Annotated in this window: 49 protein-coding genes and 2 tRNA genes (1 of these 51 running past the window's edge); 25 read left to right on the forward strand and 26 right to left on the reverse strand. The window is 60.6% G+C overall.

Annotated features, from left to right (window positions below; genetic code table 11):
- The 5 genes from VF436_RS13095 to uvrB form a co-directional block, all read right to left on the reverse strand.
- Positions 1–428: TGS domain-containing protein (locus VF436_RS13095; protein ID WP_330904469.1), on the reverse strand; the 428-nt coding region annotated here is incomplete at its 3' end.
- Between the two features lie 333 nt (positions 429–761).
- Positions 762–1,100, reverse strand: coding sequence for a cupin domain-containing protein (locus tag VF436_RS13100; RefSeq protein ID WP_330904470.1), 339 nt, complete (start codon positions 1,098–1,100; stop codon positions 762–764).
- Between the two features lie 280 nt (positions 1,101–1,380).
- A complete protein-coding gene (locus VF436_RS13105; RefSeq protein WP_330904471.1) occupies positions 1,381–1,800 on the reverse strand; it encodes a CopD family protein in 420 nt (139 codons plus the stop codon).
- Between the two features lie 64 nt (positions 1,801–1,864).
- Positions 1,865–1,939, reverse strand: a tRNA-Val gene (locus VF436_RS13110).
- 204 nt (positions 1,940–2,143) lie between these two features.
- Complete coding sequence (gene uvrB, locus VF436_RS13115) at positions 2,144–4,177, reverse strand: excinuclease ABC subunit UvrB (protein WP_330904472.1); 2,034 nt, start codon at positions 4,175–4,177, stop codon at positions 2,144–2,146.
- A gap of 254 nt (positions 4,178–4,431) precedes the next feature.
- Between uvrB and VF436_RS21715 the strand changes: the two genes are divergently transcribed.
- Positions 4,432–4,854 carry a GspH/FimT family protein gene (locus tag VF436_RS21715; protein ID WP_414649856.1) on the forward strand — a complete coding sequence of 141 codons (423 nt, stop codon included), beginning with the start codon at positions 4,432–4,434 and terminating at the stop codon, positions 4,852–4,854.
- Here VF436_RS21715 and VF436_RS13120 read toward each other — a convergent pair.
- Positions 4,787–6,670, reverse strand: a complete 1,884-nt coding sequence (locus VF436_RS13120; protein WP_330904473.1) for a hypothetical protein — start codon at positions 6,668–6,670, stop codon at positions 4,787–4,789. The genes VF436_RS21715 and VF436_RS13120 overlap by 68 nt on opposite strands.
- Positions 6,671–6,883: 213 nt before the next feature.
- Between VF436_RS13120 and VF436_RS13125 the strand changes: the two genes are divergently transcribed.
- Entirely contained in the window at positions 6,884–9,073 is a 2,190-nt protein-coding gene (locus tag VF436_RS13125; protein WP_330904474.1) for a TonB-dependent siderophore receptor, read from the forward strand.
- Positions 9,074–9,351: 278 nt separating this feature from the next.
- Complete coding sequence (locus tag VF436_RS13130; RefSeq protein WP_330904475.1) at positions 9,352–9,654, forward strand: DUF1161 domain-containing protein; 303 nt, start codon at positions 9,352–9,354, stop codon at positions 9,652–9,654.
- A gap of 76 nt (positions 9,655–9,730) precedes the next feature.
- On the opposite strand, the gene VF436_RS13135 is transcribed toward VF436_RS13130, so the two are convergent.
- The 8 genes from VF436_RS13135 to grxD all read right to left on the reverse strand — a co-directional run bounded on the left by VF436_RS13135 (position 9,731) and on the right by grxD (position 21,857).
- Positions 9,731–9,807: transfer RNA gene (locus VF436_RS13135), tRNA-Asn, on the reverse strand.
- Positions 9,808–9,874: 67 nt separating this feature from the next.
- Positions 9,875–11,278, reverse strand: a complete 1,404-nt coding sequence (gene ppnN, locus VF436_RS13140) for a nucleotide 5'-monophosphate nucleosidase PpnN (protein WP_330904476.1) — start codon at positions 11,276–11,278, stop codon at positions 9,875–9,877.
- A gap of 163 nt (positions 11,279–11,441) precedes the next feature.
- Positions 11,442–14,756, reverse strand: a complete 3,315-nt coding sequence (locus VF436_RS13145) for a TonB-dependent receptor (RefSeq protein WP_330904477.1) — start codon at positions 14,754–14,756, stop codon at positions 11,442–11,444.
- A 321-nt stretch (positions 14,757–15,077) separates the two neighbouring features.
- Positions 15,078–17,513, reverse strand: a complete 2,436-nt coding sequence (locus VF436_RS13150) for a TonB-dependent receptor (protein ID WP_330904478.1) — start codon at positions 17,511–17,513, stop codon at positions 15,078–15,080.
- A gap of 649 nt (positions 17,514–18,162) precedes the next feature.
- Positions 18,163–19,875, reverse strand: a complete 1,713-nt coding sequence (locus tag VF436_RS13155; RefSeq protein WP_330904479.1) for a lysophospholipid acyltransferase family protein — start codon at positions 19,873–19,875, stop codon at positions 18,163–18,165.
- 243 nt (positions 19,876–20,118) lie between these two features.
- Positions 20,119–20,718 (reverse strand): YhgN family NAAT transporter, encoded by a 600-nt coding sequence (locus VF436_RS13160; RefSeq protein ID WP_330904480.1) that lies wholly within the window; start codon positions 20,716–20,718, stop codon positions 20,119–20,121.
- A gap of 39 nt (positions 20,719–20,757) precedes the next feature.
- Positions 20,758–21,534 (reverse strand): SDR family NAD(P)-dependent oxidoreductase, encoded by a 777-nt coding sequence (locus tag VF436_RS13165; RefSeq protein WP_330904481.1) that lies wholly within the window; start codon positions 21,532–21,534, stop codon positions 20,758–20,760.
- Positions 21,531–21,857, reverse strand: a complete 327-nt coding sequence (gene grxD / locus VF436_RS13170; protein ID WP_330904527.1) for a Grx4 family monothiol glutaredoxin — start codon at positions 21,855–21,857, stop codon at positions 21,531–21,533. Before grxD ends, VF436_RS13165 begins: the two co-directional genes overlap by 4 nt.
- A gap of 119 nt (positions 21,858–21,976) precedes the next feature.
- On the opposite strand from grxD, the gene sodB reads away from it, so the two are divergent.
- A complete protein-coding gene (gene sodB / locus VF436_RS13175; protein WP_330904482.1) occupies positions 21,977–22,555 on the forward strand; it encodes a superoxide dismutase [Fe] in 579 nt (192 codons plus the stop codon).
- Positions 22,556–22,781: 226 nt separating this feature from the next.
- Here sodB and VF436_RS13180 read toward each other — a convergent pair whose 3' ends face one another.
- Together VF436_RS13180 and purE are read right to left on the reverse strand one after the other, a co-directional pair.
- Entirely contained in the window at positions 22,782–23,936 is a 1,155-nt protein-coding gene (locus VF436_RS13180; RefSeq protein ID WP_330904483.1) for a 5-(carboxyamino)imidazole ribonucleotide synthase, read from the reverse strand.
- Positions 23,933–24,436, reverse strand: a complete 504-nt coding sequence (gene purE, locus VF436_RS13185) for a 5-(carboxyamino)imidazole ribonucleotide mutase (RefSeq protein WP_330904484.1) — start codon at positions 24,434–24,436, stop codon at positions 23,933–23,935. The genes VF436_RS13180 and purE overlap by 4 nt, the downstream gene beginning before the upstream one ends.
- Positions 24,437–24,507: 71 nt before the next feature.
- Here purE and VF436_RS13190 point away from each other — a divergent pair, with 71 nt between their 5' ends.
- The 4 genes from VF436_RS13190 to VF436_RS13205 all read left to right on the forward strand — a co-directional run bounded on the left by VF436_RS13190 (position 24,508) and on the right by VF436_RS13205 (position 28,690).
- Entirely contained in the window at positions 24,508–24,780 is a 273-nt protein-coding gene (locus tag VF436_RS13190) for a Trm112 family protein (protein WP_330904485.1), read from the forward strand.
- A gap of 140 nt (positions 24,781–24,920) precedes the next feature.
- Positions 24,921–27,230 (forward strand): DUF1631 domain-containing protein, encoded by a 2,310-nt coding sequence (locus VF436_RS13195; protein ID WP_330904486.1) that lies wholly within the window; start codon positions 24,921–24,923, stop codon positions 27,228–27,230.
- A complete protein-coding gene (gene nadC, locus VF436_RS13200) occupies positions 27,227–28,084 on the forward strand; it encodes a carboxylating nicotinate-nucleotide diphosphorylase (protein WP_330904487.1) in 858 nt (285 codons plus the stop codon). The genes VF436_RS13195 and nadC overlap by 4 nt, the downstream gene beginning before the upstream one ends.
- A gap of 102 nt (positions 28,085–28,186) precedes the next feature.
- Complete coding sequence (locus VF436_RS13205) at positions 28,187–28,690, forward strand: DUF3301 domain-containing protein (RefSeq protein ID WP_330904488.1); 504 nt, start codon at positions 28,187–28,189, stop codon at positions 28,688–28,690.
- Positions 28,691–28,721: 31 nt separating this feature from the next.
- Here the strand turns inward: VF436_RS13205 and VF436_RS13210 are convergent, their stop codons facing one another.
- The 5 genes from VF436_RS13210 to petA all read right to left on the reverse strand — a co-directional run bounded on the left by VF436_RS13210 (position 28,722) and on the right by petA (position 32,671).
- Positions 28,722–29,171 carry a ClpXP protease specificity-enhancing factor gene (locus tag VF436_RS13210; protein WP_414649853.1) on the reverse strand — a complete coding sequence of 150 codons (450 nt, stop codon included), beginning with the start codon at positions 29,169–29,171 and terminating at the stop codon, positions 28,722–28,724.
- Between the two features lie 164 nt (positions 29,172–29,335).
- Complete coding sequence (locus tag VF436_RS13215; protein WP_330904489.1) at positions 29,336–29,959, reverse strand: glutathione S-transferase N-terminal domain-containing protein; 624 nt, start codon at positions 29,957–29,959, stop codon at positions 29,336–29,338.
- 78 nt (positions 29,960–30,037) lie between these two features.
- Positions 30,038–30,772, reverse strand: coding sequence for a cytochrome c1 (locus tag VF436_RS13220; protein WP_330904490.1), 735 nt, complete (start codon positions 30,770–30,772; stop codon positions 30,038–30,040).
- Positions 30,765–32,066 carry a cytochrome bc complex cytochrome b subunit gene (locus tag VF436_RS13225; protein WP_330904491.1) on the reverse strand — a complete coding sequence of 434 codons (1,302 nt, stop codon included), beginning with the start codon at positions 32,064–32,066 and terminating at the stop codon, positions 30,765–30,767. Before VF436_RS13225 ends, VF436_RS13220 begins: the two co-directional genes overlap by 8 nt.
- The gene (petA, locus tag VF436_RS13230) at positions 32,066–32,671 is read right to left on the reverse strand and encodes a ubiquinol-cytochrome c reductase iron-sulfur subunit (RefSeq protein WP_330904492.1); all 606 of its coding nucleotides are present in this window, start codon (positions 32,669–32,671) and stop codon (positions 32,066–32,068) included. The genes VF436_RS13225 and petA overlap by 1 nt, the downstream gene beginning before the upstream one ends.
- Positions 32,672–32,858: 187 nt before the next feature.
- Between petA and VF436_RS13235 the strand changes: the two genes are divergently transcribed.
- Complete coding sequence (locus VF436_RS13235) at positions 32,859–34,052, forward strand: S1C family serine protease (RefSeq protein WP_330904493.1); 1,194 nt, start codon at positions 32,859–32,861, stop codon at positions 34,050–34,052.
- 155 nt (positions 34,053–34,207) lie between these two features.
- Here VF436_RS13235 and VF436_RS13240 read toward each other — a convergent pair whose 3' ends face one another.
- Positions 34,208–35,326 (reverse strand): lytic transglycosylase domain-containing protein, encoded by a 1,119-nt coding sequence (locus VF436_RS13240; protein ID WP_330904494.1) that lies wholly within the window; start codon positions 35,324–35,326, stop codon positions 34,208–34,210.
- Positions 35,327–35,538: 212 nt separating this feature from the next.
- Here VF436_RS13240 and miaB point away from each other — a divergent pair, with 212 nt between their 5' ends.
- From miaB to VF436_RS13275, 7 genes are all read left to right on the forward strand, one after another.
- Entirely contained in the window at positions 35,539–36,891 is a 1,353-nt protein-coding gene (gene miaB, locus VF436_RS13245; protein ID WP_330904495.1) for a tRNA (N6-isopentenyl adenosine(37)-C2)-methylthiotransferase MiaB, read from the forward strand.
- 253 nt (positions 36,892–37,144) lie between these two features.
- A complete protein-coding gene (locus VF436_RS13250) occupies positions 37,145–37,384 on the forward strand; it encodes a GNAT family N-acetyltransferase (RefSeq protein WP_330904496.1) in 240 nt (79 codons plus the stop codon).
- The gene (locus tag VF436_RS13255; RefSeq protein WP_330904497.1) at positions 37,381–38,403 is read left to right on the forward strand and encodes a PhoH family protein; all 1,023 of its coding nucleotides are present in this window, start codon (positions 37,381–37,383) and stop codon (positions 38,401–38,403) included. The genes VF436_RS13250 and VF436_RS13255 overlap by 4 nt, the downstream gene beginning before the upstream one ends.
- A gap of 9 nt (positions 38,404–38,412) precedes the next feature.
- Positions 38,413–38,871 (forward strand): rRNA maturation RNase YbeY, encoded by a 459-nt coding sequence (gene ybeY / locus VF436_RS13260; RefSeq protein ID WP_330904498.1) that lies wholly within the window; start codon positions 38,413–38,415, stop codon positions 38,869–38,871.
- A 251-nt stretch (positions 38,872–39,122) separates the two neighbouring features.
- Positions 39,123–39,974: an HlyC/CorC family transporter gene (locus VF436_RS13265; protein WP_330904499.1), complete on the forward strand. Its 852-nt coding sequence runs from the start codon at positions 39,123–39,125 to the stop codon at positions 39,972–39,974.
- A gap of 147 nt (positions 39,975–40,121) precedes the next feature.
- Positions 40,122–41,336, forward strand: coding sequence for a DUF4105 domain-containing protein (locus VF436_RS13270; RefSeq protein ID WP_330904500.1), 1,215 nt, complete (start codon positions 40,122–40,124; stop codon positions 41,334–41,336).
- A gap of 93 nt (positions 41,337–41,429) precedes the next feature.
- The gene (locus VF436_RS13275; protein ID WP_414649854.1) at positions 41,430–42,398 is read left to right on the forward strand and encodes a magnesium and cobalt transport protein CorA; all 969 of its coding nucleotides are present in this window, start codon (positions 41,430–41,432) and stop codon (positions 42,396–42,398) included.
- 283 nt (positions 42,399–42,681) lie between these two features.
- Here the strand turns inward: VF436_RS13275 and VF436_RS13280 are convergent, their stop codons facing one another.
- Positions 42,682–44,751 carry a S9 family peptidase gene (locus tag VF436_RS13280; RefSeq protein ID WP_330904502.1) on the reverse strand — a complete coding sequence of 690 codons (2,070 nt, stop codon included), beginning with the start codon at positions 44,749–44,751 and terminating at the stop codon, positions 42,682–42,684.
- Positions 44,752–44,989: 238 nt separating this feature from the next.
- Between VF436_RS13280 and VF436_RS13285 the strand changes: the two genes are divergently transcribed.
- The 9 genes from VF436_RS13285 (at position 44,990) to VF436_RS13325 (ending at position 55,273) form a co-directional block, all read left to right on the forward strand.
- Entirely contained in the window at positions 44,990–46,717 is a 1,728-nt protein-coding gene (locus VF436_RS13285) for an oligopeptide:H+ symporter (protein ID WP_330904503.1), read from the forward strand.
- Positions 46,718–46,845: 128 nt separating this feature from the next.
- A complete protein-coding gene (locus tag VF436_RS13290; protein WP_330904504.1) occupies positions 46,846–47,271 on the forward strand; it encodes a pilin in 426 nt (141 codons plus the stop codon).
- 338 nt (positions 47,272–47,609) lie between these two features.
- Complete coding sequence (locus tag VF436_RS13295; protein ID WP_330904505.1) at positions 47,610–48,098, forward strand: pilin; 489 nt, start codon at positions 47,610–47,612, stop codon at positions 48,096–48,098.
- A 109-nt stretch (positions 48,099–48,207) separates the two neighbouring features.
- Entirely contained in the window at positions 48,208–49,869 is a 1,662-nt protein-coding gene (locus tag VF436_RS13300; protein WP_330904506.1) for a phosphoethanolamine transferase, read from the forward strand.
- A 23-nt stretch (positions 49,870–49,892) separates the two neighbouring features.
- On the forward strand, positions 49,893–50,381 hold the full coding sequence (locus VF436_RS13305; protein ID WP_330904507.1) for a pilin: 489 nt from the start codon (positions 49,893–49,895) through the stop codon (positions 50,379–50,381).
- Positions 50,382–50,477: 96 nt separating this feature from the next.
- Entirely contained in the window at positions 50,478–51,008 is a 531-nt protein-coding gene (locus VF436_RS13310) for a pilin (RefSeq protein WP_330904508.1), read from the forward strand.
- 257 nt (positions 51,009–51,265) lie between these two features.
- Positions 51,266–51,700 (forward strand): pilin, encoded by a 435-nt coding sequence (locus tag VF436_RS13315; protein WP_330904509.1) that lies wholly within the window; start codon positions 51,266–51,268, stop codon positions 51,698–51,700.
- A 352-nt stretch (positions 51,701–52,052) separates the two neighbouring features.
- Positions 52,053–54,008, forward strand: a complete 1,956-nt coding sequence (locus VF436_RS13320) for a hypothetical protein (protein ID WP_330904510.1) — start codon at positions 52,053–52,055, stop codon at positions 54,006–54,008.
- Entirely contained in the window at positions 54,005–55,273 is a 1,269-nt protein-coding gene (locus tag VF436_RS13325; protein WP_330904511.1) for a lipopolysaccharide biosynthesis protein, read from the forward strand. Before VF436_RS13320 ends, VF436_RS13325 begins: the two co-directional genes overlap by 4 nt.
- On the opposite strand, the gene VF436_RS13330 is transcribed toward VF436_RS13325, so the two are convergent.
- The 3 genes in view from VF436_RS13330 to VF436_RS13340 are tightly spaced (each overlapping or abutting the next) and all read right to left on the reverse strand, a layout consistent with a single transcriptional unit that may run on beyond the window.
- On the reverse strand, positions 55,221–56,084 hold the full coding sequence (locus VF436_RS13330) for a glycosyltransferase (RefSeq protein ID WP_330904512.1): 864 nt from the start codon (positions 56,082–56,084) through the stop codon (positions 55,221–55,223). The genes VF436_RS13325 and VF436_RS13330 overlap by 53 nt on opposite strands.
- Positions 56,081–57,106: a class I SAM-dependent methyltransferase gene (locus tag VF436_RS13335; protein ID WP_330904513.1), complete on the reverse strand. Its 1,026-nt coding sequence runs from the start codon at positions 57,104–57,106 to the stop codon at positions 56,081–56,083. The genes VF436_RS13330 and VF436_RS13335 overlap by 4 nt, the downstream gene beginning before the upstream one ends.
- Positions 57,099–57,671: the 3' portion of a glycosyltransferase family 4 protein gene (locus VF436_RS13340; RefSeq protein ID WP_330904514.1), read on the reverse strand. 465 nt of this gene lie beyond the right edge of the window; 573 of the gene's 1,038 nt are visible here — the last part of the coding sequence; its start codon lies off the right edge, out of view; the stop codon is at positions 57,099–57,101. Before VF436_RS13340 ends, VF436_RS13335 begins: the two co-directional genes overlap by 8 nt.

Consider the following 57,671-nt stretch of genomic DNA (forward strand, 5'->3'; position numbering starts at 1 on the left):
TCATCACGCGATTTCACGCTGCGCGTCACCGGCAGCGCTTCCTTGACGATTTTTTCCATCTCCGCCTCGATCTTGACCAGGTCGTCAGGCGTAAAAGGACGCTCATAGGCGAAGTCGTAATAGAAGCCGTTGTCGATCACCGGGCCAATGGTGACCTGCGCGCCGGGGTACAAACGCTGCACGGCCTGCGCCAGGAGATGCGCGGTGGAATGGCGCAGGATGTCCAGCGCTTCCGGACTCTTCTCCGTGACGATCTCAAGGCTGGCGTCATGGTCGATGGCAAAACCGGCATCAACCAACCTGCCATCGACCTTGCCCGCCAGAGTAGCCTTGGCCAGGCCCGCGCCAATGGAGGCGGCGACATCCTGCACCGTCACCGGGTGCTCGAAAGGGCGTTTGCTGCCGTCGGGTAGCGTGATCTGGATCATGAGAGTTACCTGATATGTAGCTCGGTGCCCGGTTTCCAATGGGCACCGACATGCGTTTCGGGAAAATCGGGCGCTTGAAGGCAGCCACAAAAAAAGGCGCCACTGCGCCCTTAGATGAAAAATACGAGGCGTGGCGGACGGTGCTAGGGAAAGGTCGTAGTTGCCATGTCGCACACTCGGCCGGCGCATTGACGCGGGCCACCTTGATATCCGCAGCTTCAGAATGAGGGAAAACTAATTTACAGTCGCCGGACTGTCAATCCGGCAAAGGAGATGCCCGGCCCAGATCAAGGTTCGCTCGGACCGGGCTTGTCATACATTATTTCATGCCGGTCAGCGCCCAGGCATACCGCCTTGGCTGGACTTGGGCTGGGCGGAGACGACCGGAATAGACAGCGGCACGCCTTCGGCTCCCGCATAGAACACCAGCAGCATGGCAGACTGGTCACCGGTATAGCCTCGGTGAGCAGCGTGCACCATCTCACCCATGGCTTCGCCCGCCCGAAGCCGACGCTTGCTGCCATCAGCGCGCTTTTCGACCGTCAACTCACCGGACAGCACATAAGCGGCATTGATCACGGGATGCTCATGCCAGGACAACCGGCTGTGCGGAGGTATGAAAATGCGCAGCACCGACACCTGCGGCTGCCCTGCCGGGTAGGCACGATACAAAGCCCCATCCCAAGACCGCGACGACTGAAGCAGTGTTTCCGATACCACCTCTGCGGCATGAGCTTGCGAAAACCATCCCGCCAAGCAAAACCATCCCATGCACGATATCCATGGCAACTTCCTGTTCACGACAATCTCCGTAAGCGCCTATCGGCGCGAGAGACTTCAGTCTCCAGACTTGACCACACGCAGGATGTCAGTGATTTCCCATGAATTCTGTCCGTTCTCACCTGAGAGCGGCCTATTAGGGCGGCTCATTCCAGACATTCCGCGCGGTGATTCAGAACGGCTTGGCTAACACCAGGTAGATCACACCCAGCACCAAAAGGATCGGCAGTTCGTTGAGCCAGCGCAGCGACCTGGCTTTCGGCAACGCCCCCCCGGCCATGGAGCGTTTGAGCATGCGTCCCGTCCAGACGTAGAACGCCAGCAGTAGCACGACTAGTCCCAGCTTGGCATGCAGCCAGCCGCCGCTGATGTGAAACGCTAACCACAGCACTAATCCACAGATGAACGCCAGACCGAACATCACGTGGCCGAATTTGTACAGTCGGCGCCCCATCAGTTCCAAGCGCCCGCGCACCGCCGGCTCCTGCCCTGCCTCGGCCAGATTGACCAGTATCCGCGGCAGGTAGAACACCGCCGCCACCCAGGCCATCACAAACAACACGTGCAGACTCTTGACCAGGAAATAAGCCATTAGATGCTCCGGCACTGAAAACAAAAACGGCGCGAACCCAAGGGCCGCGCCGTTTTTACGGTATTGGTGGGCGGTACAAGGATCGAACTTGTGACCCCTACCATGTCAAGGTAGTGCTCTACCGCTGAGCTAACCGCCCGTGAGCTGCACAGAATAGCAAGGGTAGAAACGGTACACAAGGGTTTCACCGAGGCTTCAATGCAGACCTGGGCGATATGTCGGCAGGGGGCGCAAGGGCGCCCAGTCAAGGCAGATCGAAAATCTGTGCATGCAGCTTCGAAACCTCGGTACTTGCGAGCACTGGCGTCCATGCCCACGCCACTACACGCTTCCCGTCCTTCGATCAGCTCCCCCGCAACGCCTGGTTGCGCAGCTTGTTGATCTCATCGCGCAACCGGGCGGCTTCTTCGAATTCAAGGTTCTCTGCGTGCTTGTACATCTGGGCCTCGAGTTTCTTGATGGCGCTGGCTGCCTGCCCTGAGCTCATTGCGGCGTACTCGGCGCCTTCGTCAGCCACCATGGCGGCCTTGCCGCGCGCTCCCTTGCCACGCCCGCGACCGCCGGCTCCTTCGCTGCGCGCACCTTCCATGATGTCGGCGATACGCCGAACGACCGATTGCGGGATGATGCCGTGCGCCTCGTTATAAGCCACCTGTTTTTCACGACGACGCTGGGTTTCGTCCATGGCCGCCTTCATCGACCGCGTCACATTGTCGGCGTATAGGATCGCCTTGCCCCGCACGTTGCGCGCCGCGCGGCCGATAGTCTGAATCAGCGAACCGGTCGATCGCAAGAAGCCTTCCTTATCGGCATCCAGGATCGCCACCAACGAAACCTCCGGCATGTCCAGGCCCTCGCGCAACAAATTGATGCCCACCAGCACGTCGAACTCACCCAGGCGCAAGTCACGGATGATTTCCACGCGCTCGACCGTTTCGATGTCCGAGTGCAAGTAACGCACCTTGACGCCATGCTCGCCTAAATATTCGGTCAGATTCTCGGCCATGCGCTTGGTCAAGGTGGTGACCAGCACGCGGTCACCCATCGCCACACGCTTGTGGACTTCGCCCAGCAGATCATCGACCTGGGTGCGCACTGGTCGCACCTCGACTTCCGGATCGATCAGGCCAGTGGGACGCACCACCAATTCAACGATGGAATCGCCGGATTTTTCCAGCTCGTACTTGGCCGGCGTAGCCGATACGAAGATCGAGCGCGGTGCGCGCCGCTCCCATTCCTCGAAACGCAACGGACGGTTATCCATCGCCGATGGCAAGCGAAAACCAAATTCCACCAGTGTTTCCTTCCGAGAACGGTCGCCTTTATACATGGCGCCCAACTGCGGAATGGTCACATGCGACTCATCGACTACCAGCAAGGCATCGGGAGGCAGGTAATCGAACAACGTCGGCGGCGGTTCGCCTGCCGAACGGCGCGTCAGGTGACGTGAATAATTCTCGATGCCCTGGCAGTAACCGACTTCGGCCATCATCTCCACGTCGAAACGCGTGCGCTGGTCCAGGCGTTGGGCTTCAACCAGCTTGTTTTCCTTAAAGAGATACTCCAGGCGATCCTTGAGTTCATCCTTGATGGTATCAATGGCGTTGAGCACGCTTTCACGCGTGCTTGCGTAGTGCGTCCGTGGATAGACCGTGTAGCGAGGCACCTTACGCAAGGTCTCACCGGTGAGAGGGTCGAACAACGAAAGATTTTCCACTTCGCCATCGAACAGCTCGATGCGTAGAGCCTCCGTTTCCGACTCGGCCGGGAATACGTCGATAATCTCGCCACGTACCCGATAGGTGCCACGCCGCAATTCCAATTCGTTGCGCGTGTATTGCAATTCGGTAAGCTGCCTGATCAGCGCACGCTGCTCGATGTGTTCGCCACGCGCCAGAATCAGGCGTAGCGACAGGTAATCCTCCGGATCACCCAAGCCGTAGATCGCCGACACGGTCGCCACGATCAAGGAGTCCTTGCGCGACAACAAAGCCTTAGTCGCGGCCAGGCGCATCTGCTCGATGTGATCGTTGATCGAGGCGTCTTTCTCGATGAAGGTATCGGACGCCACCACATAAGCTTCGGGCTGGTAGTAATCGTAGTAGCTGACAAAGTATTCCACCGCGTTATGCGGGAAAAACTCCTTGAATTCGCCATAAAGCTGGGCAGCCAGGGTCTTATTGGGTGCCAGCACAATGGTCGGACGCTGGATCCTCTCGATCACATTGGCGATCGTGAAAGTCTTGCCCGATCCGGTCACGCCAAGCAAGGTCTGTGAGGCAAGACCGGCCTCGAATCCTTCGGTCAGGCGCTCGATGGCCGCCGGTTGATCGCCGGAGGGCTTGTATGGAGAAACGAGCTCGAAACGGTCAGTCATGCCGATGGAGATGAGGTCAGATAGGGCATTTTAAATCACCCCTGCTGACACAGAGTGTCAGCAGGGAATGAAGACAACCGATTGTCCGCACCGGCGTCGCCGATCTGCCACTTTGTCCATCCTGTCAAGCTTTCACCGCCAAGGACCATCGGATGCGGCCTCAACGGGTCGGCGGCATGACCCTCCTGGGAGCCCTTATCGGTATCTCCATCATCGCCTTATTGAGCTGCGTCGCCATGCCTGCATGGAATCGGATGCTGGTCAGGCATCGCCTGAGCAGTGCCCAGGGCGATCTACTAAGCAACCTGGCGTTCGCACGCGCCACCGCAGTCAACCGGGGTCGGACCATCATCGTTTGCCCATCCCTGGACGGTCATCAGTGCGCAGCCGCAGGTTGGCAATCAGGCTGGATCATCGGCCATGCCAGATCCAGCACTTCTCAGGCATCCGGGCGCATGGATGGCCCACCATTGCGTGTCGAGTCCGCGCACCGCGGACTCATCATCAGCGCCACATCCGGGCGCTCCCATATTCAGTTCCGACCGGACGGGAGCGCCATGGGCAGCAATATTACGCTCACATTGTGCGCTCGAGCCGCCCCTCATGGGCTCACGGTGATCGTGGCCAATTCCGGTCGCATTCGGGCCGGTCGACATGCAGTTTGTCCGTCTGATTGATAGCCTGCATGTTCCCCGCCCAATCCACACCATGACAGGACTGGCGTGTTTGCAGGCATACAGCGCCGTGGCGAATCGCGCCCAGGCCATCACACGAGGCCTTGCCGCCGATCGACAACATTGCATCCGCTTTCCGCGGATTCGCCTCCTGTTGTAACTGCAAATAGGGCCTCAGCTGACCACCCGCCTCGCGGTGGGAGAGGTCAAGGATGACTTGAGCGTCAAGAATATAGGGCACCCAATGCCCATAGTAAAAATCAGCTGGAGTTTCCCCCAACATCACCACGCTGTCCGGCAGGCGCTTCTCAACGGCTGAAGCCATCGCCATAAGATCGTAGGTCACGCGACGATCTGCCGAAAACTCCCAATCGCGCCGGATGAGCCGGCCGTCGCGCAGCACCATGACAGCCAGGACCGCCACGCATGCCAACAGAGCCGGATGACGCCACTTGCGTGACCAGTGCTGCGACTGGCATTCAACCAGCACCACCGCAGCGCACGCCAGCATGCCACCCAGTATTGGCGCGATGAAATACTGGCTCAGCTTGAATCCGCCGTAAGGGAAATTGCGTACCACCATGGCCGCCAGCGCCAAGCCATAAGCGACCAGGATCGCCGTCTGCATGGCCTGAATCACCTTGCCTACCAGATGGCGCGACAGCACGCGCCAACTCAACACCAGGATCGCTGCGGCAGCAAGCGCCATCGCCACCCCCGCATACATGTTTCCGTCGCGCTCGGACGCATCAGCATGACTGAGATCATGCGCGGCGACGAACGCATGCCAGGAACCGGCCGCGGCCCATGGGAACAGGCAACACGCCAAGCCAATCTCCAGCAGCATCCAGGCCCAGGCAACCATGCAGCCCCGCACACCCCATAGGCGAATCGACGCCAGTATCGCCAAGCCCCGCATAAATCCCACGAACAATAGCAATTCCGGATACGTGGACATCAGTCCACCAATCAACAGCACGGCCGCCAGCAGGAAGGTCCTGCGACGGGGCATCATGAACAGCCCCACGTAGCCGGCCGCGGCCGGCAGAGTCATCAGATTGGGAAAATTGGAATTGATGGCGACGAAGAGCAACGTCGGACAGATGAAAGCCAGCGCAAGCAACATCAACCAGTCACGCCTGCGGACTGGCTCAGCCTCCGGCGGCACGAATATGAGCAAGGACAACAGGCTCGCGATCAGACCTGCCGCTTGAAGGCCGTTATAGAGATAGATCGGATCACGCCCAGCCCATGCACTCAAGAGTGCGAGAAATCCCTCCGAACCGACCCTTGGCTCGATGGCACCCTGACCGAAGTACATCCGGGCCAGATAAAACGCGGGATGCGCGGGATCGAAATCCGCAGCGCCGTCGAAGGCATGCCCCAGCATGTAACGCGCATTGATCGTGAAATAGATCGAATCGGTATTTCTTGAGCCATCGAAGGTCACCACGTTCTGCAGCATGGGCAGATTGATGACCACAATGAGCAGCAGGGCCAGCGCCGCAGCCATTGCCAGTCGCCACGCTTCGGCCATCAACAGGTTTTTCGCCTGTATGCGCACCTGCCTGCAAAACCACAACGCCAAGCCTGCGCCAACACACGCAGCTAACAGCCAGTACGCGGCGGATGTCATCGGAACCAGTATCTGCGCTGCCCTGCAAATGAGGAGCACCAACGACAAACCGATCGCCAGGCCCATGCCTACTGATCGAACACCTTGTCGAAATCCAAGCAGGATGGCGATAGGCCAACCAAGCGCGAAAGGCAACGCCGAACCGACAAACAGCGCGTAAAGAAAGAACCAGTTCAAAGACATATCCATTCCTTGGGTTGCACAAGCACAGCCTTAGCGCCAAGTCCAAACCCATAGGTTAAGACGCGCACGCGATGCTGAAAACATCCGGCCGCCCGGATCGCGAGAACAATTGATACGTCGAGTTAAACCGAAAGCGCACTCACCGGCACTCACGGGCCAATCCAAATGTGATTGATTCTCATTTTACTCCCGTGATGACCCGCAGAGCGCCCAATGACTGACCCGATCCATTCCTTCAGAACCAGCCTCATCGAGCCGTTGCCATTCGTCTATCGCCTGGCCGGCGCAACATTGCTCGCCATCGGCACTCCGCTTGCGGCGCAGGAGGCCGTCACGCTATCACCTGTCGCGGTCCAGGGGACGGTGCGGGCGTCTCGTATGGACAGCCCTGATCAACAGGCCCAGGTCAGCAAGACCGGAACGAAACTCGCCGACATTCCTGGCAGCGTACAGGTGATTCCGCGTGACCTGATGACCGAACAAGGCGCGGGCATGCTGCGGGACGTGATCGCTGATGCCAGCGGCGTCAACACAGGCGGCCAGGACTCAAAAGGATATTTCGATCATTTCCTGATCCGCGGCCTGAATGCGCAGATCTACAGTGATGGATTTTCCGATGGCGATCAGTTGAGTGGCCTGTCGCACTCACTCAACGGCGTCGAGCGTATCGAAATCCTGGAAGGTCCCGGCTCTGCCCTGTTCGGCTCGGGTGCTCCCGGAGGCACCATCAATGTCGTGCACTTCGCGCCCGCTTCGGTGCTGCATTACGGCGCAAGCGTACAGGTCGGATCTTTCGGCAGTCTGGTCAACAGCGACTACATAACCGGCCCGACCGGCGTCGATGGCCTGGATTACCGTGTCGATGCCGTGTTTTCGCACACCGATGGTTTTCGCGACCTCGACGGACGCGACCAGGAAATTCGCCCTGATCTCCGTTGGCGCTGGGCAAACCACGTCACCGACTTCTCGCTCGATGCACGGCGTATCCATGAGACACCCGATTCCTACGGCCTGATCTATCAAAACGGGGTACCCATCCGTGATGTATCGATCGATGCCAAATATTCCTCGCCATTCGCCATGGCGCACTCAAAAGTACTGCGTCCCATCTTGACTGATCAGTGGACCATCAACGACCTGCTTACCATCAATAACCGGCTCTCATTCCTACGCCGGAGCCTGAATGTGGTCGTCAACGGCGACAGTGCCAGCACCAAGATCAGCAACGGCCAGGTCGTCGCTCGCCAGTTACGCCAGCAGGATGATCGCAGCACCAGTTTCGACTATCAGCTTGAACCCCTGTGGCACTTCGCTACCGCAAACATTCACCACAGCTTGCTGACCGGTCTGCAGTTCCAGCGCCAGACGCTGGCATCGCAGCGGACCACGGCGGACCTGCCCAATATCCCCGACGCCTTCCATCCGGTGGCACCGGAATGGTCACTGGCCGATATCGATTTTCTCTGCGATGCCAAGCACTCGTGTGACCATGATCGACTCTCGGCCAAGTATTACGGTATCTATCTGACCGACCAGATCGACCTGAGCGACAAGCTCGAGCTACGCGCCGGCGTTCGCGAGGATCACTGGGATACCACCTTGCTTCCACTCATTACCGTACCCGGACGCTTCGGTACCGATGGCAGACCCTTGCTTGGAGGCATGACCGATCGCCGCCATGACACACCCTTCAACTGGAACCTGGGCGCGCTATACAAACTGACCGATTGGATGTCGCCCTATGCGGGCATTTCCAGTAGCCATCTGGCGAACTTCAACTCCGAGAATACACAGAACGGTGTGGGGGCCCCGGAGTCCGCGCTGCAATACGAAGTGGGAATCAAGTTCAACATGCTGGCCGATCGTATCGTGTTCAACGCTGCCGCCTTCGACGTCAAGCGCAACCATGTCGCCGCCGCGACCACGTTGAACGGCATTGAGACCGTGGTATTCGATGCACAGAAGACCCGTGGCTTTGAAGCTTCCATGGACGCCGCGCTTTCCGACTCGTGGCATCTGCTGGCGAACATGACGCACCAGGACGCTTTTATTACCGATAACCCGCAGGGCATCACATCTGTAGGCCATCGCCCACAAGGAGCGCCCAACCTGCTTGGCAATCTATGGACCACCTATCGCTTTGCCATCGGCGGTCTGAGCGGCTTCCAGATAGGCGCCGGACTGAACCATCAGTCGCACAGTTATAGCGACCTGACCAACGTCAACGGCATCCCAGGCTACACGATTGCCCAGGGCATGCTGGGTTTCGACACCCCCCGCTGGGGTATCGACCTGAACATGCACAACCTGACCAATAGGCGCTATTTCATTGCAGCCAATGGTGCTGGCGCGTATGTAGGCGAACGTAGGATCACCATGCTGACGGTGCACGCGGATTTTTGATGATTCGTTTCGCAAACCGTGTACGGTCATGGCGTACGGATTGGGGACTACATCGCTAAGCGCACCACTACGGCATCTGACGACGGCGCGACTGAAGTCACTACCTGCGACTAGATGAACGTCGCGGCGGGAGAGCCAGCCATGTGACGCGCTTTTGACCTTAAATGAACCATTTTTCGGCATGATATGAACACATGCCAGCGTCAGTATGGGATGTACGGCATCCATCGCAGACATGCCAGGGCATCAGCCGCCAAACAAATCTACAAGGAACGACCATGAAATTTCGCAAGTCCATCGTTGCACTGGTATTGATCGCCCTACCGCTGCTGGCCCATGCCTCCTGCGACACGGTCAAATCCGATATCGATGCCAAACTCAAGGCGAAAAACCTTGACAATTACAGCCTCGACGTCGTTTCGGCCGATCAGGCGGATAGCAGCGGCGGCAAGGTCGTCGGACACTGCGGAGGCACGAAGGCCATCGTGTACACCCGTGGACAGTCCAAGGCGAGCAGCGACGACTCAGGCAAGGCATCATCGTCGCCCGCGCCAGCGTCATCGACTCAGAGCGGCGGCTGATCACCCGACGAATTTGCAGCGCTTGCCGAAACGCTGAAACAAAAAAAGGCCTACACGAAGGTAGGCCTTTCGAATTTGGCGCCCGAAGTTGGACTCGAACCAACGACCCCCTGATTAACAGTCAAGTGCTCTAACCGGCTGAGCTATTCGGGCGGGGTGAGCTGCATAGTTTGCGTAATGGGCTGGGGCCTGTCAAGCGGCCCCAGCCATGGCGAAAAGCTCAGCCAGCCAGTACCTTGTAGCAAGGCACGTAGGCGCTGCCGCCAGGCAGCTTCATGCGGTGCTGGACCACGAAGGCTTTCAGCAGTTCGTCCAGGGCACGCATGATGCCGGCTTCGCCATCGATCTCGAATGGCCCGTGCTCCTCGATGGCTCGGATACCCTCTTCCTTGACGTTTCCGGCCACGATGCCGGAGAACGCGCGACGCAGGTCCGCGGCCAGTTCATGGCGCGGACGGTCGCGATGAATGGCTAGGCCGCGCATGGCCTCGTGGGTCGGGCGGAATGGCATCTGGAAGGCAAACGGGATGCTCAGCGACCAGTTGAAGAAGAACGCGTCCTTGTTGTCCAGGCGGTAGTTGCGCACCTTTTCAATGCCACGCACCATCGCACGTGCCACGGCGGCCGGATCGTCGACGATGATCTGGTAGTGCTGGGCCGCTTCGTCACCCAGAGACAGGCGCAGGAAGCGATCGATCTGTTCGAAATAGGCCGCCGACTGCTTCGGGCCGGTCAGGATCAGCGGAAACGGAATGCCCGCGTTGTCCGGATGCAGCAGGATGCCCAACAGATACAGGATTTCTTCGGCCGTCCCCACGCCGCCCGGGAATACGATGATGCCGTGGGAGATGCGCACGAAGGCTTCCAGGCGCTTCTCGATGTCCGGCATGATCACCAGGTGATTGACGATCGGATTCGGCGACTCGGCTGCGATGATGCCGGGTTCGGTGATGCCGATATAGCGGTTGTGCTTGCGGCGCTGCTTGGCATGGGCGATCGTAGCGCCTTTCATCGGCCCCTTCATCGCACCCGGGCCGCAACCTGTGCAGATATCCATGCCGCGCAGGCCCAGCTGGTAACCGACCTGCTTGGTGTATTCATACTCGTCGCGCGAAATCGAGTGACCGCCCCAGCACACCACCAGGTTCGGATCGATCTGCGGCTTGAGGATACGTGCGTTGCGCAGGATCTCGAACACGGCATGGGTCAGACCCACGGTGTCGTCAAGGTCGAAGCCGCCCTGCTCGAGCTGCGTGGACACGTAAACGATGTCGCGTACCACAGCCACTAACAGTTCATTGATACCGCGGATGATCTGGCCGTCGACGAAGGCCTGAGCGGGCGCATGGGAAAGCTCGATCTTGATGCCACGGTCCTGCTGCAACACCTGGATATCGAAATCGGGGTATTGCTCGAGAATGCCGCGTGGATCATCGCTCATGCTGCCAGAGGTCAGCACGGCCAGCGCACAGCGGCGCAACAGCATGTGCATGCCCGAACCGCTGGCGTCGCGCAAGCGGGCCACTTCGTTACGGGAAAGAATATCCAGGCCACCGGCGGGCGAAATACGCGCGCTGACGGTGCCGGGGCGGCTGCTGGTCTTGCCAGCGTGTACTGCACTCATCGATCTGTCTCCTAAGAGCCGCGCCCTCGCGGCTTCGATGTCCGTGGCTTTTCTTTGGCGGACCGCCTAGCTTCCCGTGCCCACCCCCTCGGGGTCAAGACAAAAAAAGACCGGTGCCTGGTGGGGCACCGGTCCTTGGGACAAACCCTTCGCAAGCTTTTGCTTAGAAGGTGTACTTCAGGGTCAACAGAACTGACCAGCGCTGAGCGAGGTCGTCGTTGTTGTTGATGTAGGTGGGAATCGGCAACGGCTGATAGTTGTTCTGACCGCCCTGGCTGTAGTTGGTACAGCCAGCACGGCCGCCGCAATTGATGTTGTAGATATATTTGCCGGTCGCCGGATCGACGCCTGCGTAGTCAGCCAGCGCACGACCACCGGGGAACGCCACTCGCTTCTCGATACCCCAATGCTTATTGAGCAGGTTCGTGAAGTTGTAGACATCCAGGCGCACAACGCCCTTGTTGCCCTTGAAGATGCCCGGCACTTCCTGGCTGAAGCTCAGGTCGATCTGGTTGATCCAGCCAGCACGATCGCCGTTACGCGACGCCACTTTGCCCTGGTGATCACGCAGATAGTCGTTCTTCTGGATGTAGTTGTAGAACGACTGCACCAATGCGGGGTCGGCCGCCGTGAATTTGCCGTTCTTGTCGAACGAACCGAAAATCACGTCGCCCTGGCGCGGGATATAGGCCAGGTCGTTGCTGTAGCCATCGCCATTGGCATCGTTGCCGAACACCCAGCTATACGGGGAGGCCGAGTGGCCGTCGTAGAAGATGCTGGCGCTGGTGGTGTAGTCGCCGAAGAACCGATGCTGCCAGTTCAACGACGCGATCACGCGACGCGGGACCGAATAGTTCGACGTGCTGGCCGCGTTTTCGTTGGAGTTGTAGACGTAGTTGTTGCTGTAGTTGGAGTTGGCGACGGAGGACGTACCCGGGTTCACTTCCGTCGAACGGCTCCAGGTGAAGCCGATCATGCCCGACCAGTCATCCGAGAACGGCTTCTTCAACGACAACGCGATGCTGTCGGCCGTGCCCTTGCTGCTGTTGGCCAGGTTGATCGAGGTGCCGGAGAACGCCGGGTTGGCGCCCGCACGCGGCGTGGCCTTGAGGTTAGCCGCCGTGATGCCCGGATCGGTCAGGTTCTTGTAATACGACACACGGCCGTCCGGCAGCACGTGCTGCGGAGCGCCCAGGTTGATGTTCTGGAACCAGATCGCGTTGCGCTGATCGATGTGCTGGTAGTCAGCCGTCGCGACCAGGCCCCACCACGGCAGCTCCTTGTCGAAGCCCAGGCTGAGCTTCCAAGCCGTGGGGATCTTCCAGTCTGGTGAGATGGTGTTGATGGTGATCTGGCCGGTGCCAGCCGGACCATTGTTCTGGTGGTGCGCATCAGGGCTGAACGGCAACGTCGTACCGCTACATACCGGGTTGAGCGTCGGGCCACAGCTGTACTGTACCTGGGTCACGCCAGAGTTGGAGAAGATGTTACCGAGCCATACGGCTGGCTGGTTGGTCACGAACAGGCCAGCACCGCCGCGCAACTGGGTCATGTGCTCAGTGTCGAAGGTGTAGTTGAACGACAGGCGCGGCTGCACGACGCGGTGACCGTCGATGGTGTATTGGTTGGTCTGGCCGTAGGTGGCTGCGTACTTGCTGTTGTACAGCGGCTTGTCGTCCATGCGCGGGATATCTACGCGAAACCCGTACTGCACAGACAGATTGTTGTTCACCTGCCACGTATCCTGCAGGAACAGGCCCCACTGGTTCAGACTGTAATTCGCGGCGACGTCGTTCAGGCCCAGGCCATCGGCCGGGCGATTGTAGCGGTACTGGTAGTACTGGCCAGCCAGGAAATTGGCGAGGCCGTTGGAACCGTTGGGAACATCCTCGAACACGTAGCTGCCGAAGTAATTCTGCAGGAACAAGTTGTAGTACTTGTCACGCTCGTAATCGAAACCGCCCTTGATGGTGTGATCGCCAAGGTACAGCGTGCCAGCCCATGCGGCGTTCCAGGTCTTGACCTTCAGCACGTTGGCCTGGCTGGAGTATTCGGTGCCGAATTCCACCGCCGGGCCGCCGAAAGCAACCGGATACACGGTGACGTCGGGCATGTCCACGCCGTTGTACGGCCCACGCAGCTGGTTGAAGTTCGCGTACGACACCGTGGTGTCGGTGGAGAACACGTCGGACCAGTCGTCGTAGAAGTGCAGCGCGTAGCCCTTGTTGTCGACGTGGGTCTTGTACCAGCCGCTGGAGAGCACGAGCTTGGTCGTGCTGCCGGTGATGATGGGCTTGTTTTCCTTGGTCTGCGTATAGGTGAAGCTGGCGCGGTGGTTATCGGCGATGTTCCAGTCCAGCTTGGCCAGGTAACGCTTGTCGACCAGGTTGGAGTTGCCGCCGCCGACCGAACCCAGGTCCTGGGTGATGCCCATGGCCTTGGCGATGTCGCGTACCTGCTGCACCTGGGCATTGGTCAGGCCCTTGATCGGCGTGGCAGCGCCGGAGTCTTCGGGACCATAGGGGCTGCCGGAACCGATCTGCTTGCTCTTTTCAGCCGATGCGAAGAAAAACAGCTTGTCCTTGATGATCGGGCCGCCGACGGTGGCGCCCATGGTGTACTGGCGATCGAAGCCGGCATACGGCTTGTCCTGCTCGTTGTCACCGATCATGTTCTGGTTCTGGAACGCGTAGTACACCGAACCATGGAAATCGTTGGTGCCGCTCTTGGTCACGGCGTTGACGTTGGCGCCAATGCCACGACGGGTAGCCACGTCGTAGTTCGCCGTCGAGATGTTGTATTCCTCGATCGTGTCCTGCGAAATCGGCGTGCCCAGGGTCGGCAGGCCGTTGGCATTCAGGCCGAACGGATCGTTGGCGCTCACCGAATCGACGGTGATGTTGTTGTAGCGGCTGTTCTGGCCAACGGCCGAGATCTCGCCACGCGCACGGTCGGTAATCACCACGCGCGGATCGAGGCGCACGATGTTCTGGATCGAGCGGCCGGGCGTCGGCGTGGCTTGCAGCTCACGCTGCGACACGTTGGTGGCGATGCCCTTGTTGTCCGGGGTGAAGGTCTGCGACAGCGAATTGGCCGAGACGGTGATCGCCTGGAGGTCCTTGGCCGACTGGGCCTGTGAGCCGGACAACGTCAGGTTGACGGCTGTATCGGCGGCAAGTTGCAGGTACACACCGTCCTGCTCGCTCTGCACACCGTCCTTGTCGACCTTGATGTCGAACGGACCGCCCACGCGCAGGCCCTGGGCCGAGTAACGGCCGCTGGCGTCCGTCTGCGTGGTCTTGGTGGTACCCGAGGGGGCATGAACGATCTGGACATTGGCGCCCACGACCGGCTGGCCATTGGCGTCGACGATGCGGCCGCTGATCGAGGATGAGGTGTCCTGTGCCAGTACCGGCGTGGCGGCTAGAAGCGCAGTGATAGCTAACGGCAGCACTTTCGTGCGGAGACGGAGATTCATCGAGTTGTAACCCCTTGAGAGTTCGTAACAAAAAACTGTCCGGGGCCAGCTGAGGAGATCCCGTGTCTCCTTGCCGTTAAGCACAAATGGCTGATTCCCCTAATTTTTATTAACGCTCGCCATGCCGCGAGAAGCGACGGACGCAAAAACGTTCGGGCAACTGTAGTCGTAGCATATTACAGTTTCGTAACTTTTTGACGCAATTCTCACATCACCCTCCAAGTTCTTGCCCTGAAACAAAAAAAACCGGCCCCTTGCGGGGCCGGCCGTGGGTGGTTTCTGCCGGTCAGGCCAGAGCCTAGCCGGTAACAGCATCAGCGCTCAGAAGAACGAGGCGCCAATGGTGACCATGAAGGTACGCGGCTCAAGCAACGAATAAGTCGGCGCGGTGGTGAACGCCTTCTGGCCGTTGATCGTGCCGCTTGCCAGCGTCGCCGAGTTGGTGGCATACACCAGGGCGTGACGGTCGGTGATGTTGGCGAGGTTGACCTTCACGTACGGGCTGCGGAACCACGTGGCGAAATCGTTGAAGTGGTAGCCCGTACTGAAGTTGAACGTGGTGTAGCCGCCGCTCTTCTCCGTATTCATGAAGTCGCCGTAGAACGAACCATGGTAGCTCGCGCCAAGACTGGCCCAGAACGGACCGTTGTCGTAGCTGAGCACCAGGTGGCCGAGATTACGCGGCGCATTGATCATCGTCTTACCCTTGGTCGGGTAGATACCATCGTCACCGGCGTTGAAGTCACTCTCCAGCTTAGACTGCGTATAGGTGTATGAACCGTAGAGCTTGAAGTGTTCGAGGAACTTGATGCTGGCCTCGGCATCGAAGCCCTGCTGCTTCACACGGCCAATCTGGGTCGAATAGCTCTCACCGGTATCCTGGTCGAAGCCGCTGACGGTACGGTTGCTGAAGTTGGCGCGGTAGATCTCGGCGCTGGCCGAGAACACATCGTTATAGAAGCGCCAACCCAGGTCATTGTTCCATGACTGCTCGGGCTTGTTCGACGGACGACCGGTCACCAGATTCAGCGACACGGCGGTATTCACCGGTGCGCGATAGGTCTCGCCCACGCCGTAGAACAACTGGTTGTTCTCGTCGATCTGGTACTTGACACCCAGGGCCGGCGTGACCTTGTGATAGTTGCGATCGAAGTTGCTGCCGAAGGCCGGCGGATTGAAGCCGCCCTGGTTGCCCGGATACTCATAGGCATAACCTTCGCGTTCGGCATGCAGGTATGCGGCACCCAACTGGAAGGTCCATTGGTCGGTGGGCGTCCAGGTATCGGTCACGAAGACCTTTTCGTTGGTGGTCTTGGTGAATTCGTTATAAGCCGACTGGATCTGGCCATCCGGGTAGAGCACGTAGTCCGAATCGCCCCAGATGTTGTCCGGCGTACCGGTCATATAGTTGGCCATGCTGTACGGCTCGCTCTGGTACTGGCGCGTGCGCTCATACCACAGGCCATATTCCAGGCTGTTGTCCATGCCCAGATCCTGGTTGAACTTGAACAGGATGCCCGGACGATACGTGGTGCTGCGGTTGAACGAGTACACCAGTGCTTTCTTGCCATTCGGACCTGTGACGATCTGCCCGTCCTGGTTCAGGTCCTGGTGTGCGTTCTCGTTCTGGTTCTGCTTGGTGTTGGTGGTTTCGGCAAAGAAGCTGCTGCCACCGCCAGTGCCGCCATCGCCATACTGGAAGTACGGCACCACCGACAGGCGCAGGCTATCGGCCAGCTTGAATTCGCCGTCCAGGCTGAACATGTAGTTCGAGAACAGGTTGTTCTTCAGGCCATAGTAGTTGGTATCGGCCGACTTGGCCTTGTAGGCCTCGTCCCAGTCCAGGAAGTAGTCGGACTTGGCCTGGGCCTTGGTCAGGTAACGGTACTGACTACGAGTTTCACGGTTGTACTGCAACGACGCGCTGATCGAGTTGTTGTCGTCGATCGTCCACAGTGCCTTGCCGTCCACTTTGCGGATATGCAGATCGCCCGCTCCGCGCCACTTGTCTGCCTTGTTGTCGGAGAACGAAATCCACGAACGCACCGGACCCAGATCACCTGTGTTCAAGCGCAGGAACGTGCGGTGGTAATCGTGCGAGCCGTACGACTCGGTGAAATCCACGCCAGCCTTGTGCGACGGATCGATCGTCGCCCAAGCGATGTGGCCGCCGGAGGCACCCGCATCGGGCATGTCCAGATCCGGCGTGCCCTGCAACACAGTAATGTCGCCCACGTTCTCCGAGTCGCCGTATTCGCTGGCGAACACAGCGTAGCTACCCGAGTCATTGATCGGCGCGCCGTTGACCGTCACGCCGATTTCGTTGGACTGGAAACCGCGGATCGAATAATTGCCGTCCGAGAGGCCGGTCACGTCGTCCGTGGTGGAGTTCACACCCGGGATCGTTGCGATCAACTGGGTGAAGTTACTGCCCGGACCGGCCTTGACGATGGCATCGCGGGTGATCGTCGACACGGCCTTGGGGGCTGTTTGCACCGACATCAGGCCACCGCCCAGCGACAGCGAATCGGCGCTGACCTGCACAGCACTGAGCTGCTGCACGCTGCGCAGCGTGGCGTTGTCATTGGTGGTGTTGGAGGTGCTCGACGCATTGGCGTTGCCACGCTGTGCCGCAACCGTGCCGGCAGCCGGCTTGCGAGCGCCCTGGTTCTGATCAGTGGCGTCCTGGGCCACCGCCATGCTGGCGGACATAGCGAAGACAACGGCGATCGCCATAGAAAGATGGGTACGTTTCATTTTTAAAAGTCCGACATTCCAAGTGGTTGAATTAGCCAGCCGCATATCCCGGCCGATTGCGCGGTATGAGCCGATGCCCCTCGCCAGAAGGGAACCCTGTCGCATTCATGCAAGCCCAAACCTTTTGCAGACTCCAAAGCGCTAGAAGTCGCCCAACGAAATCTCGCAAGTATTTGCAAAGATTCGCAATTTCATGCCACTTAACGTAATTTTAAACGTTTTCTCTGGGCGTAAAAAAACCCGATCGGTCAAGATCAGGCAAGAAATTGCGAATCAGCTTTCCACTTCCTGATTTTCGGTCCCTATAATTCCGAAAATCGTGGCCGCGCTTTGCAACTACATTAGCATGGTTGCATACGAATTTGACAGTATTTTTACCATACGGTCACGCCCGTGACAGGAGCTGGCTCACAGCCTGCAAAGCTCGCCCGCGCGACGCAAGCTTCTGCCTTCACCGAAGGAACCAGGCACCCCGATCGAGCCGCCTGATTGGACGACACAGGAGCGATTTCAGTCACCATCCGAGTCGCGACGTGATCGCGGCTTTGGGGGCTTTAGCACCCCCCATCTGCGACTGGATCGCCGCTCCCACCACCACTGAAGTCGCTCCCACCAGCATCGCGCGGCCTCGGTATAACGAGCCGCCGCCTCATGCCCCGCCGAGATAACGCGAACGCTTGGCAGGCTTCAGGTTATCCAGATCCAGCATGACCAGGCCGTCGACGCAGCCGGAGAAGCCCGGATCCTCACCAAAGCCCAGAAACTGGACGCCCTCGGGCTCGACCAGGTCCACATACTGGCGATACAGCACTGGCAGGCTGACGCCCAGGGCATCCAGATGATGCTTGAGCTTGCCCAGGCCAGCGGTCGAGTCCAGCCCCTCCAGCGCATGGCGCACCAGATCAATGACCTCCTGCGAGACCACGAATGGCTGACGCGCTGACGCCAATCCCTGCACACCGAAATAGTGCTGGTAAGCCACGGCGATCCATTCACGCGCTTCACGCGGCAAGTTCACCGACATGCTGACCGGGCCAAACAGGTAGCGCAACTCGCGATGGCGTTGCAGATATAGGCCGATGCCCTGCCACAACTGGTCCAGGGCACGCGAGCGCCAATAAGCCGGTGCAATGAAGCTGCGGCCAAGCTCCAGGCCCTGTGACAGGCGCGATTCCAGCGCAGGGGAATAATTGAACAAGCTGGAGGTGTATAGCCCGGCCATGCCGCGCTCGCCAATCAGGCGGCCACCATGACCGAAACGATAGGAGCCCACCACGTGAAGGGCCTTGGGGTCCCACAGCACGAGATGTTCATAGTGCGGATCATAGGCATCGAGGTCGCGGCGCGCGCCAGTGCCCTCCCCCACCTTGCGGAAGGTCAATTCGCGCAAGCGCCCGATCTCACGCAGCACGACACTATCTGCCGAGCCCTTGAGCAACAGGATCTGCTTGCCATCATTGAGATCGGCCAGCTTTTCGGCCTGAGAGGCCAGCTCGGCGACAATGCGATCGGTCGGCTCCGGATGGGCCAATGGCGCCTGGCCACCGAAGATGAGGCCGCGGCGACGACCGACGCGGTAAACATGACGGCGCATCAACTTGGCGGCCTGCTCGGTCGAGCCGCCGCTGCGTTCGCTTAGCTCCTCGGCGCTGACCAGCTTGCCGACGCTCACACCGATGCGTCGCTGCACGCGCGACACCGCCTCACGCGGCAGCATCGCCGTACTCAGCGGCTTGGCCAGCATCGACAAGCCGTAGAACATCGCCGAATTGCGGGCCGCCACATGCACCGGCAGTACAGGCACCTTGCTGCGCAAGGCCATGCGGGCAAAACCGTCCGACCAGCGTCCATCGCGAACCCCGGAAGGTCCCATGCGCGACACTTCGCCGGCCGGGAATACGATCAAGGCCTCCCCGCGATCCAGCGCACGATAGACCTCACGCAACTTCGACGCCGCGCCCTTGCCGAATACGTCGACCGGCAACAGAAACCGGTTTAATTGCGGGATGGATGTCAGCCAGTCATTGCCGAGGATGCGCACGTCGCTGCGCACCGAGCCAACCAGTTGCAGCAGCGTCATCGCGTCGAGAATGCCCAACGGGTGGTTGGCTACGATGAGGACGCCGCCTTCCAGCGGAATATGTTCGCGCTCCCTGGGGGCAATTCGGTAAGACACACCCAGGTTGTCGAGGGCATGTTCGACAAAATCGAAGCCTTCATACGCGCCGCTGTCTTCCAGCGCGCGATTGAACCCGGCCTCGTCGGCCAGCTTGCCCAACATACCAGCCACCGGACGATGGATCTTGGGATGCTGTGCCAGCCATGGCAAACGTTCTTTGAGGGTCTGTTCAACGCTGAGCATGACCGTCTCCTTAAGGACATATCACGATCCTGGGGGCGGATTATGACAGCAAGGTGATGTTGATGGGACCAGGATCTTGCGATCGCGCTGTCCCTTGCCTGACAACAGTTAAGGAGATGTAGGAGTTGCCGTTGAGTAGAGCCCATGAGCCTGCATTCGACTCCGGCCTGCTTGTTTAGAGCATGACGGCCAGCCGGAATCTGCCAGACGCGCCCGGCTACCCCCGTCTCAGACCGAGCAGGCTCAAACCGCCAGATGCAGATAGGCCGCCACGCCTCCCAGGAACATCTGCACCGACAGTGCAATCAGCAGCATGCCCATCACGCGCTCCAGCGCCGTCAGCACACTTTCGCCCAGATAGCGGAACAAATAAGTCGAACACAACAGGATCACCGCCGTAGCCACCCAGGCTCCCAGCAGGGCGATGGCCCAGTCGGCGGTGCGTCCTGGCTGCGTATTGGTCAACAGCAGCAACGCAGCCATCGCGGAAGGGCCGGCCACGCCAGGAATGGCCATCGGCACGATGAATGGCTCGCCCTCACCCGGCTTGCCGAAGATGCCACCGCCGTCGGCCGGCGGAAACACCATGCGAATGCCAATAAGAAACAGCACGATGCCGCCAGCGATACTGATCGACTCCTGTCGCAGTTGCAGCAGCTTGAGAATGTGCTGGCCGCCGATCAGGAAGGCCAGCAATACGCCCAGGGCAATGAGCAACTCGCGCGCCAGCACCCAACGGCGACGCTTGGGCGCCACATCTTTGAGCAGGCTCAGGAAAATAGGGATATTGCCCAGCGGATCCATGATCAGGAACAGCAGGATTCCCGCCGATAGCGTCGTCATCTGCGTTTCCATGACTTCAGTACGCCCCTGCCACGGCGATCAAGATGAAATCTGCTGGCGCAAGTCCAGCAGCCTGCCGCGTGCCGGCGCACCTGCCTGGCTGAGCAGATAGACAATCGCTTGCGCGGTGTCATCAGGTAGTGGATGAATGGTCGTATCCTCGCCGAAGTAGGCCTGCTTGCGTATGGCGGTCCGCATGGGCGCGGGCAGGATCGCGTGCGTGCGCAGGCTGCTGCGATCGGTTTCCTCGTGGAGAATAGCCACCAAGCGCTCCAGGGCAGCCTTCGACACACCGTAGCCTCCCCAATGCGCCTTGCTCAACAGCGATGGATCATCCAGCACGAAGACGGCCGCGCTGTCGCTTGCCGATTGCAGCAACGGCATGCAGGCCTGGGTCAGTGCAAACGCTGCCGATACATTGACATGCAGGGCACGCAACCAGTCGTCCGGCTTGTGCATGGCCAGCGGCGTGAGCCCGGTAAAACTGGCAGCCGCATGTACCACGCCGTCCAGACGCCCAAAGTCGCGCTGCAGGCCGTCCGCCATGGCGGCGTAATCGTTTGGCGTCGCCACTTCCATATCCAGTGGGTGGATCACCGGCTCAGGCAATCCTTCGGCCAACATCGCATCGTACAGTTGTTCAAGCTGGCGCTTGCGGCGGCCCGTGATCACCACGGTGGCGCCCGCCCTCGATACGGCACGCGCCACGGCAGCCCCCAGGCCACCGTAAGCCCCGGTGACCACGATGACACGATCGATCAGGCTGTCGTGGGCAGGCTGCCAATCGACGGGAAACCGCGTGGACACAAGACTCATGGGTGCGCCGCCCCTTTGACGTCAGCCACCATGCGCTCGAGTTCGCCGGCGTTCTTGAGATCTTCGATGATGTCACACCCCCCCATTAGCTCACCCTGGATGAAAAGCTGGGGAAAAGTGGGCCAGTTGGCGTAGTGCGGCAACGCCGCACGCATCTCCGGCTCGGCCAGCACGTTGACCGTATGAAAGTCCGCCCCGGCCTGCTTGAGGGCCAGCGCGGCGCGACTGGAAAAGCCGCACATGGGAAATTGCGGCGTGCCCTTCATGAAGAGCACGATCGCATGTTCCGCCAAGACGGCCTTGATTCGTTCGTTAACGTCCATAGCTGTGGATTTCATCATTACAATGCACGTAGCACCGTAGTGTATCAGTCGAACCACGGCGGCCGTTCGGCCGCGCCGGTCCGACTCCCCCTAAGCCACAAGCCAAGGAGCCATCAGACATGGCGATTGAACTCCCCGCCCTGCCCTACGAAAAGAATGCCCTGGAACCCCACATCTCCGCCGAGACGCTGGAATTCCACTACGGCAAGCATCACCAGGCTTATGTCACCAACCTCAACAACCTGATCAAAGGCACCGAATTCGAGAATGCCGACCTGGTGGACATCGTCAAGAAGTCCTCCGGTGGCGTGTTCAACAATGCCGCCCAGGTCTGGAACCACACCTTTTATTGGAATTCGCTCAAGCCAAATGGCGGCGGCGAACCGACCGGCAAGGTGGCCGACGCTATCAACAAGGCGTTCGGCTCGTTCGAGAAATTCAAGGAAGAGTTCACCAAGTCGGCCACCGGCAACTTCGGTTCGGGCTGGACCTGGCTGGTGCAGCGTCCGGATGGTTCGCTGGGTATCGTCAACACATCCAATGCCGCCACTCCGATCACCGGTAGCGACAAGCCGCTGCTGACTTGTGACGTGTGGGAGCATGCCTACTACATCGATTATCGCAATGCTCGCCCGAAGTACGTCGAGGCGTACTGGAATCTGGTCAATTGGGACTTTGCAGCCAAGAACCTGGCCTGATTCAAACAAGCCTGCCGGAAACAACAACGGGACCCTTGAGGTCCCGTTGTTGTTTCCGGCAGATATTGTTGGGGAACGCCGCTCGCTTTGCTCGTGGTAACGTCGGCCGCTCATGCGGCCTGTAAAGCATAAAGAGCGAGCATTGGCCGCCTCAACTTCCACGCCAGACACCCTCGCTTGTCCACCTGGGCCAGGCCGACAAAATCGCAGACCGCATCGTGGTCTGTTACTCCTTCGTGTAAAGGGGCGCTATCTGGTCCTGACGCTCCAGGCCTTGCGCAATCTTCGCGGCACGCGACGTCAGTAACTGCCTGTCTCGTGCACACACCGTCGCGTGACCCACCTTGCGGCCGGCACGGGGCTGCTTGCCATAGTCGTGCCAGTGGGCGTCTGGTGTGGCCAGCACCTGCGTTGCATCGGGAAGGTCGCCGATCCAGTTGAACATGACCGAAAAACCGCGTGCCGAGGTATCCCCCAGCGGCATGCCCAGGACGGCGCGGACATGGTTTTCGAACTGGCTCGTCACCGCACCTTCGATGGTCCAGTGCCCGGAGTTATGCACGCGGGGCGCCATTTCATTACCCAACAACTGGCCGTCCTTGACGAACAATTCCAGGGCAAAGACACCGACGTAGTTGAGGCGCTCGGCGAGCGTTCGGGCCAGGCCCGTGGCACGCTCCTGCAATTGCTCGATGGCGGGCGCGGGAGCCAGGCTCAGCGACAGCACGCCATCGGTATGCCAGTTCTGCGTCAGGGGCCAGGTGCGGAAATCGCCATCACGACCGCGCACCGCCACCACGGACAACTCACGCTCAAAGGGAACAAACGCCTCCAGAATCAGACCGTGCGCCTGCGCCTGCGCTCCTAGCTCCACCCAGGCCGCATCGGCGTCATCCAGGCTGCGGATGCGAAACTGCCCCTTGCCGTCGTAGCCGAGTCGACGTGTCTTGAGGATCGCCGGCACTCCGACCTTCGCCAGTGCGGCGTCCAGGTCCTGGCGCGTGTCGACCGTCATGAAATCAGGCGTCGACAGGCCGCACTCCCGGAACAAGGTCTTTTCGGCCAGGCGATCCTGCGCCACAGCCAGCGCGTGCGGTGCGGGAAATACGTCGACGCGTTCGGCCAGACGTTGTGCCGACTCGGCCGGTACATTCTCGAAATCGAACGTGACCACGTCGACATCACCGGCAAAGCGAGCCAGTGCGTCGTTATCGGTCCAGTCGGCGGCGATCAACGGTGCCACCTGGCCCGCACAGGCGTCAGGCGCACTATCGACGACCAGGGTTTTCACGCCCAGCGGGGCTGCGGCGACTGCAAGCATCCGGGCAAGCTGGCCACCACCAAGAATGCCCAGAACGGGCTGGCGTCGCGGCGCATTCATGCCCGAGGGTCCGGGTTGTCCAAGACCGTCTGGGTCTGGCGGGTTCGGTAGGCGTCCAGCGCCGTAGCTAGGGCGTTGTCATGCAATGCAAGGATCGCGGCGGCGTACAGCCCGGCATTGACCGCGCCGGCCCGACCGATGGCCAGCGTTCCTACCGGAATACCCGCTGGCATCTGTGCAATGGAAAGCAGCGAATCCATACCATTCAGGGCCTTGGACTGCACCGGCACACCCAGCACAGGGATTCGCGTTTTGGCGGCCAACATGCCCGGCAGATGGGCCGCACCGCCGGCTCCGGCGATGATCACGTGGATGCCGCGACCGGCCGCTTCCTCGGCGTATCTGAAAAGGAGGTCGGGCGTACGGTGGGCGGAGACCACCTGCACTTCGTGGGCCACGCCAAGTTCGGCCAATACCTGGGCTGCGTGCTCCATGGTCTCCCAGTCCGATCGGGAACCCATTACGACGCCGACACGGGGCTGGCTGGCTGGTGAGGTCATGACTCGGTCACCCAAAAGGGGATATTGTACGGACTTTCCGCGTTCCGGCGCGTTCTCCCGATATACGGTTCATGGATAAACGTCTGATCGAAACCCTCAGCTGCCCCGTCAGCAAGACAGCACTCCGCCCTGCCAGCAAGGCCGAGCTGGATACCCTCAACGCCGCCATTACGGCCGGCCAGGTTCAGACCGTGGCGGGCATGGCTGTACAGGAGCGGACACCGGAGGCGCTCATTACCACCGATGGCAAGGTTATCTACCGGGTCGACGACGGCATCCCTGTCATGCTGCCCGAAGAAGGCATCGGTACGGCGCAGTTCAAGGATTTCCCGACCGCGGCTTGAAAGGCAGTTCCCTGAACCTGTCCCGGCAGAGATAATTGCCAACCAGGGCATGGTATGGGCATGAGTTTTCTCTTACGCTTCCACATACATGCGGCAACGGATGGCCGCCATCGCGGCGGCAGCACTACAGGGGTGTGGCGATGAAAGACGCCAGTGAGCCATCAAACATTGTCAGTTTGAGCCAGCGCCTGGACCCTTCCAGCGAGCGCGGTGGTGCCCTCTTGCATAATGTGAGAGACATCGCGAGCAAGCGGCTGCAACTGCTGATCAACGGCATGTTCGAGCATGTCGATGATGCCTTGTTCGACCTGGCCGAGAAGGCCGAGAACAATGCCGCCCAGATGCACTACTTCGACGGCATGCGTGAGGTGCGCAAGCGCCGCCCGGCTATCGAGCGCTCCTTTACCGCGCAGGTATCGCGCGACTTGTCGGATTTCGCCAGCAGCTATCGTGGCCCTTCGACAGCGCCCGTGGCCGCAAGCCTGCCCCTGGGCTCGGTCGAGCTGTCGCTGGTTGCCGACAACGAATTGGAAGAATCGCTGGCCATTACCAGCATGATCGGCAAGAACGAAACGCGGCTGACGCGCGAGCTGTTCGCCGTCAACCAGCGCCTTTCGGTGATCTACGGCGGCATCAGGATCGATGACGCCAACAACCCGGTCGGTCCGGCCGCACTGGCCCAGGCCTTCCGTGGCGCGATGCGCGAGCTGTCAGCCGACATGCGCGTCAAGTTGATCATCTACAAGTTGTTCGACCGCTACGTCATGGCCGCCCTGGATGAACTTTACCAGGAGGTCAACAATGAGCTGATCCGCGCTGGCGTGCTGCCGCAACTGCGACACGAAGTGCAGCGCGCGGCATCGCCACGTGCGCCAGGTTCAGCGTCGGCAGCCACGAATGCAGCCACCGATACCGCGCTGGCAGGTGATGCCGGCGAATCCTTCATCGCTGAGGACTCCAGCGCCGAACTATTGCAAACCCTGCGTACCCTGTTCAGCGCCCGTCGCGGACCGATGGATAGTCGCGCCGTATCGCTTGGCGGCCCGATCCAGGTGCCCACGGCCAATGAATTGCTTGGCGCCCTGAGCGTACTGCAGAGCCAGGCCGCCTCCGGCGTGGCCATGATGCAGGCTGGCAGCCACGCCGCTCCGCTCAGCTCGGCCGAGTTGGCCAGCGAGGTACAGCAGCTCAAGGATCAGTTGCTGGTGCAACTGGGCTCGCTGCGCGGCGAAAAGCCCGGCCATGTGGCCACGGTGGACGAAGACACCATCGACCTGGTGGGCATGCTGTTCGAATTCATCCTCGAAGACCGCAATCTGCCGGCCGAAATGCAGGTCATGCTTACGCGCTTGCAGATTCCGTACCTCAAGGCGGCAATCATCGATCGCAAGCTGTTCGCGCATCGCCAGCATCCGGCGCGCCGCCTGCTCGACAGTCTGGCCGAGACCGCCAAGGGCTGGTCTGCCGAATCGGACCGCGACCATCGCCTTTACGACAAGATCAAATCCATCGTCGATCGCCTGCTGCAGGATTTCGACGACGACCTAGGCATCTTTGACCGCCTGGGTACCGAGTTGCAGGAGTTCGTCGACACCAGCCGCCGCCGTGCCGAACTGGCCGAGCAGCGCGTGGCAGAATCCACTCGCGGCCGCGAAAAACTTGAACAGGCGCGTCGACGCGCCGCCCGCGAGATTCTTTCACGCATCGGTGACCATGCCTTGCCGCCGCTGGTGCATGGCGTGCTGACGCGCGCCTGGGCCAACTACCTCGTGCTTACGCTGCTACGCCAGGGCGAGGAATCCACGGAATTTCGCGAAGCCTTGCGCTTCGTCAACGAATTCATCGCCAGCACCAAGCCGGCCCGAGAGGCGGATGACCGCCGCGCCCTGCGCCAGATGCTGCCTGGCATCGAGCGGGCCCTGCGTCGCGGTCTGGCCAACGTCGCTTTTCAGGAAAGCGACATCGAGCGCCTGCTGGCCCAGTTGCACACGTACTACCGCCACCAGCTTGGCGAAGCGTTGCCGGAAGAGGATGTCCGGGCCATCGAAGAACCGACCACGTTGCCGATTCCCGAGAGCATCCAGGCCGTGGTCGAACCTGAGCCCATGGAAGAGCCCGAGCCGGAACTAACGACCGAAGAATCCTTCGAGGAAAGCTCCGAACTGTTGCAGGTGCGCGAGCTAAAACCCGGTAGCTGGCTGGAATTCACCAATAGTGACGGCGAAGTCGAACGCGCCAAGCTGTCTTGGATCAGTCCGATGAGCGGGCGTTACCTATTCGTCAATCGTCGCGGCTTGAAGGTGGGTGATTATTCGCCCTACGAGCTGGCCTCGGCGATGGTAGCCGGCGCGGCACGCATCCTCGATTCGACAGCGCTGTTCGATCGCGCCCTGGATGCTATTGTTGGCCGTCTCAGCCAGACTGCGGCCGCATCCGCCCATCGAGAATGACATCCAGACCGAATCTTGACCCGCCCTCATCAGAGTTGATCGAGGGCGATGTCGCTCGCGCCTTCGCCGAGGACATCCGCAGTGGCGATGCCACCGCTCACCTGATCGAAGAACACACCCACGCCCGTGCCGCACTGACGTGCCGCGAGCATGCAGTAATCGCCGGCATTGCATGGTTCGATGCCTGTTTTCGCAAGCTCGATCCTGCCGTATCGATCGACTGGAAAGTCCAGGACGGCGACACGGTGGCTCCCGGCGACGTGATCTGCCACATCGAGGGCAACGCGCGCGCGCTGCTGAGCGCCGAACGCTCGGCTCTGAATTTCCTGCAACTGCTCTCCGGCACCGCGACCGCCACGGCCGAACACGTCGCCAAGGTCGCCGGCACGCGCACTCGCGTGCTCGATACGCGCAAGACCGTGCCAGGCATGCGACTGGCGCAGAAGTACGCCGTGCGCTGCGGCGGTGGCCACAACCATCGGATTGGCCTGTTCGATGCCATCCTGGTCAAGGAAAATCACATCATGGCCGCTGGCAGCATCAAGGCTGCCGTGGAAGCGGGCCGGCGCCTGCATCCGGAGCTGCTGCTGGAAGTGGAAGTAGAAAATTTCGACGAGTTGAACCAGGCCATCGAAGCGGGCGCGGACCGCATCATGCTGGACAACTTCACGCTGGCCGACATGCATGAAGCCGTGCGTATCACCGCAGGCCGCATACCACTGGAAGTCTCGGGCAACGTCGACATGAATACGATCGGCGACATCGCCGGTACCGGCGTGGATTTCGTCTCGGTCGGCGCGCTGACCAAGCATGTCCGTGCGGTGGATCTGTCCCTGCGCTTGCAGTTCGATTGACCCCATCCGGGGACGGGAGACTGGTAGCGGGGGCGCCCAGTGGGGCGTCTTCGCCAGTTCCAGGCTTGCCTGGGAGTCCTCGCAGCCAGGCAGGGGCATTGAATGCGGACTAGCGCCTGCCATCTCCTGGCGACATTCCGCGACAAGCCACTCAAGGTGGCGAAGGCGGCCTTGCAACACCCGAACCTCACCCCCACACTCGGCGGCATGGGCACACTCTCCGACCTGCTGTCGCTATTGGCATTATTGGCCATCGTGGGTTCTTGGCTGAAATTCCATCGCGCACGCGATCGGGCCACGGGCGAAGCCCGTCGGCAATGCGAGCGCTACGGTCTGCAGTTGTTGGATGAAACGGTAGGGTTGCGACGCATCCGCTTTCTACGTGTTGATGGACGTCTGAGCATCGAGCGTTGCTATGCTTTTGACGTAAGCATTGATGGCGATGATCGCGAGCCGGGGCAGCTGTGGCTGATCGGTGACACCATGACCTCCCTGAGCCTGCCTACCGTGCAATTGCAGATCCCCGAGTCTCGGCATGCCGTTCTGGCCGAAGATGGAGATGACAATATCCTTCCCTTCAGGCCACGCGATCGTCATCTGCATTGAAGAAGAAAGCCCCGCCATGGCGGGGCTTTCGTTACTTGACCACCCGCAGATGCGAGGTCGAGCGCTTGGGCTTGTCGCCACCCTCATCACCGTCGCTGGTCGGCGGCATGGGATCATCGCCGTCGGGCCCTGACGGTGGCATATCGCCTCCCTCCTCGGCCGGAAACATCATGCCCTGGCCGTTTTCCTGGGCGTAGAGCGCCAATACTGCCTGGATCGGGATATAGATCTGCTGGCTCACTCCCGAGAAACGGGCCTGGAAGCTGATCCATTCATTGCCAAGGTCAAGATTGGCCACGGCGCGCATCGCCAGGTTCAGTACGACCTGACCATTCTTGATCACCTGCGGCGGCACGCGCACGCCTTCGCGCGTGGCATCGACCAGGATATAGGGCGTGAGGTTGTTGTCGGAGATCCAGTCATAGATAGCCCGCAGCAGGTACGGACGATTGGAGCTCATCGGTGGTTGTTGGTCGGTCATCGAATCAGCCTGTCTGGTGGCCCCGACGAGTACTCCCGTCGAAAACTCGTGTCTGGGGCCTGCCCGTGGTGCAACGTGGCGCCTGCCCGGTATACATCCAGGCTGCGGCACTCACGTTAAAAGAAGGATAAGTGTAAAGCCAGCACCGGGCCGAAACGAAGCCCTCAGGCGCGCATCACGCGTTCTTCGGCGGTCAAGCTGCGCGAAAAGCCCTGGCTGTGAAACAAGCGCTCGCCATAGTCGAGGATTGGCTTACCCTCACGGCCCAGATCCACTCCCAGCCACGGCAAGCGCCAGACCACAGGAGCCACCAGGCAGTCGGCCAGGCTCATTTCGGCATTGAGGAAAAATTTCGATGCCTTGAACAGCGGTAACGAGGCCAGTAACTGTTCGCGAAGCTGCTTGCGGGCCGTATCGACAGACTTGCCACCCTCGGCAATGGCCTGGATATGCGGCAGCCAATCCAGCTCGATACGTACACAAGCCAGCCGCAATCGCGCACGCGACAAGGGATCGATCGGCATGAGCGGCGGGTGCGGATAGCGCTCGTCGAGGTATTCGCAGACCACGGCTGTGTCGTAGAGCACCAGGTCACGGTCGGCCAGGGTCGGCGTGCCGCCGTAGGGATTGAGATCGAGCAAGTCTTCCGGCGGCTTGAGCGGATTGACTTCAATGCGATCGTAGGTGACGCCCTTGGCAGCCAGGACCAGACGGACCCGGTGGCATTGAACGTCAGTTGCTGTGGTGTACAGGGCGAGTACGGTACGCGAACGTGCGCTTTGAACCATGCGCTTCTCCTTATGCTTCTCCCCTTCCATCGGCAGGCGACGCTTCCCTCGCCGCCCGCCCCAGATATCGAATGCCTGTTAGTGCACGTCCTTCCAGAATTCCTTCTTGAGCATATAGGCCAGGAAGGTGAAACCGGCGAGGAACAGCAGCACCCAGATGCCGTAATGCTGGCGTTGCAACGCCGCGGGCTCGGCGGCATATTCGAGGAAGTTGGTCAGGTCACGCGTGGCCTGATGGTATTGCTCGGGCGAAAGCTTGCCGGGGTGCGCCAATTCGAGCTTCTCGACCGTATCCTCGCCTTCCTTCTTGACCGCGATCTGGGTGCCTTGCAGTTCCCACAGCGGATTGGGCATCGAGGCGTTCGGGAACACCACGTTGTTCCAGCCCACCGGGCGGCTCGGATCCAGATAGAAGGCATTGAGGTAACCGAAAACCCAGTCGGCCCCCTTGGCACGCACTTCCAGCGAGAGATCCGGTGGAGCCTTGCCAAAATACTGCTGGGCGTTGGCTTCGGGCATGTGCGACACAACCGGCTCACCAAACTTGGCGCCAGTCATGTTGAGGTTGTCCATCACGTCTTTTTCCGACAGACCCAAGTCCTCGGCCAGGCGTGAATAGCGCACATACTTGAGCGAATGACAGCCCACGCAGTAGTTGAAGAACAGCTTGGCACCGCGCTGCAAGGAAGCCTGGTCACCGACATTGGTGCCCGCTGAGGGCAGGCCGCCCTCTTCGGCCGCCATGGCCGAAGATCCCACGCCGACCAACAGTCCGAACGCCAGCGCAATCGAAGAGAAAACCCGCTTAGTCATGCGTCGTCACCCGTTCCGGAACCAGCTTGGTCTTTTCCCAGCCAAGATGCGTATAGCACCCGAGAAACACGAAGTAGCCGAAGTAGATCAGCGTCATCACGCGGCCGAAGGCGTTTTCCCAGAAGGTCACGTCTACGTTGCCGAACCACTCGGGGATCACCTCTGCCACCACGCCGGCACCGACTGCTCCCAAGGCAACGAAGGAGAGCGCGAACAACCCCAACGCCCACTTGTAACCGGCGCCGCGATAGCGGATGGAGCGCACCTTGCCACCATCGATCCATGGCAATACGAACAGCAGGGCGATGGCGCCGAACATGGCCAGCACACCCCAGAAGGCCGTACCGAAGAACGACGGGATCATGCGCAAGATGGCGTAGAACGGTGTGAAGTACCAGACCGGCTTGATGTGCGAGGGCGTGACCAGGTTGTTCGCCGGCACGAAGTTATCGTGTTCGAGGAACCAGCCACCGAAGGTCGGCGCAAAGAAGATAATGAACGCGGCGATCAGCAGGAAGAAGCCCACACCGACCAAGTCCTTCACCGTGTAGTACGGATGAAACGGAATGGCGTCGGCCGGCTTGTTGGCATCCCAGCGATTGCCCTTAGGGCCGTGCTTGACGTCCACGCCGTCGGGGTTGTTGGAACCCACTTCATGCAGCGCGGCCAGGTGCAGCACCACCAGCAGCAACAGGACCAGCGGCAAAGCGATCACGTGCAACGCGAAAAAGCGGTTGAGCGTGGCGTCGGCGGGCAGGAAATCGCCCATGATCCACTGCTGCAGCGAGCTACCGATGACTGGCACCGTGCCGAACAGCGAGATGATCACCTTGGCGCCCCAGAACGACATGTTGCCCCACGGCAACACGTAGCCCATGAAGGCCTCGGCCATCAACGCCAGGAAGATCAACATGCCCAGCAGCCATACCAACTCACGCGGCTTGTGATACGAGCCATACATCAGGCCGCGGAACATGTGCAGGAACACCACCACGAAAAACAGCGACGCGCCCGTGGAGTGCATGTAGCGGATCAGCCAGCCCCACTCCACGTCACGCATGATGTACTCGACCGAGTTGAAGGCTTCCGCCGCACTCGTCTTGTAGTTCATGGTCAGGAAGATACCGGTGACGATCTGATTGACCAGCACCAGCAGGGCGAGCGAACCGAAGTAGTACCAAAGATTGAAATTCTTTGGCGCGTAGTACTCGGTCATGTGCTTGCGATAGGTCGGCACCAGGTTCGGCGCGCGCTCGTTGACCCAATCGCCAATGCGCGAAAACACGTTTGCCATCAGCCCTTCTCCCCGGGTGCCACGCCGATCTGGATATGCGTGTCATCGATGAAGTGATAGTCCGGCACCAGCAGGTTCTTCGGCGCGGGCACGCCCTGATACACACGGCCGGCCATGTCATAGCGCGACTTGTGGCAGGGACAGTAGAAACCGCCCTTCCAGTTCGGGTCGAACGGTTCGGGCTTCATCACGGGAACGAAATCGGGCACGCAGCCCAAGTGGGTGCACAGCCCAACCAGTACCAGCCATTCTGGCTTGATCGAGCGGTTGGCGTTCTGCGCGTACTTGGGCTGCTGTTCGGCGGAGATGGCGTCCGACTTGGGATCGACCACACGATCGTCCTGGCTGGGCAGCGCGTCGAGCTGGGCCTTGCTTCGATGAATGACGAAGACGGGAAGACTGCGCCACGCAAAGGTGACCATCTGCCCCGATTCGATCTTGCCGATATCGGCGGTGACCGGAGCGCCGGCCGCCTTGGCCCGCGCACTGGGCTCCCAGGATTTGATAAAGGGCACAACCGCCGCGACGACTCCCACGCCACCGACCACTGCCGTAGTCGCTGTGAGGAAACGGCGGCGGCCATGATCGACGACTTCATTCGCCATCAGGCTCTCCGGTACTTGCATGCCATTGAGGTGCAGGGACTACCGACCCACTCAAACCAGAATCTGTTATCCCCAAAAATCGCGTTAGTGTAGCGTCAGGCCCTGGTCCGTACAATCAAAGCTATTCGTGGGCCGACGCCCCTCCAACCTTAGCCTACGTAAGCTCTCCAGCGAAACTTTTCACGACATGAAACATGCCACCGGCACGCTCGCCTTCATCGCCCGCTTCGTCGTCATCGGGCTCGCGGCTGCCTTCGTGATCAGTCTCTTATGGCCAGGCGTGGGCAACAGGCTACGTTCCCGCCTGGGCATCACGCACATGCCAGCCGCCGCCGTAACGACGAACCAGGCTGCCATGACACCGGCACCTATGGGCGCGTCCGGGCCGGTGTCCTATGCCGATGCAGTGGCGAAAGCAGCGCCGGCGGTGGTCAATATCTATGCAAACAAACTGGTGACCGCACGGGCGATGCAGATGTATTCCGATCCGGTGCTGCGTCGTCTGTTCGGCGGCGTCCCCACCGGCCCGTCGTACCAGAAGCGCGAGCAGAGTCTTGGCTCGGGCGTGATCGTCAACAACCAGGGCTATGTGCTGACCAACAACCATGTCATCGCCAACGCCGATGACATCCAGGTATTGCTCTATGACGGACGCGTGGCCAAGGCCCATGTCGTGGGGGCGGACGACGAGACCGACCTGGCCGTGCTGAAGATCGATGCCGCCAACCTGCCCGTCATCCAGACCGCCGATGAAAAGCACGTGCGCACGGGCGACGTGGTGCTGGCCATTGGCAACCCCTTCGGCCTGACCCAGACGGTAACCATGGGCATCGTCAGCGCCGTCGGGCGCCAGTTGTCCAGCACCAGCCCGGAAGACTTCGTGCAGACCGACGCCGCCATCAATATCGGCAACTCCGGCGGGGCTCTGATCAACACCAACGGTGAGCTGGTAGGCATCAACACCATCCTGATCGGTCGCCAGGCCAACGCCGAAGGCATTGGCTTTGCCATCCCGGTCGACACCGCCAAGCGCGTGCTAGAACAACTGATCGAAACCGGCCATGTGATTCGCGGCTGGCTTGGGGCGGACTACGGTTTCGTGCCGGTCGCGGCCGATAGCGGCCTGCCCTCCGCGGCACGCGGCGCCCAGGTGACCGATGTATATCCTGGCAGCCCGGCTGCCCAGGCCGGCATCCAGGCCCGCGACATCCTGTTGAGCATCGGCTCGCAAGACATCACCGACCCGGCGGACCTGCGCCGCCGCGAAGCCGCTCTCAAGCCGGGCAGCAAGGTGAAGATATCGGGCCTGCGCAATGGCGCGCCCTTTAGTGCTGAAGTCACGCTGGCCCAACGTCCTGCGATGACACCGACGGCGGAATGAGCATCTAAGGCCGCTCGCCATGCGAGCTGTAAAGCCGGCAGCTGTCGCAGTTCGTAGAGGGCAAACCGGACAGCTCGCCGCTCTTCCGGTTATCTCATTACAACGAGCCTGCCGATGACTTTTACAGCCGCGGCAGCAGCAGGCTTGACCCAGGTTCAGCGGGCGGAAGGACCATTGCCGCCGAGCGCCGCCACGGGCGGGAGTTTGGGCACGACGGCGCCATAGCGCTTGCGCAGGGTACCCACGCGCTCGACATAGACCTGGGTTTCGGCATAGGGCGGCACGCCGTTGTAGCGCAGCACCGCGTTGGCACCCGCGTTATAGGCAGCGGCAGCCAGGCGCTCGTCACCGTTGAAGTTGCGTAGCAGCAAGGCCAGGTAACGCGCACCACCGCGAATGTTCTGATCCGCATCAAAAGCATCCCGTACGCCCATGTCGGTGGCCGTGGCCGGCATGAGCTGCATCAGACCCTGGGCGCCCTTGATCGAGAGCGCCCGCGGGTTGTACGCACTCTCGGCATGGATGATCGCGCGCAGGAAGGCCTCATCCACGCCGAACTCCGCGCTCGCGGCGCGAATGGTATCGGCATAGGCGTTCAGGTTCAGCGCCACGCTGTCCCAGTGAATGGGCGAACGCAGGTTGCAGGCCATGCACGTGGAGATATAGCTGAAAAGCATGGTGACGACATGGCCCCGGGAACTGCCCCCCGGTGCCACGTTGGTGTATTCAATCGAGCCATCGGCCCGGGTAACGCGGTAGACCGAACCGCGAAGCACCCGCTCGCCGGGGGCAGCGATTGCCGCCGAGGTGTCGTCCAGCGCCTTGCGCGATTCGGCATATGTCCACTGCCCGGGCTTGCCGGCAGGCGCAGCACCGGGCGAAGGTCCGGCGACCGCAGCCACGGTACGCGCACTGGTCTGCACGTCACCGCGCACCCATTCCAGCGAAGGCTCGAACGAACCCGCGATCAGCCTCGCCGAGCTCTCAACACCCCCCTTGACGCCCAGCACCGACGCGATGCCCGCCGATGCCACCCGTGGCGTCGCACGCGGTGCAGGCGCGGCGGTGCCGGCCAGCTTGTGGCAATCGGTGTAGCCAGCCGTGCTGTTGCTGAAGACCGCCTCACCGCTTGACCCGGTGCAGCGGTATAGCCCTGCCGCCACTGCCGAACGGGGAGCCAACAACAGCCACCCCAGGCACGCAAGGGCCATCGCCCCCGCCAGCAGACGGGCACGGCCATGATGAGGATTGCCCGGAACTGCGTGCGCAAACATGGGTGGATTTTGCCGTCCCGCCGGAGGGGGCTCAAGGGCCGGCATACGGAAGCGTGCGCCAGTTGCCGCCAAACCAACAGCTTTAAATAGTCCAGGCAGACGCAAGTGCTTGATCTGGAAAAGGCGTTCGACTGGCGGGACCGCCCTGGTCGGCGTAAACTACGCGGTTCGGCAAAACCTGCCTTTGACGATCCTCCTTATCGGTATACGCCATGAGCGGCAAGCTTTTCATCAAGACCCACGGTTGCCAGATGAACGAGTACGACTCGGCCAAGATGGCCGATGTGCTCAAGGCGTCGCATGGCCTGGAGTTGACCCAGGACGAGTCCGAAGCGGACGTCATCCTGATCAATACCTGCTCCATTCGCGAAAAGGCCCAGGAGAAGGTCTTCAGCCAACTGGGGCGTTGGAAGGAGCACAAGCAGGGTTCAAAGCCGGTGCTGATCGGCGTAGGTGGCTGCGTAGCCTCCCAGGAGGGTGACGCGATCATCAAGCGCGCGCCGTTCGTCGACTTGGTCTTCGGCCCGCAGACCTTGCACCGCCTGCCGGAGCTGATCGAGGCCAAGCGCCATACCGGCAAGCCGCAAGTGGACGTCAGCTTCCCGGAGATCGAGAAGTTCGACCGGCTTCCCGAGCCGCGTGCCGAAGGCCCGACCGCCTTCGTATCGATCATGGAAGGCTGCTCGAAGTACTGCTCGTACTGCGTGGTGCCCTACACGCGCGGTGAGGAGATCAGCCGTCCGTTCGACGACGTGATCGTGGAGGTCGCGCAGCTGGCGGCCCAGGGCGTGCGCGAAGTCAATCTGCTTGGTCAGAACGTCAACGCCTATCGCGGCCCCACCCATGATGGCGGCGTCGCGGACCTGGCCGTGCTGATCCACGCCATCGCGCAGATCGACGGTATTGGCCGAATCCGCTTCACGACCTCGCATCCGCTGGAGTTTTCCGACTCGCTGATCGAGGCCTATGCCAACGTGCCGCAACTGGCCAATTACCTGCACCTGCCCGTGCAGGCCGGCTCCGATCGCATTCTCACGGCCATGAAACGCGGTTATACGGCATTGGAGTTCAAGCAGAAGATCCGCAAGCTGCGTGCAGTGCGGCCGGATATCTGCGTATCGTCGGATTTCATCGTCGGCTTCCCTGGCGAAACCGATGAAGACTTCGAGAAGACCATGAAGCTCATTGACGATGTGGGCTTCGACCAGAGTTTTTCCTTCATTTTTTCCTCGCGCCCCGGCACACCGGCCGCCAACTTGGCCGATGACACGCCGATGGCGGTCAAACACGAGCGGCTATCGCGACTGCAGGCAAAGCTCAACGACAATGCGCGTGCGATCAACCAGGCCATGGTCGGCACCGTGCAGCGCGTCCTGGTGGAAAAGACCAGCCGCAAGAACGCTAACGAACTGAGCGGTCGTACCGAAAACATGCGCTATGTGAACTTCCCGGGCCACAGCCGCATGATCGGCCAGTTCATCGACGTAATGATCACTGAAGCCATGACCAACTCGCTGCGCGGCCGCCTGAAACTGGACGGCGAAACGATGGCGCTGGCTTCGTGAGCGACCCGTTGATCATCCGGCAGATCCAGGCGCGGGAATTCGATCGGGTCTGGCCGGTGTTCCAGGCCGTGGTGCCGGCCGGCGACACCTACAGCTACCCACCGGACCTGGATCTTGAACAGGCGCGCGACTGGTGGACTACGCCACCGGCCCGATGCTTCGCAGCCGAGCGACATGGCGAAGTGCTCGGCTGCTACCTGCTTAAGCCCAACCAGCCGGGATTGGGCAGCCATGTCGCCAATGCAGGCTACATGTGGTCGCACCGCAGGCGCGTGGTCAGGGTATCGCCTCGGCGATGTGCGAGCACTCGATGCAACAGGCGCGTCGCGCTGGCTTCACCGCCATGCAGTTCAACTTCGTGGTTTCCACCAACACCGGCGCGGTGCGTCTTTGGCAGCGCCATGGTTTCCAGATCGTCGGACAAGTACCTGGCGCCTTCCGCCATGCACAGCTCGGTCCGACGGATATCTACGTGATGCATCGACACTTATGAGCGAAGGCCTGAATCAGCGCGATTTCTCCCTCGACCCGGCCGACAACGCGCGGCTGGCCAATCTTTGCGGCCCGTTGGACGAACACCTGAGGCAGATCGAACTGCGCCTGGGCGTGGAGATCGACCACCGAGGCGAACTGTTCCAGGTGATCGGCGACGACAGCGCGGCGCGCGCGGCGGAGAGAGTCTTGCGCGCGCTGTACGCGGAGACCGAGCGCGAGTCGCTGACCGGATCGAAGATCAACCTGCATCTGGCCGAGTCGGGCATCGACGCGATCGTGGCCGATGCCGCCGAAAGCGCCCAGGAAGTCACCATCCGGGTCAAACGTGGCGTGATCAAGGGCCGAGGCCCGAACCAGGCGCGCTACCTGCATGCCATCACCACCCATGACATCAACTTCGGTGTTGGTCCGGCCGGGACCGGCAAGACCTACCTGGCCGTGGCCAGCGCGGTCGAGGCGCTGGAAGCCAACCGCGTGCAGCGGCTGCTGCTGGTGCGCCCAGCCGTCGAAGCCGGCGAGAAACTGGGCTTTTTGCCCGGTGACCTGTCGCAGAAGGTCGATCCCTACCTGCGCCCGCTCTATGACGCGCTGTACGAGATGCTGGGCTTCGAAAAGGTGGCCAAGCTGATCGAACGCAATGTGATCGAGATCGCCCCGCTCGCCTATATGCGTGGCCGCACTCTCAACGATTCGTACGTGATCCTGGACGAAGCACAGAACACCACGGTCGAGCAGATGAAGATGTTCCTGACCCGCATCGGCTTCGGCTCCGTGGCAGTGATCACCGGCGATGTCAGCCAGGTCGACCTGCCTCGCCACGTGCGCTCGGGCCTGCGTCACGCCATCGAGGTGCTGCGCGGCGTGGATGGCATCAGCTTTACGTTCTTCACCTCGCGCGATGTCGTCCGCCACCCTCTGGTCGCCAAGATCGTGCGTGCCTACGAAGCATTCGAAGCCGCCGATGGCATACGTGATGCCGGGCACGGCACCCGCGAGAAGCTCGGAACGACGAACTGAGTCGCGGGCATGCCAAACACCACAATCCATGTCAGTTACGGCGTGCCGCGTGCTGGCGTACCCTCAGCAGCCAGTTTCCGCCAATGGACGGACGCGGCCCTGGCGGGCGCGAAACGTCGCAAGGCGACGGAGCTGTCGATTCGACTTGTCGATAGTGCCGAAGGTCGCCAGCTCAATCGCGACTACCGCGGCAAAGACTACGCCACCAACGTGCTGTCATTCCCGGCCGAACTCCCGCCCGGTATGCCCATGCCGCTGATCGGTGACCTGGCCATCTGCGCTCCGGTAGTAACTCGCGAAGCCGCCGAACAAGGCAAGCCCGCGCGGCACCACTGGGCCCACATGACCATCCACGGTGTCCTGCATCTGCTCGGCTACGACCACATCGAAGATGCCGAGGCCGACGTCATGGAGGCCCTGGAAACCCGGATACTCGCAAGACTGGGCATCGCCGATCCCTATGGATGAGAAGTGAGCGAGGAGGAGCTAAGGGGTGAGAAAAGCCATTCTTGCTCCGCCCTCGCCCCCGGATGGAACCCTGGGAGCCGAAGGCCCGCCGACATCTGGGAAGCCCGGTCACGGTCACGCCCACGGCCCGCGCCCCCACTCTCTCCTCCCCGCACCTCTTAAAGGCCCTCCAGTCCCGTATCCCTGAATCGTCACGGTTTTTCCGCTAGACTCCAGTTTCCGCCCGTTTCCGGGCAGTCATCGCAAGCGTAATGAACGAGGACCCTGGCAGTACCAGCGGCCCGGCCCACCGCTCCTGGTGGGATCGACTGGGCCACATGTTTTCCGGCGAACCGCGCAACCGCCAAGAGCTCATCGAAGAGCTGCGCGCCGCCCAGGCCAAAGGCCTGCTCTCCAACGACACCCTGACGATGGTCGAGGGTGCGATCAAGGTGACCGAGCTCAGTGTCGACGACGTCATGGTGCCGCGCACCCAGATCGTCATGCTCTCGGCCGAAGCCCCACTCGCCGACATCCTCGCTACCGTGGTCGAATCGGGCCATTCGCGTTTTCCTGTGCATGGCGAAGACAAAGACGAGATTGCAGGCATCCTGCTCGCCAAGGATCTGCTGAAGTACTTTGGTGACGGACAAACCTTCGACATCCACACCATCCTGCGCCCCGCGGTGCTGATTCCCGAATCGATGCGGCTCAATGTGCTGCTGGCCGAGTTCCGCCACACGCGTAACCACATGGCCCTGGTCGTGGACGAATACGGTGGCGTGGCTGGGCTGATCACCATCGAGGATGTCCTCGAACAAATCGTTGGCGAGATCGACGACGAACATGACGACGAGGAAGAACCCCAGCTCATGCACCCGCAGGCCAACGGCAGTTGGCTCGTTAGCGCACTGACACCGATTGCCGACTTCAACGAGGAAACTGGCGCGCAATTTTCCGACGAGGAGTTCGACACCGTCGGTGGCATGGTCACCTCCGAGTTCGGCCACCTTCCGGAGGTCGGGGAGGAAATAGCCGTGGGCAGCTATCTGTTCCACGTCACCGAAGCCGATGACCGGCGCGTGCAGCAGTTCCGCGTGACCGCGATCACCACCGAACCTTGACGCTCCCTCAGGAGCGAATTCATTCGTGAAGCGAGTCGCGACTCAGGTCGCGGCTTGAAGGTTTTGAAACCACCAATCTGCGACTGAATCACAGATCGCTTCGCGCCTGAAGTCGCTCCTACCTTCACCATCCGAGATACCGCCTCCATGCCCCTGATCGGCCGCCTGCTGCTATTGGCAACCCTCATTCTCGGCTTTGCCTCCACAGCACATGCCGATGTGGCCAATGCGCCCGGGGCCGATCTCGAAGTGGCACTGATCACCTACGGTCCCGGCGATACCTACTGGGAGCGCTTCGGTCACGATGCGATCGAAATTCGCGACACCGTCAGCGGCGAGGCAGTCAATTTCAACTATGGCGTGTTCGATTTCGACGAAAGCGGCTTCCTGCTCAACTTCGCTCGTGGACGCATGCATTACCTGATGGATGCAGCACACAGCGAAGACGACGAACACTATTACGTGGAAACCGGTCGCTCGGTCACACGCCAGAAACTGGCCCTCAACGCCAACCAGGCGGCCGCATTGCGTGACTTCCTGCTGTGGAATCTGCGCCCGGAAAACGCCCGCTACGACTACGATTACTACGTCACCAATTGCTCGACCAAGGTTCGCGACGCACTCGACAAGGCCTTGGGCGGTGTCTTGAAGACCCAGTTGCAAGCGCGCCGTGGCAGCATGACCTATCGCCAGCAGACCGCTCGGCTGATGAGTGCACAACCCTGGTTGATGCTTATTCTCGACCTTGGTCTTGGCCCGTACGCCGACCAGCCGCTAAGCGCCTGGCAGGAAAGCTTCTTGCCCATGGTGTTGCAACGTCAACTTGCGAGCATCCAGGTCAGCGACGGTCAAGGTGGCACTCACCCTCTGGCCACCGACGAGCAAGTGCTGTCACCCAACCGCCTGGATACTCCACCGGACGCCGCGCCAGATCTGCGCCTCCCGCTGGGATTGGCAGGCCTGGCTTTTGCCATGTTGCTGGTGCTGCTCTCTCGTATCGCGCCGACCATGCATGCCCTGCTCGCCACGCTTTATCTGGTGCTCGCTGGCATTGTGGGCGTATTGCTGCTGGCACTGTGGCTGTTCACGACACACCATTCGGCCTGGGCCAATGCAAACCTGCTGATGTTCAATCCGCTGGCCTGGCTGCTGATTGCCGCCGTGTGGCGTGCCCGCCGTCACCGAAGCCCCACCCGGCTGGCTGATACGGCACTGATGCTGCAATTGTTCATGATGCTCGCGGCTGTAGCCATGCACCTCATGCATGGCATCGTGCAGCAGAATCAGCCGTGGCTGCTGTTCGCCCTGCCGTGCTGGCTTGCCATGGCCTTCACATGCCGCAAGAACTCGCGAGCCGCCTGAGTCGTCATTGCCCTGTCGCGTGCCCGGCGGCATCATGCGCGCATGCATGCATCCAGCCCCGCACCAAATCAGGAACCCGCGCTGAAGCCATCCATGGTGGTCAACTGCGTGGCCTATCGCAACGATGGCAAGCGTATCGGCGACATCAGCCTCGACGCCATCAGCGATGTACTTAAGGAACCGGATACCTTCGTCTGGGTGGGCCTGCACGAGCCCGATGAAAGCCTGTTGCTGAAACTGCAGGAAGAATTCGACCTGCACGATCTGGCGATCGAAGATGCCCAGCAGGCGCATCAACGTACCAAAATTGAAGCTTACGGCGATTCGTTGTTCATCGTGGTGCAGACCGCGCAACTGGTGGGCGGCCACATCGCCTTCGGTGAAACGCATATCTTCCTGGGGCCCCGCTATCTGGTGACCGTGCGCCACGGCGCCTCGCTTTCCTATGCGCCGGCGCGACGCACTTGCGAGCACACACCGGAGCTACTCGCTCTGGGACCAAGCTATGGTCTATACGGGGTGCTCGACTTCATCGTCGACAACCTGTTGCCGATCGTGCGCGACATCCGGGAAGAATTGCAGGATCTGGAAAAAGACATCTTCGCCGAAACGTTCAAGCGCCAGACCGTCCGTCGACTGTACGACATGCAACGCGACCTGATGACCCTGCGCCTGGCCGTAGCACCCTTGCAAGACATCATCAGCCAATTGGTGCGTATGTATCCGCACCTTATTCAGGACGAACTTCGCGCGTATTTCCGCGACATCTACGACCATGTCTTCCGGGTCAACGAATCGATCAGCGCGATGCGCGAAATGCTTGCCGCCGCCATCAACGTCAACCTGTCGCTGGTAACCTTCGGCCAGAACGAAGTCATGAAGAAATTGGCCGGCTGGGCTGCGATGCTGGCTGCCCCCACCCTCATCACCAGTTGGTACGGCATGAATTTCACGCACATGCCGGAACTGGCTTCTCCCTGGGCCTACCCCTTGATCATCATCATCGTGATCAGCGTAGTGACCGGGATATTCACGGGACTAAAGCGAGCCAAATGGCTCTAGAAACGCGCATCTCACCGGCGAATCGATCCCCTGGAGCGACTTCAGCCGCGATGCAAGTCGCGACGGGCGCGGCCTGGAAGTCTTAGCCCCCCCCCAATCCGCGACCGGCTCGCAGATGGCGTCGCGAATGAATTTGCTCCCACATGGGACGCCATTGGCGGTTCAGCGCAGTCGCAACTGGGGCCCAAGACCTTCACCGCCCGCCGTGTTGCTCCCAAGGAAGGCACACAGAAAAACGGCCACCCAGAGGTGGCCGTTTTTCCATCACGCCATGACCCGATCGTCACTTCGCGTCAGCGGATGTCCACTGCTTGAGCCATGCGTTGACCGTCTCATGCCATTGCACGCTGTTCTGCGGCTTGAGCACCCAATGGTTTTCATCGGGGAAATGCAGTAGCTGGCTGGGAATGCCGCGACGCTGCAAGGCCGTGAATGCACCCAGGCCCTGGGTGTCGGGAATACGGAAATCCTTGCCGCTGTGCACGACCAGCATCGGCACACGCCAATCCTTGACGTGGTTGACCGGATTGAACTTCTCGTAGTTCTCCGGATGCTCGAACTGTGTGCCGCCATTTTCCTTCTCTTCAAACCACAGCTCTTCGGTGTCGTAATACATCGCACGCGCATCGAAGACGCCATCATGGTCCACGAGGCACTTCCACGGCTGGTTCCACACGCCGGCAATCCAGTACACCATGTAGCCGCCATAACTCGCGCCAAGCGCACAGGCGCGATTGCCATCAAGGAAGCTGTATTTGTCCAGCGCAGCCTTCCAGCCGGTCTTCAGATCCTCCAGCGGCTTGCCGCCCCAGTCACCGGAAATCGATTCGGTAAAGGCCTGGCCGTAGCCCGTGGAGCCGTGGAAGTTGATCGTGACCACCGCAAACCCCTGGCCAGCATAGGTCTGGGCGTTCCAGCGATAGCTCCAGCTATTGGTCATCGCGCCTTGCGGGCCGCCATGAATGATGAACGCCACGGGATACTTCTTGCCGCGCTTGTAGTCGACCGGCTTGACCACGTATCCCTGCACGGTCTCGTTGTTCCAACCCTTGAAGGTAAAGAATTCCGGCTCACCGACACGGGCGTTTTTCAGGCGCTGCGCGTTGTAGTGCGTGACCTGCTTGAGCTCCTTGCCGGTCAACGACGCGGTGTACAGGTCCGCCGGACGCTTGAGATCGTCACGCGACAACAGGATGCGCGACTTGCCCAGCGAGTAAGCGCTCACCGAACCTTCCGACACCAGCTTGCTGGCCTTGCCACTGGCCGTATCGATGGCGAACAACGGATGCTGGCCGTTGTCGTCAGCGGTGGCATAGAGCGTCTTGCCGTCGGCTGAAATCTGCATGCCACCGGGCGTACGATCCCAGGACGGATCGACTTCGTGTTTCTGTCCCGATGCAAGATCCAGCGCCATGATGCCGAAACGATCCGATTCCGAACGCGGCTCCTTCATCGCAAGGTAATAAAGCGTCTTGCCATCAGGCGAAGGAACCGGATAGGCGTCCCAGGCTTGATTGTCGGCGGTCAGATTCTTCGGTGCGGCCGAGCCATCGGCAGGCACGCTGTAGATATCGAAGTTGGTCGACCACGGCTCGCTGTTGCCCGCGAGACGAACATCGAAGTACACCGTGCTGCCATCCGGCGAAAAGGCAAACTCGTCATCGCCGCCAAAGGGCTTGCTGGGCACATCGCCATCCATGCCACGCGTCAGCCGCACCGGCTGCGCGGTATCACCGTCGGTAGTATTGGCAATATACAGCTGCGAACGGCGCCCATCTTCCCAGGTATCCCAATGGCGCACGAACAACTTGTTGTAGACCGTACCACTGGCTTTGTCCGCCGCCCGGCCATCAAGGCGCTCCTTGGTGCAGGCCAGGTCGGAGCAGTCGGTAAACACCGCATAGCTCAGCAGCACCTTGCTACCATCGGGCGATAGCTTGAAGGCGTCCACATCCAGTGGCCCATGGGTCACCTGCGTAGCATCGCCAGCCCTGCCCTGGCTCAGGCTACGACGAAACAACTGCGCGATACCGTCTTTGGCCGTGGTGTAGAAGAAGGCGTCCCCCTGCGGCGACCAGCGTGGCGACGAAGCCTTGTCCACCAGTTTCACCGGCTGGCCGCCTTTGAGATCCAGCAGGTAGATGGCAGTCACCCCCTTGTTGGCCGCGTAGTCGGTCATGCGCACCGTGTAGAGCGCATAGCGTCCATCGGGGGAGAGCTGCGGATCGCCGACGCGATCCATCATGACCAGGTCGCGAATGCCGAACGGATGGGGCGAGTGGCTTTCCACGTCGGCGGCCATCGCCGAGGTGGCTGCCAGGGCGAGTGCCAAGGCGGCAAACAGGGGTTTCATGCAGGGTTTTCCCTTGAACGTGTTACGAAGCCCATGACGTTAAGAGGCGCGAGGGCGTTTGCGCAAGTTCGTTCGCAGCACGGGGGCTGAAGCGGAGACATGAGACGGGTTGCGTGGGCGCAAGGCCGATCGCTTGCGGCCTGTGCGAAGCGCATGGATGACGCATTCGGCTTTCCAGCCCCTGATGATCGACAGGTGCCCCTGGCTATACTGGGGGTTTTGCACTGGGTTAAGCCTGATGTCTGCCCCTCCTTCCACCACCCCGGTCCCTCACGGCGATGACCTGTTTGGCCATCCCAAAGGGCTGTATGTCTGCTTCTTCACCGAGATGTGGGAGCGCTTTTCCTTTTACGGCATGAAGGCGCTGCTAGCGCTGTACCTGATCAAGCATCACGGTTTTTCCGATGCCGACAGCCTGTCGGTGCTCGGCGCATACGGCGGCCTCGTGTACGCCACGCCTGTGCTGGGCGGCATGCTCGCCGACCGTTACCTGGGTATGCGCAAGGCGGTGATCCTGGGCGGCGTATTGCTATGCCTGGGGCATATCGGCATGGCAGTCGAAGGCCACCCGGCTACCGTGGGCGCCGATGGCGTCGTGCATCGTGACGTCTTCGCGCTCGGTGTCTTCTACCTCTCGCTGGCGCTGATCATCAGCGGCGTGGGTTTTCTCAAGCCCAATATCTCCACCGTAGTGGGCAAGCTCTATCCCGAAGACGACCCTCGGCTGGATTCGGGCTTCACCTTGTTCTATGCGGGCATCAATGTGGGCGCGCTGTTCTCCGCGCTGATCTGCGGATATCTCGGCGATACCTACGGCTGGGGTTACGGCTTTGGCGCGGCAGGTATTGGCATGCTCGCAGGTCTGGCCGTCTTCGTGACCGGACAGAAATACCTGCAAGGTCACGCCGAGCCGCCGAACCCGGCCGCCCTGCGGCGCCGCGTGCTGGGACCGATCACGGTGGAATGGGTGATCTACCTGGGTGCGGCGCTGAGCCTGCCGATCCTGTCGGCCCTGATGCAGCTCGGTGGAGCGGTACTCTGGTTGCAGTTGCTTACCATGGCGGCGTGGCTGGGCTGGCTGGCCTGGTACGTGACCACTCGGTGCACGCCAGTACAGCGCCAACAGATGCTTTCCTGCGTATTTTTCGTGGCGATCTGCCTGTTGTTCTTCGCCCTGTATGAGCAGACCTACGGCTCCTGGGTGCTGTTCAACGATCGCATGCTGACCAAAGATCTGTTCCCGACCCTGGTAATCCGCGAGGGTCATCCGGTACCGTGGTCGGTGATCCCGCTTGTACTGAGCCCGATCATGGTGGCTGTCTCGCTGCGTCTGGAAGGCAGCCGGCTACCGGCCGTGCTGCTTGGCACGCTCACCGTGCTCGGTATCGTGCTGATCGTGCGCGATAGCATCGTGCTGCCACAGACCGCCAGCTCGCTTACTTACCTGGGCGCGCTATTCATCGTATTGCTGTCCCCGCTGGCAGCCTGGGCATGGCCCTTTTTGGAGCGTTTTGGACTCAATCCGTCCAAACCTGTCAAAAGCGCGATTGGCCTGGCTTTCGCCGGACTGGCGTTCATACCGCTCTACCTGGGCAATGGCATGGTCGGGCCCGATAGCCTCGGCAGCGTGTGGTGGCTGGTGCTGGCCTACCTGATCATCGAGATCGGTGAGGTTACCCTTGCACCGATCGGCCTGTCCGCGGTGACCGAGCTTTCGGTGCCGCAAGTATGCGGCTTGATGATGGGCGCCTGGTGGCTGGGCACTTCATTTTCCGAGCAATTGGCCTCGATCTTCGGCAAATTCGCAGCCCTGGACATGCCTGCCGACGGCAAGGTCGACATGGTGTTGGCCAAGGCCAAATACGGCGAGCTTTTCCAGCACATGATCTGGCTGGGGCTGGCCTCGGCCCTGGTGGCGCTTTTATTGGCACCCCAGGTGCGTCGCTGGATGCACGGCGTCAAATAACCGGCAGCGGTTGATCCAAATCACAAAATATGGGGTCGGCCGTATGGCTGATCCCCATGGTGTGCGGCCCAGGCCTTCTTGGTACAAAAACTGCGTAGGCCACTGCGAACCACTGGGGAGTCCTCATCATGTCACGCCGCCCATCCGCGGGTTTCACCCTCATCGAGTTGATGATCGTCGTTGCGATCATCGCCGTGCTTGCTGCGATTGCCATTCCGCAGTACCAGACCTATGTCGCACGATCGCAGGCTGTGGCCGCCCTTGATGAAATCACGCCAGGCCGCACGGCTTATGAGACCCTCGTCAACCAGGGCACAACCGACGGCGGAACCTATAGCAACGTAGACAACCTTGGCCTGATCGCAGAAACCGATCGTTGCACGATATCCGTTGCAGCACCCGTCATAGGTGCTGGCTCGATCACCTGCACCCTCAAGGGCAGCCCTGCGGTGAGGGATAGGCACATCGACCTCAACCGCGATGAAAATGGCCAATGGTCCTGTTCGTCAAACCTGGACCCCAAGTACATCCCCGTGAGCTGCAAGGCAACCTGACGCAAACTGACAATAATTGTCACCCCATGACAACCAACGTCAGTTTCCAATGTTACGTGGAAATTTCTCCGCCAACTACGCCACAATCTGAAAGCCCTACACGTCTTTTGGCTTGTTGCTTATTGCCAACCTTTGCACAATCCGAACGCCTGCTGAGCAAGCAGGCCACAACTCCGGGTGCCATGGCACACAAGATGCTGTGATCTCCGGGAGCTTCCTGGTCGTTCCTGACACGTTGAGTAGAGGGGGGCCGGACCTGCCTAGGGGGTACGGGACCGGGGCTCAGGGGGCATCACCAAACTTCAGTTAGCTAACTCAAGAGAAAGAAGGGAACCACCATGAAGAACGCTCAAAAGGGTTTTACCCTGATCGAATTGATGATCGTGGTTGCGATCATTGCCATCCTGGCCGCCATCGCCATCCCGCAGTACCAGACTTATGTGATTCGCTCGCAGGTTGCTCGCGCCATGAGCGAAGCTGGTGATGCCAAGGTGCTGGTTGAAGACTGCATCAACAACGGTAAGACCGCGCTGGGCCAGACTGCCACGACCTGTGATAGCAGCTCGATCACGGGCTCCGATATCCTCCAGGATGGTGCTCAGACCGGCGCATCCGCACCGAACCAGGGCTATCCGCAGATCACGCTCCCTGCTGCGGCAGGCGATAGCGGCAGCATCGTCGCAACGCTTGGCAACAACGCTTCGACCAAGGTGAAGGGTGGCAAGATCACCTGGACCCGCGATCAGAACGGCACCTGGAGCTGCGCCGCCGATGGAACCATTGGTGCGAAGTACGCTCCCGCCAGTTGCCCGGCTGCTGGCACCTGATTTCCAGGCATAGCTTGAAAATCACGAAACGGCGCCACTCGTTGGTGCCGTTTCTTTTTTGGCCGAATGGAAAAAGCTTTGCGCAGCCAAAATGATAAAAAGTGGATGTATGAAATCGGCTGCTTATTTCCTACTTCTAGCAATCAACCTGCTGCCAGCAGGCACCCTGATTGTCTACAGTGACATAACGCTCGAATCGGACCAGATCTTGCTCATCTTCGGTTCGAGCCTACTCAGCTTAATATGCCTAGGAAGCGTCCTGGCGCGCTTTCCTCGTACGGCCATCTTTATCATTTCGATCCTGTCCATCTTCGCCTGGATCGAAACGGTATTCATCCGAAAGTACGGCTGGTCGATTGATGCCAATACACTTTCACTGATTGCCGAAACCAACCCGGGCGAAGCGGCAGATATCGGTAACTCCATCCCGTTAAAATGGTTCGCACCTATCGGTATCCTGATCGCACTAGGTATCACAGCATGGCGCGGATCGGGATCTCTGACACCGGAACTCCCACTGCGGCGTATAGCGATCTATAGCCTCTCAGGATGGCTGGCGACTATCGCCATCGCCGGCTTTCTTGGTCAGGAACCACCCTGGGCCACCGACTCCACCGTTTTTCCTTTACAAAAAGCCGGTCAGGAGCAAGCCTTGCGAGCCGCATTTCCCGCTGGCCTGCCGTGGGTTGCCTACGACTTCGTGCAGGAGCGTGCCGCGCTCAGTCGCGCCATCGAGCAAACGAAGCGTTTCCGCTTTGCGATGGCACCCAAAGGCGAATCACCCCGACGACGCATTTATGTGCTGGTTATTGGTGAGTCTTCACGAGCCGACCATTGGTCCATCAATGGCTATGCCAGGGAAACGACGCCTCGGCTAAAAAAAGAAGACGGCCTGATTTCCTTCACCCGCCTCTACACGCCCTGGACCTTTACGCGACTTGCAGTCCCATTGCTGATCACTCGCAAACCTCCATCGGTGGCGAGCGCTGTGTTCAACGAGGCATCTATCGTCACGGCATTTAAGCAAGCAGGATTTTTTACCGGGTGGATTTCCCTACAAGCTTCTGTCGGCTACCACGAATCCCCCATATCCTTGAGTGCACATCAGGCCGACGAAGTACGCTTCCTGAATCCTGTCGATTATCGCTATCGGGGACAGCATGATGACGCTGCGATTCCGGTCATGCGTGAAATGATTAGCAACACGCAGCGAGATAGCTTCATCGTTGTGCACCTGCTAGGAAGCCATTTTCGCTACGCCGACCGCTATCCCGCGAAGTTTTCCGTATTCCAACCCGACGCAAATGGCAGGGAACAGTTATTCAATCCGAATGACAAGACTTTACTTGTCAATGGTTACGACAACAGCATTTTGTTTACGGACTTTGTAATCGACTCGCTGATTACTACCCTGAGGGACCAGGCGAATGCGGAAACCTGGCTGCTCTATTCGTCCGATCATGGAGAAGCCTTGTTCGACGATTGTCGGATGCAAAGCGGTCACGGCGAATACTCGACCGCCACACAACATGTTTCGGCGCTATTCTGGTATTCCCGCAACTACCAAGACTCACATCCAGCGCAAGTCGAATTCATGAAAAAACATAAAGACAGTTTTGCTTCCACTGCCATGTTTTTCGAAACCATGAGTGATCTGGCAGATCTCAACATCGTCGGAAATCGCCACGACAATAGTCTCGCCGCTGAACCATTACGCAATCCCTTCGAAGTACGCAACGCCGAACAAGCTTTCACCTGTCCATCCCACTAGCATCGATCTACAGGGGTATCTCGATGAAACCGAACATCAAGGGATTCACGCTGATTGAGCTGATGATCGTCGTCGCGATCATCGCCATCCTGGCGGCGATCGCCATCCCGCAATACCAGACCTATGTGATCCGCTCGCAGGTCACCCGCGCGATGCACGAGGCGGCCGATGCCCGTGTACTGGTGGAAGACTGTGCCAGCACCGGCAAGGTACAACTGGGCACCAATGGCGGACAATGCGATGTCTCCACCCTGGGGGCGTCTGACATACTCACAGGCGGTGCGGAAATGGGCCTGACCCCGCCTACCGGCACTGGCGTGCCTCACGTGCAACTGCCGCAAAACGCGACCGGCACGGGATCGATCAAGGCCACCCTCGGCAACCATGTTTCACCCAAGATTGCGGGCGGTTATGTCTTGTGGACGCGGTCAGTGGATGGCTCCTGGACCTGCACGGTCGACAGCCAAATCGGCGTCAAATATGCCCCTGCCGGTTGCCCTGTGGGCAGTTGATGGCTGAACGGATGGTCGCGCTGCAGGCTGTGCCTTAACGCTTTCATCATCCTGGCTGTCCGACATTTCCGTCGAGAGCTTCGCGGAGACGCCACGATGAACAAGTCAAATGGACGGGCGCTGGCCACTACCCTGATCATCCTGGCGATCATCGCCGTGATCGCAGCCGTTGCTGTGCCCTCCTGGCGCGACCACAAGATCGCCGACCACAGCAAGGAAGCGCTGAGCGCTGGCGATGCCGCCAAACTGGTCGTCATGGAAGCCGAAACCATGCGTGGCGGCCTGGCCAACCTACATCCCGGTGACCTGAAATATAACGCCGCGTCCACGCTTGGGCCTTATGTGGCCAAGGTCGACGTGTCAGAGAGTGGGCGCATCACGGTAACCACCAAAGACACGGGCGCCTCGCCCGATCCCGTGTTCTTGCTGACGCCGATGGAAAGCAGCAAAGGAACCGGGCCGACACAACTGGTGTGGAGCTGCGACATCGTCTCGGGCGATACGCGATACAAGCCGGATACCTGCACACGGTCCGCCGACGCGCCTTCGGCGGCAAGCACGGTGTCGATCCCTGGGCATACGACGTCCGCGGCGCAACCGGCTGTCGCAAGTACTAGCAAGCGCTAAAATCCATACAGCTCGTGCTTGCCTCACACTGGCATCCATGGCCCGATAGGCCTCGACTTCACGGGCCAAGACATATCGCGATTCGTGGCTGGCGCGGTAATCCCTTACAGCAACCGCCGCGTTAAACCCATCCCTTAGGTATTGAGCGAAATCGATACTGGCGTCGCTGCCGGAGGCCAGCTGCATCGTGTTCACCGCGACGCAACTGGCGACTGGCAGTGACACGCCGCTCAACACAACCATCCTAGGGGAATACCATGGAACGGAAAAAACAGCAGGGCTTTACCCTGATCGAACTGATGATCGTGGTGGCCATCATTGCCATCCTGGCTGCGATCGCCATCCCGCAATACCAGACCTATGTCATTCGATCGCAGGTCGCTCGCGCCATGAGCGAATCCGGCGATCTTAAGGTGGCCGTGGAGGACTGCCTGAATAACGGGCTGCTCACCTTCGATCCGAATACCAGCTGCGTGGATACGAGCACACCGTCGGATATTCTCGACGGAGGCAAAGCGGCAGTCGCCATGTCAGCTACCACTTCGACCATCATCGCGAAATTGGGGGGGCACGCCAGCAGCAAGATCAAGGATGGAACAGTCACCTGGACAAGGGACGACGCCGGTTCCTGGACCTGCAAGACCGCAGATGGCATCACTCCGAACTACGCACCCGCGTCTTGTCCAAACTGATCCATACGCACTTTGCTTTTCATGCAAGACATGACAAACGGAAGCTGCGCATTGCGGCTTCCGTCTGTTTTGTTCGATTGTTTCCGGTTGCTCATTCTCATTTCTTGAACGGGCCGCCCTGAGGCAAACGAAACAGCAAGCGCCAGATGGCTTGGCTCTTTCAGCGAAATCTCCATCGCAGGAAAGTACTCTGCCACCTGTCATTCGATTCGGGCCGCCTCTTACGAATAACCTGAAAAGCTTTAACCCCTGCCTTTTCCGGCCATTCCGCCCTCACCGCCACCCGGCATCGACTGGACCTTGGCGCCAGACAGGTTAAGCTTGGCCCACTCCTGGCTGCCACGCTGACGCCGTGACCCGACTTCCGACGCCGCTAAGCAACGGCTGGGCCTTACTTGCCCTGGCACTGTTGATCACCACGCTGGTTTATGCACCCGGCCTGTCCGGTGGCTGGCTGTTCGACGATTACCCCAATATCGTGGATAACCATGGCGTGCAGCCTGCTCACGGTGACATTCCCTCACTGATCGGCGCCGCCCTCTCCTCGCCTGCCAGCGACTTCAAGCGCCCGCTTGCTTCGTTGAGCTTTGCGGCCAATTACCTGGCGTCGGGGCTGGACCCGTATGCCATGAAAGCCACCAACCTGGTCATCCACCTGCTCAACGGCCTGCTGGTGTTCCTGCTGGTACGCGCCCTGCTGCAAGTAACGGCCCCCAGGCAGGAATCGTCGCGTCGAGTCGCATTCGCGGTGGTCGCCGCAGCAGGCTGGATGTTGCTCCCAATCAATCTGACCGGCGTGCTCTATGTCGTCCAGCGCATGGAGAGCATGGCAAACCTGTTCGTGCTGATCGGCCTGCTAGGCTATCTGGCAGGGCGGAAACGCATGCGTGATGGAACTGGAGGTGGCGGACTGCTGCTATGCATACTCAGCCTCACGCTACCCACCGGGCTTGGCATCCTAGCCAAGGAGACGGCGGTGATGATCCCGCTCTATGCGTTGCTGATTGAAGCCATCGTCTTTCGCTTCCGACGGCCCGACACGCGACGCACGGACTGGCGTATCGTCGCACTGTTCATCGTGTTCCTGTTGTTGCCGATGATCGTGGGGCTGGCCTGGTTGGTGCCACGGCTGCTCAAGCCCGAATCGTGGGCCACGCGTGATTTCACCATGGGCACTCGCCTGCTTTCAGAGCTGCGCATCGTGGTTGATTACATCGGCTGGACGCTATTGCCGCTACCGCATGAATTGTCTTTCTATCACGATGATTTCTTGGTTTCCTCGGGTCTGTTTGCGCCTTCGACCACTGCGCTGAGCGCGTGCGTCTTGTTGGCTCTGATCGCCGCCATGATCGGCACGCGCAGACGCCAACCACTGATAGCTCTGGGCATCGCCCTGTTTCTGGGTTGCCAAGTCCTCACGGCAACTATCCTTCCACTGGAACTGGTCTATGAGCATCGCAACTATTTCGCCAGCCTGGGGCTGATGCTGGCTCTGCTCGCGGCGCTTTTTCCACCAGGCGAAACATGGCTATCACCGCTACGGTCGCGTATCGCGACGGCCCTGATTGCCGTGTTGATGCTGTGGTGGACGGGTATCACGGCCGTCAGCACCTACGCCTGGGGCGACTCGCTTCGCTTGGCCGAAGCGTTGGCCGAACGCGGACCGGATTCGCCGCGTGCCCAATACGAACTGGGCCGCACCTATATCATTTATTCGCATTACCAGCCGGGCTCGCCGTATACCCAGAAGGCCTACGCGCCTCTGGAGCGTGCTGCCGGGCTACCCAAGTCGTCGATCTTGCCGCAGCAGGCATTGATCTTCATGAATTCGCGCATGGACCTGCCGCTTAAGGATGCCTGGTGGCAAAGCATGACCGACAAACTGGCTACGGTCCGTCCCGGCGTTCAGGATGAAAGCTCGCTGGCAGCCTTGGCCGATTGTGCACGTGACGGTGACTGCGACCTGCCCAAAGACCGGATGAAAGCAGCTTTCGATGCAGCCATGTCGCATTCCAAGCCGAGCCCTCGGCTCATGTCGACCTATGCTGATTATGCCTGGAACGTCCTGGAAGACCGCAAGCTTGGCATGCAACTGGAAACGCGCGCGGTGGATGGCTCGCCGCAGGAGCCAGCCTACCTGATCACGCTCATCCGCATGCTGTTACGTGAGCATCACACCGAGGAAGCACAGACACGTATGGACCAGTTGCAGCAACTCAATCTTGGCGGACACCTGGATAGCCAGATCGAGAAACTGCGCGCGCAATTCGAGGCCATTTCCGAATCCGGCGCGCACGCCACGTCATGATCGGCAAGCTCGCACGCAGCAGCTTGCAGACCACTGCCGTGCTGGCGTTACGACTGGCGACGCAGGCCGCCACGCTGGTCCTGCTCACACGCCTGCTGCAACCTGCGCTTTATGGACACTATGCCGCCGCGGCGTCGCTGGCCGTCGTGCTGGGTATGCTTTCCAGTCTCGGCAGCGGTTATGTATTGCTGTCACGGGCTTCGGGCAATCTCGCACGCGCAGCCGATACCTGGCGATATGCGTGGCCCCTGACGCTGGCCATGGGTGTCGTGCTGATACTGATCTACCTGCCCATCGCGCTCTGGCTTACCGACGCGCAGCTATCACTATCCACGCTGCTTTGGCTGGGCTGTACCGAACTGCTTGCCACGCCGTTCACGCTATTGGCAAGCTTTGTCCTGCAATCGAGCGAACGCGTACCGCTGAGCCAGTTGGTGCAATGGTTGCCGCTGGGCCTGCGCGTCGCCGCGGTACTACCTTGCTTCGCCCTGCCGCTGGAGGCACGTCTGCCCTGCTACGTGGTGTTGCAATGGAGCGCGGGCGTGATCGGTGTCCTGGTCGCCTGGCGCATCGTACGCCGGCACGTTCCACTGACATGGCAGCCACGCAAGCCCAGCGGTGAAGAATTGCGGCTGGGCGCTTCCTATGCCGCCATGCTGCTGGTCGCAGCCAACCCCTCGGAGCTGGACAAGATGGCTGCCGTGCGCCTGGTGGGCGGCCCCTCGGCCGGCATCTACACGGCAGGTTCGCGCATCATGGGGGCGCTGGTGATGCCCGTGCTGGCGATGCTGCTGGCGGCGCAACCGCGCCTGTTTCGCCATGCACGGGATCAAGCCGTCACCATGCGCAAATTGGTGCTGGTGCTGTTTGGTGTCGCGCTGGCCTGGGGGATCGTGAGCGGTGCAGCGCTGGCGATCGCCAGTCCATGGCTGACCTGGATATTCGGCAACGACTATGCACGCACCGCGCACCTGATGCCCTGGATGGCCATCACCGCTCCCTTTCTTTCGGTCAGGTTGGCCGCTGGCAGCGTGCTGGTTGCCACCGGACATCCGCTCGAACGCGTGGGCTTCGAGCTGGGCGGCATCGCCTGTCTGCTGGGCGGCATGCTGGCGTTCGCGCCGGGGTACGGCGTGATTGGCCTGGTGGCAGCCGTGATCGTTGCCGAACTGGCGATGGGCATCGTGGGCGTACTGATGGTGCTTCGACAGCTCAACCGCCTGAAGGCGGTAAACGGCCCGGAGTCCGCGCGCGCCACCCTGTGACCAGCGCACGCAGAGGCACCGTGGAGCGATGGCGCCACGCTCGCCACAGCGCTCGTGCCGGCAATGTCACCAGGCGCAACGCCAGGAATATCGCGTGCTGCCAAGCGTTATCGGCAAGCTTCGCCGCCAGCAAGACGTGCGCGGCGACCATGCGTTCTTCGTAGAAGGGGGATCCCAGGCCACTGCTGGCCGACCCTTCGTGCTCGACGAGCAATTGGGGGATGTGAACCCGGCCGCCCGCACCACGTAAGCGCCAGCCCAGTTCGCAATCTTCGCCATACATGAAGAATGCTTCGTCAAACAAGGGGCCTTGTGCGTGGTGCGGCTGTATCCATAGACAACTACCGCTGGCGTAGGGAAAAGCGCCCCACCGCGGTTGACGAAATTGCAGGGCCAGCCAGCGCTGGTAATACATCAATCCGACCCGGGTAGCGGCATGCAAGGTATCGGCGGACAACAAGACGGCATCGGGGTGAAGCATCGCCTGTGCGCGCCAATACGCCAGTGAACCTGAGATCAGTCGCGCATCGTTGTTGATCAACAGCACCGAGGAGATGCCATATCGCCGCCGGCAGGCCGCCAAACCACGATTGACGCCTGCGGCGAAGCCCAGGTTGGTTGCGCTGATTTCGATCGCTACACGAGCGTCGTGCAAAAAGCGGGCGGCAAGGTCAGCTGCCGAGGCAGCATCGTCCGCGGAGTTATCCCAGACCAGCACATGATCCACGCCTTCAGCGAGCAGAGAGGCAATGCAGGCGGCACTGCGCGACGCATCGCGATAGTTCAGCAGCAAGCCGACGACGGTGGTCATGCACGGTGTTCCGGTTTGCGCGCGGTGACGATGTATTCCTCGCCCCAATACACTCCCAGGCTGGCAAGCACATCCACGCGATGCGGCGGCAGGGGGCGCACCGCATTTCCTCGCTGCCGCGCCACCTCGGCCGAAGCCTGCAGGATATAGCGCGAACCACGCCCGCGCCGGTGAGCCCGGATACGCTCGAATCCCGCCCGATCAAGCAAGGCTTCAAGTGCGCTTGGCGCCATCACTACCAGGTGCCGCGGCGGCTCCAGGCCACGCCAGTCAGCACCATAACGCTGATGGCCAGCACTATTCGCATTCGGGGTTGCCAACCAGAGCGTGCCGCCCGGCCGCAATGCGTCGCAGGCACGCCGCAGGAATGCCAGCGGATCATGCACGTGCTCGATCACGTGCGATGCCGTAACGACATCAAAGTGCGCCGCATGGGAAAAGGTATCAAGCGTGCCCTGGGTCACTTCAAGGCCTGCCCGGCGTGCGGCACCGACCGCCGACGCATCCGGTTCCAATCCATGCACCCGCCAGCCCGCGGCCTGCGCGCGCAACAGGAACACGCCGTGGCCACAGCCAACGTCCAGCAAGCTGCCAGGCGTGCCCGGTAGATGGCGATAAAAGAAATCCAGCTGCTGGCGCAGCGGTGGCACACACGGAAGCAGCCATCGCCCCGGGCGCGATGCCGGCACCCGCCTCGCGCCGAAGCGCGCATTCATATAGTCATTGGACCAACGCCACAGCAGGGACTGGCCATTGTCCTGCACGAATGCCGACGCACTGTCACCGTGCGTGTAGTACGACGCATACGCCTTGCCGATCGCGTCGCGCGTCGGACGCACGCTCAGATAGAAGCTTACGCAAGAACGGCATCGGCGCATGGGCCATCGGCCAGGTACACCTTCAAGTGCGTCGGCCAGCGCGGCATAGGCCTCATCCGATTCGACTGAACCACAAACGGGACACGCCTCGACCCGCTCCAGTTCGTCGTCACGCCACCCCTCCATGGACCAGCGCTCAGCCATGCCTGGCTCCAGCATTCAGTACCCTGCGATAAAGCATTTCATAGGCCGCCACGGCCCGCGCCTCGCCGAAGTATTCCACGGCGCGGCGGCGCCCTGCCTGCCCCAGACGTTCAGCCAACGCTGGATCTGCCGCCAGTTGTCGTGCATGGTCGGCAAGCGTCGCCACATCGTCCATGGGGGCCAGCAAGGCCGTGCTGCCGTGCACACAGACCTCGGCGGTACCGGTGCTGTCGAACCCTACGACCGGCAATCCGCAAGCCATGGCTTCGACCGCCACATAACCAAAAGCTTCGTACCGGGTCGGCACCAGCGCCACGTCCATGCTGCGATAGATCGCCGCCATGCCATCGGGTGTCTTGCGCGCCAGCACATGCATATTGGCTGGCCAGTCGCGCGTATCGAATGATTTACGCAGTCCTTCCAGGCAGTGGATCTCAAAGCCAGGGCCCAGGCGTTTGGCCAGGTCCGCAAGCACGTCAGCACCCTTCCAGCGCGATGGATTGCCGACGAACAGCAATCGCAAAGGCGCTGATGGATCGCGCCTGCGCGGCGGTCCAGGCGAAAA

Source organism: Dyella sp. (genome assembly GCF_036384435.1).
Taxonomy (GTDB): Bacteria; Pseudomonadota; Gammaproteobacteria; order Xanthomonadales; family Rhodanobacteraceae; genus GSA-30.

Excerpts from the sequence above, each read along its gene's own strand:
- VF436_RS13105 (WP_330904471.1), bottom strand. The coding sequence starts at position 1,800 with ATGGCTTATTTCCTGGTCAAGAGTCTGCACGTGTTGTTTGTGATGGCC.
- uvrB (WP_330904472.1), bottom strand. The coding sequence starts at position 4,177 with ATGACTGACCGTTTCGAGCTCGTTTCTCCATACAAGCCCTCCGGCGAT.
- VF436_RS21715 (WP_414649856.1), top strand. The coding sequence starts at position 4,432 with ATGCTGGTCAGGCATCGCCTGAGCAGTGCCCAGGGCGATCTACTAAGC.
- VF436_RS13120 (WP_330904473.1), bottom strand. The coding sequence starts at position 6,670 with ATGTCTTTGAACTGGTTCTTTCTTTACGCGCTGTTTGTCGGTTCGGCG.
- VF436_RS13125 (WP_330904474.1), top strand. The coding sequence starts at position 6,884 with ATGACTGACCCGATCCATTCCTTCAGAACCAGCCTCATCGAGCCGTTG.
- VF436_RS13130 (WP_330904475.1), top strand. The coding sequence starts at position 9,352 with ATGAAATTTCGCAAGTCCATCGTTGCACTGGTATTGATCGCCCTACCG.
- ppnN (WP_330904476.1), bottom strand. The coding sequence starts at position 11,278 with ATGAGTGCAGTACACGCTGGCAAGACCAGCAGCCGCCCCGGCACCGTC.
- VF436_RS13145 (WP_330904477.1), bottom strand. The coding sequence starts at position 14,756 with ATGAATCTCCGTCTCCGCACGAAAGTGCTGCCGTTAGCTATCACTGCG.
- VF436_RS13150 (WP_330904478.1), bottom strand. The coding sequence starts at position 17,513 with ATGAAACGTACCCATCTTTCTATGGCGATCGCCGTTGTCTTCGCTATG.
- VF436_RS13155 (WP_330904479.1), bottom strand. The coding sequence starts at position 19,875 with ATGCTCAGCGTTGAACAGACCCTCAAAGAACGTTTGCCATGGCTGGCA.
- VF436_RS13160 (WP_330904480.1), bottom strand. The coding sequence starts at position 20,718 with ATGACGACGCTATCGGCGGGAATCCTGCTGTTCCTGATCATGGATCCG.
- VF436_RS13165 (WP_330904481.1), bottom strand. The coding sequence starts at position 21,534 with ATGAGTCTTGTGTCCACGCGGTTTCCCGTCGATTGGCAGCCTGCCCAC.
- grxD (WP_330904527.1), bottom strand. The coding sequence starts at position 21,857 with ATGGACGTTAACGAACGAATCAAGGCCGTCTTGGCGGAACATGCGATC.
- sodB (WP_330904482.1), top strand. The coding sequence starts at position 21,977 with ATGGCGATTGAACTCCCCGCCCTGCCCTACGAAAAGAATGCCCTGGAA.
- VF436_RS13180 (WP_330904483.1), bottom strand. The coding sequence starts at position 23,936 with ATGAATGCGCCGCGACGCCAGCCCGTTCTGGGCATTCTTGGTGGTGGC.
- purE (WP_330904484.1), bottom strand. The coding sequence starts at position 24,436 with ATGACCTCACCAGCCAGCCAGCCCCGTGTCGGCGTCGTAATGGGTTCC.
- VF436_RS13190 (WP_330904485.1), top strand. The coding sequence starts at position 24,508 with ATGGATAAACGTCTGATCGAAACCCTCAGCTGCCCCGTCAGCAAGACA.
- VF436_RS13195 (WP_330904486.1), top strand. The coding sequence starts at position 24,921 with ATGAAAGACGCCAGTGAGCCATCAAACATTGTCAGTTTGAGCCAGCGC.
- nadC (WP_330904487.1), top strand. The coding sequence starts at position 27,227 with ATGACATCCAGACCGAATCTTGACCCGCCCTCATCAGAGTTGATCGAG.
- VF436_RS13205 (WP_330904488.1), top strand. The coding sequence starts at position 28,187 with ATGCGGACTAGCGCCTGCCATCTCCTGGCGACATTCCGCGACAAGCCA.
- VF436_RS13210 (WP_414649853.1), bottom strand. The coding sequence starts at position 29,171 with ATGACCGACCAACAACCACCGATGAGCTCCAATCGTCCGTACCTGCTG.
- VF436_RS13215 (WP_330904489.1), bottom strand. The coding sequence starts at position 29,959 with ATGGTTCAAAGCGCACGTTCGCGTACCGTACTCGCCCTGTACACCACA.
- VF436_RS13220 (WP_330904490.1), bottom strand. The coding sequence starts at position 30,772 with ATGACTAAGCGGGTTTTCTCTTCGATTGCGCTGGCGTTCGGACTGTTG.
- VF436_RS13225 (WP_330904491.1), bottom strand. The coding sequence starts at position 32,066 with ATGGCAAACGTGTTTTCGCGCATTGGCGATTGGGTCAACGAGCGCGCG.
- petA (WP_330904492.1), bottom strand. The coding sequence starts at position 32,671 with ATGGCGAATGAAGTCGTCGATCATGGCCGCCGCCGTTTCCTCACAGCG.
- VF436_RS13235 (WP_330904493.1), top strand. The coding sequence starts at position 32,859 with ATGAAACATGCCACCGGCACGCTCGCCTTCATCGCCCGCTTCGTCGTC.
- VF436_RS13240 (WP_330904494.1), bottom strand. The coding sequence starts at position 35,326 with ATGTTTGCGCACGCAGTTCCGGGCAATCCTCATCATGGCCGTGCCCGT.
- miaB (WP_330904495.1), top strand. The coding sequence starts at position 35,539 with ATGAGCGGCAAGCTTTTCATCAAGACCCACGGTTGCCAGATGAACGAG.
- VF436_RS13255 (WP_330904497.1), top strand. The coding sequence starts at position 37,381 with ATGAGCGAAGGCCTGAATCAGCGCGATTTCTCCCTCGACCCGGCCGAC.
- ybeY (WP_330904498.1), top strand. The coding sequence starts at position 38,413 with ATGCCAAACACCACAATCCATGTCAGTTACGGCGTGCCGCGTGCTGGC.
- VF436_RS13265 (WP_330904499.1), top strand. The coding sequence starts at position 39,123 with ATGAACGAGGACCCTGGCAGTACCAGCGGCCCGGCCCACCGCTCCTGG.
- VF436_RS13270 (WP_330904500.1), top strand. The coding sequence starts at position 40,122 with ATGCCCCTGATCGGCCGCCTGCTGCTATTGGCAACCCTCATTCTCGGC.
- VF436_RS13275 (WP_414649854.1), top strand. The coding sequence starts at position 41,430 with ATGGTGGTCAACTGCGTGGCCTATCGCAACGATGGCAAGCGTATCGGC.
- VF436_RS13280 (WP_330904502.1), bottom strand. The coding sequence starts at position 44,751 with ATGAAACCCCTGTTTGCCGCCTTGGCACTCGCCCTGGCAGCCACCTCG.
- VF436_RS13285 (WP_330904503.1), top strand. The coding sequence starts at position 44,990 with ATGTCTGCCCCTCCTTCCACCACCCCGGTCCCTCACGGCGATGACCTG.
- VF436_RS13290 (WP_330904504.1), top strand. The coding sequence starts at position 46,846 with ATGTCACGCCGCCCATCCGCGGGTTTCACCCTCATCGAGTTGATGATC.
- VF436_RS13295 (WP_330904505.1), top strand. The coding sequence starts at position 47,610 with ATGAAGAACGCTCAAAAGGGTTTTACCCTGATCGAATTGATGATCGTG.
- VF436_RS13300 (WP_330904506.1), top strand. The coding sequence starts at position 48,208 with ATGAAATCGGCTGCTTATTTCCTACTTCTAGCAATCAACCTGCTGCCA.
- VF436_RS13305 (WP_330904507.1), top strand. The coding sequence starts at position 49,893 with ATGAAACCGAACATCAAGGGATTCACGCTGATTGAGCTGATGATCGTC.
- VF436_RS13310 (WP_330904508.1), top strand. The coding sequence starts at position 50,478 with ATGAACAAGTCAAATGGACGGGCGCTGGCCACTACCCTGATCATCCTG.
- VF436_RS13315 (WP_330904509.1), top strand. The coding sequence starts at position 51,266 with ATGGAACGGAAAAAACAGCAGGGCTTTACCCTGATCGAACTGATGATC.
- VF436_RS13325 (WP_330904511.1), top strand. The coding sequence starts at position 54,005 with ATGATCGGCAAGCTCGCACGCAGCAGCTTGCAGACCACTGCCGTGCTG.
- VF436_RS13330 (WP_330904512.1), bottom strand. The coding sequence starts at position 56,084 with ATGACCACCGTCGTCGGCTTGCTGCTGAACTATCGCGATGCGTCGCGC.
- VF436_RS13335 (WP_330904513.1), bottom strand. The coding sequence starts at position 57,106 with ATGGCTGAGCGCTGGTCCATGGAGGGGTGGCGTGACGACGAACTGGAG.